The organism is Vitreimonas sp. (genome assembly GCF_036392335.1).
Classification (GTDB): Bacteria; Pseudomonadota; Alphaproteobacteria; order Caulobacterales; family Aquidulcibacteraceae; genus Vitreimonas.
In genome coordinates this window covers 1-55,325 of sequence record NZ_DASVYD010000009.1, presented here as the reverse complement: position 1 = coordinate 55,325, position 55,325 = coordinate 1, and the positions used below count along the sequence as shown (strand labels likewise).

The 55,325-nt window shown below is 63.3% G+C and carries 57 protein-coding genes; 27 read left to right on the top strand and 30 right to left on the bottom strand.

All coding sequences use genetic code 11. The features are described from left to right. Nucleotides 1-168: 168 nt before the first annotated feature. Entirely contained in the window at nt 169-900 is a 732-nt protein-coding gene (locus VF769_RS01710; protein ID WP_331006637.1) for a GntR family transcriptional regulator, read from the top strand. Here the strand turns inward: VF769_RS01710 and VF769_RS01705 are convergent, their stop codons facing one another. Next, entirely contained in the window at nt 901-1,821 is a 921-nt protein-coding gene (locus VF769_RS01705) for a hypothetical protein (RefSeq protein ID WP_331006636.1), read from the bottom strand. 92 nt (nt 1,822-1,913) lie between these two features. On the opposite strand from VF769_RS01705, the gene VF769_RS01700 reads away from it, so the two are divergent. Genes VF769_RS01700 through VF769_RS01690 form a run of 3 tightly spaced genes read left to right on the top strand, consistent with a single transcriptional unit; the run spans nt 1,914 to nt 6,056 of the window. Further along, nucleotides 1,914-3,185 (top strand): hypothetical protein, encoded by a 1,272-nt coding sequence (locus VF769_RS01700; RefSeq protein ID WP_331006635.1) that lies wholly within the window; start codon nt 1,914-1,916, stop codon nt 3,183-3,185. Nucleotides 3,186-3,195: 10 nt separating this feature from the next. Continuing rightward, a complete protein-coding gene (locus tag VF769_RS01695; protein WP_331006634.1) occupies nt 3,196-4,716 on the top strand; it encodes a carboxylesterase/lipase family protein in 1,521 nt (506 codons plus the stop codon). Next, nucleotides 4,713-6,056, top strand: coding sequence for a DUF1254 domain-containing protein (locus tag VF769_RS01690; protein ID WP_331006633.1), 1,344 nt, complete (start codon nt 4,713-4,715; stop codon nt 6,054-6,056). Before VF769_RS01695 ends, VF769_RS01690 begins: the two co-directional genes overlap by 4 nt. Before the next feature lie 5 nt (nt 6,057-6,061). Here the strand turns inward: VF769_RS01690 and VF769_RS01685 are convergent, their stop codons facing one another. Continuing rightward, entirely contained in the window at nt 6,062-6,622 is a 561-nt protein-coding gene (locus VF769_RS01685) for a DNA-3-methyladenine glycosylase I (RefSeq protein WP_331006632.1), read from the bottom strand. Between the two features lie 87 nt (nt 6,623-6,709). Between VF769_RS01685 and VF769_RS01680 the strand changes: the two genes are divergently transcribed. Beyond that, entirely contained in the window at nt 6,710-7,552 is an 843-nt protein-coding gene (locus tag VF769_RS01680) for a thermonuclease family protein (RefSeq protein ID WP_331006631.1), read from the top strand. On the opposite strand, the gene VF769_RS01675 is transcribed toward VF769_RS01680, so the two are convergent. The 6 genes from VF769_RS01675 to VF769_RS01650 form a co-directional block, all read right to left on the bottom strand. Beyond that, nucleotides 7,540-8,424 carry an RNA polymerase factor sigma-32 gene (locus VF769_RS01675; protein WP_331006630.1) on the bottom strand — a complete coding sequence of 295 codons (885 nt, stop codon included), beginning with the start codon at nt 8,422-8,424 and terminating at the stop codon, nt 7,540-7,542. The genes VF769_RS01680 and VF769_RS01675 overlap by 13 nt on opposite strands. 154 nt (nt 8,425-8,578) lie before the next feature. After that, nucleotides 8,579-9,106, bottom strand: a complete 528-nt coding sequence (locus VF769_RS01670; RefSeq protein ID WP_331006629.1) for a CarD family transcriptional regulator — start codon at nt 9,104-9,106, stop codon at nt 8,579-8,581. Between the two features lie 233 nt (nt 9,107-9,339). Continuing rightward, nucleotides 9,340-9,681, bottom strand: coding sequence for a ferredoxin FdxA (gene fdxA, locus VF769_RS01665; RefSeq protein ID WP_331006628.1), 342 nt, complete (start codon nt 9,679-9,681; stop codon nt 9,340-9,342). Between the two features lie 51 nt (nt 9,682-9,732). Further along, on the bottom strand, nt 9,733-10,020 hold the full coding sequence (locus tag VF769_RS01660) for a S4 domain-containing protein (protein ID WP_331006627.1): 288 nt from the start codon (nt 10,018-10,020) through the stop codon (nt 9,733-9,735). Further along, on the bottom strand, nt 10,017-12,530 hold the full coding sequence (locus tag VF769_RS01655; protein WP_331006626.1) for a helicase-related protein: 2,514 nt from the start codon (nt 12,528-12,530) through the stop codon (nt 10,017-10,019). The genes VF769_RS01660 and VF769_RS01655 overlap by 4 nt, the downstream gene beginning before the upstream one ends. Before the next feature lie 240 nt (nt 12,531-12,770). Next, on the bottom strand, nt 12,771-13,568 hold the full coding sequence (locus VF769_RS01650; protein WP_331006625.1) for a hypothetical protein: 798 nt from the start codon (nt 13,566-13,568) through the stop codon (nt 12,771-12,773). A gap of 209 nt (nt 13,569-13,777) precedes the next feature. Between VF769_RS01650 and rpmB the strand changes: the two genes are divergently transcribed. Together rpmB and VF769_RS01640 are read left to right on the top strand one after the other, a co-directional pair. After that, a complete protein-coding gene (gene rpmB, locus VF769_RS01645; RefSeq protein ID WP_331006624.1) occupies nt 13,778-14,074 on the top strand; it encodes a 50S ribosomal protein L28 in 297 nt (98 codons plus the stop codon). A 124-nt stretch (nt 14,075-14,198) separates the two neighbouring features. After that, the gene (locus VF769_RS01640) at nt 14,199-14,540 is read left to right on the top strand and encodes a zinc ribbon domain-containing protein YjdM (RefSeq protein WP_331006623.1); all 342 of its coding nucleotides are present in this window, start codon (nt 14,199-14,201) and stop codon (nt 14,538-14,540) included. Here VF769_RS01640 and VF769_RS01635 read toward each other — a convergent pair. The 4 genes from VF769_RS01635 to VF769_RS01620 are packed head-to-tail and all read right to left on the bottom strand — an operon-like array spanning nt 14,537 to nt 17,374. After that, on the bottom strand, nt 14,537-15,592 hold the full coding sequence (locus VF769_RS01635) for a glycerophosphodiester phosphodiesterase (RefSeq protein ID WP_414731755.1): 1,056 nt from the start codon (nt 15,590-15,592) through the stop codon (nt 14,537-14,539). The genes VF769_RS01640 and VF769_RS01635 overlap by 4 nt on opposite strands. Then, complete coding sequence (locus VF769_RS01630; protein WP_331006621.1) at nt 15,589-15,978, bottom strand: DUF5367 family protein; 390 nt, start codon at nt 15,976-15,978, stop codon at nt 15,589-15,591. The genes VF769_RS01635 and VF769_RS01630 overlap by 4 nt, the downstream gene beginning before the upstream one ends. Next, entirely contained in the window at nt 15,975-16,238 is a 264-nt protein-coding gene (locus VF769_RS01625; RefSeq protein ID WP_331006620.1) for a hypothetical protein, read from the bottom strand. Before VF769_RS01625 ends, VF769_RS01630 begins: the two co-directional genes overlap by 4 nt. After that, the gene (locus tag VF769_RS01620; RefSeq protein WP_331006619.1) at nt 16,235-17,374 is read right to left on the bottom strand and encodes an acyl-CoA dehydrogenase family protein; all 1,140 of its coding nucleotides are present in this window, start codon (nt 17,372-17,374) and stop codon (nt 16,235-16,237) included. Before VF769_RS01620 ends, VF769_RS01625 begins: the two co-directional genes overlap by 4 nt. A gap of 128 nt (nt 17,375-17,502) precedes the next feature. On the opposite strand from VF769_RS01620, the gene VF769_RS01615 reads away from it, so the two are divergent. The 3 genes from VF769_RS01615 (at nt 17,503) to VF769_RS01605 (ending at nt 19,127) form a co-directional block, all read left to right on the top strand. Continuing rightward, nucleotides 17,503-17,763, top strand: a complete 261-nt coding sequence (locus VF769_RS01615) for a hypothetical protein (RefSeq protein WP_331006618.1) — start codon at nt 17,503-17,505, stop codon at nt 17,761-17,763. A gap of 71 nt (nt 17,764-17,834) precedes the next feature. Next, the gene (locus tag VF769_RS01610) at nt 17,835-18,086 is read left to right on the top strand and encodes a hypothetical protein (RefSeq protein ID WP_331006617.1); all 252 of its coding nucleotides are present in this window, start codon (nt 17,835-17,837) and stop codon (nt 18,084-18,086) included. A gap of 141 nt (nt 18,087-18,227) precedes the next feature. Next, nucleotides 18,228-19,127, top strand: coding sequence for a DMT family transporter (locus VF769_RS01605; protein WP_331006616.1), 900 nt, complete (start codon nt 18,228-18,230; stop codon nt 19,125-19,127). Nucleotides 19,128-19,166: 39 nt separating this feature from the next. Here the strand turns inward: VF769_RS01605 and VF769_RS01600 are convergent, their stop codons facing one another. Further along, on the bottom strand, nt 19,167-19,556 hold the full coding sequence (locus VF769_RS01600; RefSeq protein ID WP_331006615.1) for a DUF4168 domain-containing protein: 390 nt from the start codon (nt 19,554-19,556) through the stop codon (nt 19,167-19,169). Nucleotides 19,557-19,656: 100 nt separating this feature from the next. Then, nucleotides 19,657-20,082, bottom strand: a complete 426-nt coding sequence (locus VF769_RS01595) for a MarR family winged helix-turn-helix transcriptional regulator (RefSeq protein ID WP_331006614.1) — start codon at nt 20,080-20,082, stop codon at nt 19,657-19,659. A 94-nt stretch (nt 20,083-20,176) separates the two neighbouring features. Between VF769_RS01595 and hppD the strand changes: the two genes are divergently transcribed. The 5 genes from hppD to VF769_RS01570 all read left to right on the top strand — a co-directional run bounded on the left by hppD (nt 20,177) and on the right by VF769_RS01570 (nt 24,729). Continuing rightward, nucleotides 20,177-21,250, top strand: a complete 1,074-nt coding sequence (hppD, locus tag VF769_RS01590) for a 4-hydroxyphenylpyruvate dioxygenase (RefSeq protein WP_331006613.1) — start codon at nt 20,177-20,179, stop codon at nt 21,248-21,250. A 150-nt stretch (nt 21,251-21,400) separates the two neighbouring features. Further along, nucleotides 21,401-22,435, top strand: coding sequence for an isoaspartyl peptidase/L-asparaginase (locus VF769_RS01585; protein ID WP_349258076.1), 1,035 nt, complete (start codon nt 21,401-21,403; stop codon nt 22,433-22,435). Between the two features lie 4 nt (nt 22,436-22,439). Further along, on the top strand, nt 22,440-23,006 hold the full coding sequence (locus VF769_RS01580) for a VOC family protein (protein ID WP_331006611.1): 567 nt from the start codon (nt 22,440-22,442) through the stop codon (nt 23,004-23,006). Nucleotides 23,007-23,074: 68 nt separating this feature from the next. Continuing rightward, a complete protein-coding gene (maiA, locus tag VF769_RS01575) occupies nt 23,075-23,725 on the top strand; it encodes a maleylacetoacetate isomerase (protein WP_331006610.1) in 651 nt (216 codons plus the stop codon). Further along, nucleotides 23,722-24,729 (top strand): fumarylacetoacetate hydrolase family protein, encoded by a 1,008-nt coding sequence (locus VF769_RS01570; RefSeq protein ID WP_331006609.1) that lies wholly within the window; start codon nt 23,722-23,724, stop codon nt 24,727-24,729. Before maiA ends, VF769_RS01570 begins: the two co-directional genes overlap by 4 nt. Before the next feature lie 12 nt (nt 24,730-24,741). Here the strand turns inward: VF769_RS01570 and VF769_RS01565 are convergent, their stop codons facing one another. Both VF769_RS01565 and VF769_RS01560 read right to left on the bottom strand, forming a co-directional pair. Further along, complete coding sequence (locus VF769_RS01565) at nt 24,742-26,322, bottom strand: methyl-accepting chemotaxis protein (RefSeq protein WP_331006608.1); 1,581 nt, start codon at nt 26,320-26,322, stop codon at nt 24,742-24,744. After that, nucleotides 26,315-26,668 carry a hypothetical protein gene (locus VF769_RS01560; protein ID WP_331006607.1) on the bottom strand — a complete coding sequence of 118 codons (354 nt, stop codon included), beginning with the start codon at nt 26,666-26,668 and terminating at the stop codon, nt 26,315-26,317. The genes VF769_RS01565 and VF769_RS01560 overlap by 8 nt, the downstream gene beginning before the upstream one ends. A 41-nt stretch (nt 26,669-26,709) precedes the next feature. Here VF769_RS01560 and VF769_RS01555 point away from each other — a divergent pair, with 41 nt between their 5' ends. Further along, nucleotides 26,710-28,185: a M20/M25/M40 family metallo-hydrolase gene (locus VF769_RS01555; RefSeq protein WP_331006606.1), complete on the top strand. Its 1,476-nt coding sequence runs from the start codon at nt 26,710-26,712 to the stop codon at nt 28,183-28,185. A 73-nt stretch (nt 28,186-28,258) separates the two neighbouring features. Here the strand turns inward: VF769_RS01555 and thpR are convergent, their stop codons facing one another. The 5 genes from thpR to VF769_RS01530 form a co-directional block, all read right to left on the bottom strand. Beyond that, nucleotides 28,259-28,807, bottom strand: a complete 549-nt coding sequence (gene thpR, locus VF769_RS01550) for an RNA 2',3'-cyclic phosphodiesterase (RefSeq protein WP_331006605.1) — start codon at nt 28,805-28,807, stop codon at nt 28,259-28,261. A gap of 1 nt (nt 28,808) precedes the next feature. Then, nucleotides 28,809-29,867 (bottom strand): aldo/keto reductase, encoded by a 1,059-nt coding sequence (locus VF769_RS01545; RefSeq protein WP_331006604.1) that lies wholly within the window; start codon nt 29,865-29,867, stop codon nt 28,809-28,811. Nucleotides 29,868-30,266: 399 nt separating this feature from the next. After that, complete coding sequence (locus VF769_RS01540; RefSeq protein WP_331006603.1) at nt 30,267-30,713, bottom strand: c-type cytochrome; 447 nt, start codon at nt 30,711-30,713, stop codon at nt 30,267-30,269. A 53-nt stretch (nt 30,714-30,766) separates the two neighbouring features. Next, nucleotides 30,767-32,059 (bottom strand): hypothetical protein, encoded by a 1,293-nt coding sequence (locus VF769_RS01535; protein WP_331006602.1) that lies wholly within the window; start codon nt 32,057-32,059, stop codon nt 30,767-30,769. 70 nt (nt 32,060-32,129) lie between these two features. Continuing rightward, on the bottom strand, nt 32,130-32,993 hold the full coding sequence (locus VF769_RS01530) for an MBL fold metallo-hydrolase (RefSeq protein ID WP_331006601.1): 864 nt from the start codon (nt 32,991-32,993) through the stop codon (nt 32,130-32,132). A 68-nt stretch (nt 32,994-33,061) separates the two neighbouring features. Here VF769_RS01530 and VF769_RS01525 point away from each other — a divergent pair, with 68 nt between their 5' ends. Genes VF769_RS01525 through VF769_RS01515 form a run of 3 tightly spaced genes read left to right on the top strand, consistent with a single transcriptional unit; the run spans nt 33,062 to nt 34,588 of the window. Beyond that, a complete protein-coding gene (locus VF769_RS01525) occupies nt 33,062-33,430 on the top strand; it encodes a rhodanese-like domain-containing protein (RefSeq protein WP_331006600.1) in 369 nt (122 codons plus the stop codon). Beyond that, nucleotides 33,430-34,200 (top strand): sulfite exporter TauE/SafE family protein, encoded by a 771-nt coding sequence (locus VF769_RS01520; RefSeq protein WP_349258075.1) that lies wholly within the window; start codon nt 33,430-33,432, stop codon nt 34,198-34,200. The genes VF769_RS01525 and VF769_RS01520 overlap by 1 nt, the downstream gene beginning before the upstream one ends. 10 nt (nt 34,201-34,210) lie before the next feature. After that, nucleotides 34,211-34,588, top strand: coding sequence for a nuclear transport factor 2 family protein (locus VF769_RS01515; protein ID WP_331006598.1), 378 nt, complete (start codon nt 34,211-34,213; stop codon nt 34,586-34,588). A gap of 50 nt (nt 34,589-34,638) precedes the next feature. On the opposite strand, the gene VF769_RS01510 is transcribed toward VF769_RS01515, so the two are convergent. The 5 genes from VF769_RS01510 to VF769_RS01490 all read right to left on the bottom strand — a co-directional run bounded on the left by VF769_RS01510 (nt 34,639) and on the right by VF769_RS01490 (nt 40,778). Beyond that, the gene (locus VF769_RS01510) at nt 34,639-36,528 is read right to left on the bottom strand and encodes an acetyl/propionyl/methylcrotonyl-CoA carboxylase subunit alpha (protein ID WP_331006597.1); all 1,890 of its coding nucleotides are present in this window, start codon (nt 36,526-36,528) and stop codon (nt 34,639-34,641) included. A 168-nt stretch (nt 36,529-36,696) separates the two neighbouring features. Beyond that, the gene (locus tag VF769_RS01505; protein WP_331006596.1) at nt 36,697-37,011 is read right to left on the bottom strand and encodes a hypothetical protein; all 315 of its coding nucleotides are present in this window, start codon (nt 37,009-37,011) and stop codon (nt 36,697-36,699) included. Between the two features lie 2 nt (nt 37,012-37,013). After that, nucleotides 37,014-38,618 (bottom strand): carboxyl transferase domain-containing protein, encoded by a 1,605-nt coding sequence (locus VF769_RS01500; protein WP_331006595.1) that lies wholly within the window; start codon nt 38,616-38,618, stop codon nt 37,014-37,016. A gap of 13 nt (nt 38,619-38,631) precedes the next feature. Further along, nucleotides 38,632-39,621: an NADPH:quinone oxidoreductase family protein gene (locus VF769_RS01495; protein WP_331006594.1), complete on the bottom strand. Its 990-nt coding sequence runs from the start codon at nt 39,619-39,621 to the stop codon at nt 38,632-38,634. After that, nucleotides 39,618-40,778, bottom strand: a complete 1,161-nt coding sequence (locus VF769_RS01490) for an isovaleryl-CoA dehydrogenase (protein ID WP_331006593.1) — start codon at nt 40,776-40,778, stop codon at nt 39,618-39,620. The genes VF769_RS01495 and VF769_RS01490 overlap by 4 nt, the downstream gene beginning before the upstream one ends. Before the next feature lie 126 nt (nt 40,779-40,904). On the opposite strand from VF769_RS01490, the gene VF769_RS01485 reads away from it, so the two are divergent. The 7 genes from VF769_RS01485 to VF769_RS01455 all read left to right on the top strand — a co-directional run bounded on the left by VF769_RS01485 (nt 40,905) and on the right by VF769_RS01455 (nt 48,301). Then, entirely contained in the window at nt 40,905-41,786 is an 882-nt protein-coding gene (locus VF769_RS01485; RefSeq protein WP_331006592.1) for a LysR family transcriptional regulator, read from the top strand. An 82-nt stretch (nt 41,787-41,868) separates the two neighbouring features. Then, complete coding sequence (locus VF769_RS01480; RefSeq protein ID WP_331006591.1) at nt 41,869-42,813, top strand: Ku protein; 945 nt, start codon at nt 41,869-41,871, stop codon at nt 42,811-42,813. Beyond that, nucleotides 42,810-45,284 (top strand): DNA ligase D, encoded by a 2,475-nt coding sequence (ligD, locus tag VF769_RS01475; RefSeq protein ID WP_331006590.1) that lies wholly within the window; start codon nt 42,810-42,812, stop codon nt 45,282-45,284. Before VF769_RS01480 ends, ligD begins: the two co-directional genes overlap by 4 nt. A gap of 58 nt (nt 45,285-45,342) precedes the next feature. Beyond that, a complete protein-coding gene (locus tag VF769_RS01470; RefSeq protein WP_331006589.1) occupies nt 45,343-46,101 on the top strand; it encodes a hypothetical protein in 759 nt (252 codons plus the stop codon). 70 nt (nt 46,102-46,171) lie between these two features. After that, complete coding sequence (locus VF769_RS01465) at nt 46,172-46,972, top strand: crotonase/enoyl-CoA hydratase family protein (protein WP_331006588.1); 801 nt, start codon at nt 46,172-46,174, stop codon at nt 46,970-46,972. Next, nucleotides 46,972-47,523, top strand: a complete 552-nt coding sequence (locus VF769_RS01460) for a hypothetical protein (RefSeq protein ID WP_331006587.1) — start codon at nt 46,972-46,974, stop codon at nt 47,521-47,523. Before VF769_RS01465 ends, VF769_RS01460 begins: the two co-directional genes overlap by 1 nt. Nucleotides 47,524-47,569: 46 nt before the next feature. Continuing rightward, nucleotides 47,570-48,301: a DUF72 domain-containing protein gene (locus VF769_RS01455; protein ID WP_331006586.1), complete on the top strand. Its 732-nt coding sequence runs from the start codon at nt 47,570-47,572 to the stop codon at nt 48,299-48,301. 3 nt (nt 48,302-48,304) lie between these two features. Here VF769_RS01455 and VF769_RS01450 read toward each other — a convergent pair whose 3' ends face one another. The 4 genes from VF769_RS01450 to VF769_RS01435 form a co-directional block, all read right to left on the bottom strand. Beyond that, entirely contained in the window at nt 48,305-49,360 is a 1,056-nt protein-coding gene (locus tag VF769_RS01450; protein ID WP_331006585.1) for a 2-oxoacid:ferredoxin oxidoreductase subunit beta, read from the bottom strand. After that, nucleotides 49,357-51,189, bottom strand: a complete 1,833-nt coding sequence (locus tag VF769_RS01445) for a 2-oxoacid:acceptor oxidoreductase subunit alpha (protein ID WP_331006584.1) — start codon at nt 51,187-51,189, stop codon at nt 49,357-49,359. The genes VF769_RS01450 and VF769_RS01445 overlap by 4 nt, the downstream gene beginning before the upstream one ends. Beyond that, the gene (locus tag VF769_RS01440; RefSeq protein WP_331006583.1) at nt 51,186-53,006 is read right to left on the bottom strand and encodes an FAD-dependent oxidoreductase; all 1,821 of its coding nucleotides are present in this window, start codon (nt 53,004-53,006) and stop codon (nt 51,186-51,188) included. Before VF769_RS01440 ends, VF769_RS01445 begins: the two co-directional genes overlap by 4 nt. 83 nt (nt 53,007-53,089) lie before the next feature. Further along, complete coding sequence (locus VF769_RS01435) at nt 53,090-53,773, bottom strand: fumarylacetoacetate hydrolase family protein (protein WP_349258074.1); 684 nt, start codon at nt 53,771-53,773, stop codon at nt 53,090-53,092. A 136-nt stretch (nt 53,774-53,909) separates the two neighbouring features. Between VF769_RS01435 and VF769_RS01430 the strand changes: the two genes are divergently transcribed. Beyond that, the coding region (locus VF769_RS01430) for a hypothetical protein (RefSeq protein WP_331006581.1) at nt 53,910-55,325 on the top strand (1,416 nt) is incomplete at its 3' end.

Genomic DNA, 55,325 nt, shown 5'->3' with positions numbered 1-55,325 from the left:
CACCCCCGCGCGCGCGCATCTTCCTGCGCGCGTTGACGCAACCGCTGATCGCGCGCTGAGCGAACGGGACTTAACTGCGGCTTTAGTCGAACTTACGGTTGACGTGACGCCCTTCGCTCTTGCCTAAATGGCGTCCGGCAATCACTGATCTGAGCCACACACAATTCCATGCCCAAACCCCAATCCAAGCCCAAACTTGTGGCGCTGCGCACGCCGGACGCGCGTGTATCCGCGCTCGGCATCGCGCGCGCCACCGCCCGGGACATTGAGCGCGGCGTCTATCTCCCCGGCGCGCGGCTGCGCGAGCAGGAGCTTGCCGATCGGTTCAAGTGTTCACGCGCGCCGGTGCGCGAGGCGCTGCGCCTGCTCGAAAGTCAGGGCAGCATCGTCATTGAACCTATGAAAGGCGCACGCGTGGCGACGCCCGATGACGCCAATTTCTACGAGGTGTTCTTGATCCGGCGCGCGCTTGCGGGGCTTATGGCGCAGCAAGTCGCGAATGCACCCAAATCAAAGAACAAGAGCCATTTCATCGTACTCACGGCGGAGTTGCCAAAACGCGCCGAAGCAGCGGTCGACGGCCACGAGTTCGCTGGCGACGTCCGCCAAGTCATTCGCGCGCTGATCGACGCCGCGCAGACACCTCGCACCGTGCAGCTTGTACGCAGTCTCACGTTTGGTCACGAGGCGTTTCAAGACGACATCGTCGATTCAAAGAAGAACAGACTCGCGCAAGCGCAATATTGGTCCCAAATGGGCCTGGCCGCTGCGTCGGGCAAACCAGAGGCCGCGCGCGCGGCGATGGAGGCGATCTTCGATTATTCGCGCGCCTATATCGAGAACCGGCGGACGCCGAATCTGGCGAAGGCTCCGTCGAAGGCGAAGAAGGCGCGCAAATAGCTATGACGCGCCGAAGAGCACCTCAGGCCGCCAATCGTTGAGCGAGCCGCGCAAACGGTGACCGCCGAGTTCAGCCGTTACGAACGCCCCATGCCAAGTTTGTCCGTAAAGCGGGATCGTGTAGGCGGTTTCAATGACCGCATGGCCTTCCATGGCATCATTGGCGCCAAAATCGATTCTGAGCGTACGATTGGCGCTTGGCGGCGCGATACGTACCCTTCCGGTTCTGGTGGACGCGCCTTGTTGGAGAATGTAGCCGCCTGAATCTTCGGGAATCTGCAGCAACGTCACGCCAACCCCTTCGCCCCACAGCGAGGCGAAGGCAAAAGGCGTCGTGAAGCGCGCTTCAGTCTGCCGTTGCTCGTGGAACTGGCCGACGCCGCGAATGCGGAAGGCGCGGCCATTCACACGAAGGTCGCCTTCGATTGGGCCAAAGGCCTCGACCCGCCCTTCCAGCAGTCCAGCGCGCATCAGCGCCGGTCTGAAGGCTAGGTCCGCCTCCACCACACCACTCTCGCGACTTGAAACACGCGCGGCGAGGTGTGCCGCGCGCGCGTCCTCTGAAGCCCCTTCACGAGAAAAGCGAAGTACGCCCGCGGCGTCGGCATAGTGCGCCAGATTGCCAATTGGCGTTTCGTCCTCGGTGCAAGGCGCGGCGTGATCGACGTAGGCGAAAAAGCCATCTGGCGTCTTCACGTGCGTCCACAGCCACGCCACCCGGTAGGCAGGATAACGGCAGAGGCGCGCGGTGAAGTGAACGCCAACGTGTTCATCCGAGACCGACAACATCACGGATTCGCTTGGCGTCTCGAGACCTTGCGGCGGCATGAAACGCTCTCCTCGTGCGGGCGTCACGCAGGCCGACGCCGGCAGCGCAGCCAGCACTGCCCTGCGCGAAACAGACGACGATATCGGCGCCATGGGACCCTCAATAAGATTGTCGACTCTTTGCAGGATGTCGCGTTAAGCTGGCGATAGCAAGGCGGAGCATGCCGCCAAGGAGCGAGAGCCCGATGATCACGCGACGCACCGTTCTGGGCGCGACGCCGGCGGCGGTTGCCGCCTCCACCGCGCGCGCGGAAGACGGCGCCGTCATGCAATGTCTCGCCTTGCTCGACGCACAAGCGCACTTGCGCACCGGGAGCCCCGGCGACACCGCCGTAGCAGGTCATGTGCGCGCCACGCTGAGCGACGCCGGTTTTCGAGTGATGACGCGCAATGTCGAGGCGCCGGCATTTGAGACGCGGCGCGCCGCTTTGGAATGGCCGGGCGGCGAGGTCGCCGTCGAGCCACAGCCTATCGTCCGCGCGACCGGCGCCGAAGGCGTGCGTGGGCCGCTTCGACTTTGGCGGGACGCTAGCGATTCCGAGTCGATGACCGGCGCGATCGCGCTCGTTTTGCTGCCGCATGGCCGGCACTCGCAATTGATGGCTGAACCCATTCGCTCAATCCTCGCCCAAGTGGCGCGCGCCGGTCCGCGGGGCATCGTGCTCATCACCAACGGCCCAACCGGCGAGAGCATCCTGCTCAATACGCCGATTGATGGCGCCGGACTTCCCCATCTTCCCCTGGCAGTGCTGGGACCAGCGCCAGGCGCCAACGCCATCGCCGCAGCGCGCGCCGGCGTCGAGGCGACATTGATCATCGACGGCCAGGCCCGCAGGGTGCGCAGCCCGAACATGTGGGGCGTTATCGAGCGTGACGCGCGCTTTATTGTCGTTTCAACGCCGCGCACAGCGTGGAATCCGGCCGTCGCCGAGCGCGGCCCCGGGCTCGCCGCTTTCACAGCGCTGGCGCGCTGGGCGCCGCGCGCGCTTTCCGCATACAGCCTGATGTTCGTCTCCACGACGGCGCACGAGTACGACAACGCCGGCGCGCATGTGTTCTTCGAGCGCCATGCACCGCCGCCCGAGCGCGTCGCGCTCTGGCTACACTTGGGCGCTGGTTTTGCCGCGCGAGATTTCCACGAGGTGGGCCGCTTTGCGCTCGCGCCTTTGCCGAGTCCGGATCCACAGCGCTATCTCATGGGTTCGGACGCACTCGTCCCTAGCCTGCGCGAAAGCTTCGCGGGGCAGCCCGGCTTGGAAGCTGCGTATCCCACATCAGCGGGCGCGGCGGGCGAATTGGGCGAGGTTGTTCAGCGCGGCTATGCGCCGGCCTTCGGCCTCTTCGCGGCGCACCGCTTTCATCATGTGGCGCAAGACCGGCTGGACAAGACGGACCCGGCTTGGATCGACGCCGCAGTTCAAGCGCTCAAGCGCACGCTTACTCGCGTGCTTGCCTAGGAGACCGACAATGAGATTCATCTGCGCGCTTGCCGCGATGATTGCGCTGACATCGTGCGCGACGAGCGTCCCCGCGCAGAATGAGGTGCGCGTCGAGAGCGGATTGGTGCGCGGCGTCACGGAAAACGGCATTGTCGTGCATCGAGGCATTCCGTTCGCCGCGCCGCCCGTCGGCGAGCGGCGCTGGCGCCCCCCGTCGCCGCCTTTGCCTTGGCAGGGCGTCCGCGACGCCAGCGCCTATGGTCCAGCGTGTCCGCAGCCCGAGCGTGGCGACCGGCCAGGCAGCGGACGCGCCGATACCCAAAATGAGGATTGCCTCAATCTCAATGTGTGGGCGCCGGAAGGCGCGCGCGATTTGCCTGTCATGGTGTGGATCCATGGCGGCGGACACCGCATCGGCTCTGGCACGTTCCCCCTCTATGACGGCGCGTCGTTGGCGCGCCAAGGCGTCGTACTGGTCACCATCAATTATCGCATTGGTCTGTTGGGTTATTTCGCCCATCCCGCGCTCACGCAGGAAGCCGATGCCAACGCGCCGCTCGGAAATTATGGACTGATGGATCAAATCGCGGCGCTCGAGTGGGTGCAGCGGAACATCGACGCGTTTGGGGGCGATCCCAACCGCGTCACGGTTTTCGGCGAGAGTGCGGGCGGCGCCAGCATTCTCTACCTGCTCGCTTCGCCGCGCGCGCGCGGCTTGCTACACCAAGCCATCGTGCAATCCGGCGGCGGCCTTCAGCGTCCGCTCTCCTTGGCGCAGCAAGAGCAGCAAGGCGTCGCTGCCGCCGCACGCATCGGCATTGATGCGACCGCAACAGCCGCGAGTCTACGCGCCGCGTCCGCCACGCAATGGGTTGAGGCGCTGGGCGATTTGGAAGGTATGGGCTTTGGCCCATTCATTGACGGAAGGCTGGTTACCGAGGCGCCGTCACGGGCTTTCGCCGAAGACCGCGCGGCCGATGTCCCGCTGATGATCGGCGCCAATGATAACGAGGCGAATGTCATCACTTCGCTTGGCGTATCCGGTGCAGCGCTCAACGTGCTTGGCCCACGGCTCGCGGAGCTGCGCGCCCGCTATGGCGACGTCACGGATCAGGAGTTTGAACGCCAGGCGCTCGGCGACGCCTTCTTTGTTGCGCCCGCAGCTTGGGTCGCAGCCCAAGCGGCCGACGGGACGGCGGCGAGTTACCTCTATCACTTCACCTACGTGACGGCGCGACGGCGGGGCGCTGTCCCCGGCGCCATCCACGGCGGCGAGATACCCTACGTATTCAACAATCTCGACCGTCTTCCGATGCCGCCCGCCTTCTTCACCGACGAGGACCGCACTTTCGCGACAATGATCTCTTCGTGCTGGGTCACATTTGCGCAGACTGGATCGCCAACGTGCGCTGAAGAACAGCCTTGGCCCGCTTATTCTCCCGCGACGGACGAAGTGATGCTGTTCGGCGCAGACACCGCCGCGGCGCTGCACCCGCGCCGCCCGGCGATCGACTTTCTAATCAACGCACTCACGGAGCGCCCGCAATGATCACTGCATCACGTCGTACGCTGCTGGCCGGCGTCGCCCTCGCCGGCCTGTCCGGCTGCGCCTCAAACAATTCCGCCATCGCCGATCCTATCGATCACTATGTCGCCGCCTTTTATTACGCGTACCCGATCTACGAATTTGCGCGCACGGCTTGGGCGTCAGCGGGGCCATCGGCGCAACGCCCCGTAAATCGGTTCAATCAAATCATGCATCGACGCACGCTGACCGATCATACGGGACGCAACATCACTACCCCGAACAACGACACGGTTTATTCCTCCGCGCGGCTCGATCTCACCAATGGTCCGCTGCTGGCGGAGTTTCCCACACTTGAGGATCGCTATTTTTCCGTGGCGTTCATGAACGCTTACACGGACAATTTCGCGTATGTGGGCACGCGAGCCACCAATGGCGTTGGCGGCCGCGCGCTGATCGTCGGACCAAGGTGGGAGGGCGTCGCGCCAGACGGTGTGCGCGTCATTCGTTCTCAGACCGATGACGTGTGGATGTTGGCGCGCATTTTGGTTGAAGGACCGGAGGATCTGCCTGCCGCCAACGCCGCGCAAGATCACATCCGTTTCCTTGAGGTTCCCGACGCCGCCCCCTTGCCCGTCAGGCCAACCAGCTCCGACGACCTTGAGAACTTTCTTGCCGTGGCGAACGCGATGCTCGCGCGCGCGCCGCTGACCGACCCCGTGGGGCGGCGCGCGGCGCAATTTGCAGACACCGGTTTGCGCGCTGGCGACATCGACGCATGGGCGTCGATATCGCAGGCCCAACGCGACTGCTGGACGAGCGCGGCGGCGCGGGCGATGGAAACGCTCCGTGGCGGGTTTACGTTGCGCGGACAGACCATCGCTGGCTGGCACTATCCGCCGCCTGGCGTTGGCGCCCCCGGTGACGCAGATGACGTGCGCGCAGCGGTCGCACTCTCTGGTCTAGCGGCTTTGGAAGCCGTCGAAGCGACCTATGCGCGCGCGGACGACGACAATAACGGTGAACCGCTGAATGGCGCTCGCGCCTACACGCTGACTATTCCGGCCAATGTACCCGCTGGCGCGTTCTGGTCGCTGTCCATGTATCAGCTGGAATCCGACGGCCGCCTTTTCTTCACGCAGAACCCATTGCAGCGGTTCGCGATTGGCGACCGCACCACGGGTCTGCGTCCGAACGCCGACGGTTCCTACACCATCGCCCTCCAACACGCCCAACCTGCAGACACGAGCAATTGGCTGCCCACACCGGCAGGACCATTCGTGGTGACGTTCCGAATCTACTTGCCGCAGCCGCCGATCCTTACCGGCGATTGGCGTTTGCCTGCGGTGACACGCGTCGCATAGCGCGGTCACACTTCTTGGCGACGGAAGCAGTGCGCGGCATGGTCATTGACGATGCCGACGGCTTGCATCCAAGCGTATACGATGGTGGGGCCAACAAACTTGAAGCCGCGCTTCTTCAACTCTTTGGAGATGCGTTGTGAGAGCGGCGTCTGCGCGGGAAAGGTCTTCCCATCGCCCTTGAGCACCTCACCCGCCGTGAATGACCAGCAAAAATCGGCGAAGTCCTCGCCGCGCTGTCGCATTTCCAAATAGATCTTGGCTGCGGCGATGGTGGCCTCGATCTTGGCGCGCGACCGGATAATGCCAGGATCGGCAAGCAGACGCTCGATGTCACTTTCCGTGAAGCGGGCGACTTTGACCGGCTCGAAGCCTTTGAAGGCTTTGCGGAACGCCTCACGCTTGCGCAGAACGGTTATCCAAGAGAGCCCGGCTTGGAAGCCTTCAAGCATCAGCATCTCCCATAGCATCCGCCCGTCGCGCTGCGGCACGCCCCATTCTTCGTCGTGATAGGCGAGATAAAGCGGGTCCTCGCCCGGCCAGCGGCAGCGTTGCTTAGGTTTGCTCATGCCACCCTCCTAACGCGGCGGGGCGCGCCTTCGCCAGAGCAGTTGCCTAGGCGTCGCTTTGGTTGTTGGATGCAACCTGAGGATACAATGACCGTTTGGCGCACCTTCGCTTTGCTCACCTGCCTTGTCGCGCTCGCCGCCTGCGGCCCGCAGATTGGCGATCTTGAGCGCGGCGAGGAAGCGCGCGTCGTGCGGGCGTACAACGGCGACACGCTCGAACTCGACAATGGCCTTCGGGTGTTTCTGGCGGAAATTGATGCGCCGCGCGGTGAAGAAGATTACGCGGCGCAGGCGCAAGGCGAGTTGGAGGCGCAGGCGCTGCACCGCGAGGTGCTCCTCGCCTATGGCGGCACAAGACGTTGGGCCGGTCGAGCGCGCGAGGACGGGACCACCAACGAAGCCGCGATCGCCCATGTATTCGTAAAGAGCGAAGGCGGGCGTTGGTTTTGGCTACAACACGAATTGGTCGCGCGGGGGGCCGCTTTTGTGCGGCCGCGGCGCGACAATCATGCGCGCGCAGAAGAACTCATCAGCCTTGAAGCGCAGGCGCGCGCGGCGGAACGCGGGATGTGGGCCAGACGCACCTATCGCCCGCTCAGCGTTCGCGCCGCAGCCGATCAAGCGATCGCGGTCAACGCCAATTGCCTGCGCGGAGACGCACCCTTTCGCGTCCTTGAGGGCCGCGTTGCGACGGCGCGCGTGTTTCAGAGCCGCGCGGCACTGACAATGGACGGGGCCAGCGACACCGCGCCGTTCACACTGGTTGTATTTGGCGAGAATTTTAACGCGTGGGACGGTCCCGCGCTTTCGTCCTTGGGCGGCGCCAGAATCCGCGCGCGCGGAGCGCTTGGAGTCTATCGCGATGCGCCGCAGATCTGCTTGGAGCACGGCTCGCAACTTGAAGTGCTCACCGAAAATCAGCCGACATAGCCGGCGGCGACGGGATCACCGACGCGCGCGATCAACGCCCGACGCAGCTTTTCAAGCGCCGCACCCTCGATTTGGCGTACGCGCTCTTTGGAGATGCCGAGGCGTTCTCCCAGCGCTTCCAAGGTCGCCGCTTCTTCTTCCAGCTTACGCTCGCGAATAATCAAACGCTCGCGATCCGACAGATCGCCCAGAGCCTCCCGCACAAGAGCCGAACGCGCGACGCTGTCGTGATTGTGCATCGCCTCGCCTTCGGGATCGGCCGATTCATCGGCCAGCATATCCTGCCACTCGCCATCGCCATCTTCGGTGAGGGGCGCGTTGAGCGAGCGGTCAGGCGCGGACAGGCGACCGGCCATCGCCTCCACTTCGTGTTCGGCCACACCCAACAGATTGGCGACCCGGGCGCGTGAGTCCGCACTCATCGACCCGTCGCCGATATCTCCAATACGCGCTCGAAGCCGGCGCAGATTGAAGAACAGCGCCTTCTGCGCGGATGTTGTGCCGGTGCGTACGATCGACCAATTGCGCAGCACGAAATCCTGCATCGATGAGCGAATCCACCACGACGCATAGGTCGAAAAACGCACTTCGCGATCGGGTTCAAAGCGCGCCGCCGCCTGCATCAGGCCGACATTGCCCTCCTGAACCAGGTCGCTCATCGGCAGGCCGTAATGGCGGAAGCGCGCCGCCATAGCGACGACGAGGCGGAGATAGGCCGTGATCAATTCGTGCAGAGCGCGCTCGTCGCCCGATTCGCGCCATCGGCGCGCCAGCTCACGCTCGTGATCGGCCGCTAAGAGCGGAGCGCGCATGGCCGTGCGGAGGTAGCGTTGCGCGCCGCGCTGGAGTTCGGCTGTTTCTGAGACCGCCATGGCTATTACTACGTCCGAGCCCGCGCCGGGTTTTGTCCAAGGACGTCACAGGACCGCCCGCGCACATCACGAACGCGTGAGGATGAGACAAGGCGCCAAAGAAAAGGCCGGGCTTCTGGCCCGGCCTTTGTTCCGTTCAGCTGATCCCGATCGCTCAGGCGGCCGCGGCTTGCTTCTTCGAAGCCAGCGAGGCCGTCACCTTCGCCACGGCGTCGTCACGCGTGACCTTCTCAACTGCCGCGAGTTCGCGCGCCATGCGATCCAGCGCGCTCTCATAGAGCTGGCGTTCGGAATAAGATTGTTCCGGCTGGTCGGACGCGCGGTGCAGGTCGCGCACGACTTCCGCGATCGAAACCAGGTCGCCCGAATTGATCTTCGCTTCGTATTCCTGGGCCCGGCGCGACCACATGGTGCGCTTGATACGGGCGCGGCCCTGCAGCGTCTTCATGGCCTGATCGACCACGGCGCCAGAGGCCAGCGGGCGCATGCCGCAGGACTTCGCCTTCGTGGTCGGAACCCGAAGCGTCATCTTGTCTTGCTCGAACGAGATCACGAACACGTCGAGATCGATGCCGGCCACGGCTTGCTTCTCAACGCCCATGACCCGTCCAACGCCATGCGCCGGATAGACGATGTGGTCACCAGGGCGGAAAGCAATTGAAGGCGTGGCGGTCGTGGTCATCCAGAGCTCCGTTGTCCCAACTCAAACTTGACAGACGGAGTTACCGCAGTCTCACCCGCGACAGACACAGCAAAGCGGACGGTTTCGCCCCGCCCGCGACTTTCCGTGCCTGTGCGCAATCAGATGAGCGCTATGGATTGATCCGGCTGTGGCGCGAATTCGCGCCGAATTTCGATTGTTGATAGTGTATAACACAAAATTCGGCGGATTTGAAGCCGCCTGACTGTGGCAAGTTATTCGCCTCGGCCAGGGGCCGGATCAAAGTATTTTTCAAATTTACCCTTTTCGTCCTTCATGGCCTCGCGGTCTTCAGGGGGCGTCCCCTTCACCGTAATGTTCGGCCAAATCTTGGCGTACTCAGTGTTTATTTTAAGCCACTTCCCGTCCGGCTCGTCTTGGCTGTCCGGCTTGATCGCATCGACCGGGCATTCCGGTTCGCAGACACCGCAATCGATACATTCGTCTGGGTGAATGACGAGGAAGTTCTCGCCCTCGTAGAAACAGTCGACGGGGCAGACCTCGACGCAGTCCATGTATTTGCAACGCACGCATGCGTCGGTGACGATATAGGTCATGTCGGCCCAGTTCCGCTTCGGAGCCTCAGATGGCTAAAGGGGGCTGAGGCGTCAACCCACGGAATCTGCGTCAAGTTCAGCGTACAGGAGCCGCGCCTCCGAGGCGGGCCCACGGCGCGCGCCAATGCCCTCCACGCGCACGGCAATCAGGCGCCCGCGTTGAGGGAACACCAGCGCATCGCCAGGGGTGACCTCGACGGAGGGCTTTTCTATGCGGCGCGCAAACCCTTCGTGCACGAGACGGACCCCGCCCTCGCTAATCAAGCGAGCGGCGGCGGCCCGCGTCTTGGCGAAGCGGGCGCGGTGCAGCCAGAGATCCACGCGCTGGCGGTCGTTCATGCGCGGCGCTTCCGCCGACGCGGCGGCTGCTCCGAAGCGGGCAGGAGATTGGCTAGGGCCGCGAATGCGTTGTCCGCAGGCGGCGGCTCGCGCCGCCGCGGCTTGCGCTGACGCTGACCCAGCACCCAACGTGGGCCCGCCCCCTCCTCGACCTGAATCTGCCGATACCCCAGCGAGCCAAGAATCACCGGTAATTCCCGCACCGGTCGGCCAATCAAGCGCGCCAATAAGGCGTCGGGATGCGGCGGCTCGGCCGCGAGCGCATCGGCCAACCGCTCAACAATATCGAAGCGCACAGCAACACGGCCACACGCGCGATAACCAGCGGCTGCGCACTCACCCCAATGTCGGTGTCGATCAAGCGGAACGCTCAACGCTCCAGGCCGCGCGATGAACACACTGCGCGGCTCGCCTGGATGCGCGGCGTGCCAGAAGATCGCCAGGGTGTGCGCGGCGCGCGGCTTGAGCAACGCCGGCATAAAGACGGTGTGACGACCGACGCGAACACCGGCTTTCGCGAGCGCGGCAAGCGAGGCTTCGCTGATGTGAGATATCTCCTCTTTTGCGCGATCGAGTGCGCCGGCATTCTCGATCAGACGAAACGCCAGCCCGCGCGCATCGGACGGCAGCTTGCCGTCACGCCAAGCGGCTTCGAGTTGGGCCAGCGGCCGCAGATCGTGGGCGGCCATCCGCGCCAACCAGAGCTCAAGACGTTCATGCGCGGCGCCACGTTCCTGCGGCGACGCGTCCGTGGCGCCGACCAATTCAAGGCGCGGCTTCAACACCGATTGCTTCGGCGTCAGCCGGGCCACGACAGCGCCATCGACGCGAACGCGACCGTCACGTTGCAAGCTGAAGTCGGCATCCTCCGCCGCCGCGATCCGCGCTAGCCGCCGCGACACCTCCGGCCGCAGCGCGCGCATCGCGGCATTGCGCAAGGCGCGGCCCTCCACGCCGCCCGTGGCGCGCGGATCAGGCTTGAAATCCAGACCATCGAGCTGGCCGACAAAATGACCCTCGACCGTGACTTCCCCATCTTCGGAAACGCCCGCCAACATCGCGTCTTCGCGCTTCAACCCCTTCAGCAACGCGCTAGTGCGGCGGTCGATGAAGCGTTGCGTGAGCGCGGCGTGAAGCGCGTCCGAGAGGCGATCCTCCACCTCCCGGGTGCGCCCACGCCAATACGCCACATCGTCCAACCAATCAGCGCGGTTGGCCGCGTAAGCCCAGGTACGAACGTGCGCGAGCCGCGCCTGCAACGTCCCGAGGTCGCCGTCTGGTCGATCGAGCTTCTCAATCTCGGCTTCGACCCATTCCGCTGGAATGCGGCCCTTACTAGCGACGATGTAATTGGCGATGCGACCAACGAGTGTCGCGTGCTCATCCGGCGTCGCCTTACGGAAATCCGGCAGCTGGCACGCCTCCCATAAGCGCCGCACATCGGCCTGGCCGTTGATCCGATCCATCAGATCGTCGTCGGCGGCCAAGCGCAGCAGCACGCCTTCGTCATCCGCGCCGCGCACGCGCATCAGGCCTGGCTGCTCCGGCGGTTGCGCCAAGGTCGCGATCAAACGCTCAACGCTGTCAAAGTTCAGCTTCTCATTGCGCCATTGCACGGCGACGACGGGCTCGAATTCATGCGCCTCGACACGCTCGATAATGTCTTCATCAAACGGCGCGCATTCGCCCGTTTCACCAAAAGCGCCGTCGCGCGTGTAGCGCCCGGCGCGGCCAGCGATCTGCGCAATCTCGTCCGGTCGCAGATCGCGCCAGGAATGGCCGTCGAACTTCCGTCGCGAGGCGAACGCGACATGATCGACGTCCATGTTCAAGCCCATGCCGATCGCATCAGTGGCGACAAGGAAATCCACCTCGCCGCTCTGATAAAGCTCCACTTGCGCGTTGCGCGTGCGTGGGCTGAGCGCACCCATCACCACCGCCGCGCCGCCGCGATGCCGGCGTAGCAATTCAGCGATTGCGTAAACTTCCTCCGCCGAGAACGCGACCAGCGCCGAGCGCTTTGGCAGTTTGGTGATCTTGCGATGCCCCGCATAATTCAGCGTCGACATGCGCTCGCGCCGGCTGACCTCCGCCTCCGGCAGGAGTTTCCGGATCATCGGCCGCATCGTCTCGGCGCCCAGCAGCATGGTTTCGCCAAAGCCGCGCATATTGAGGATGCGGTCGGTGAAAACGTGGCCGCGGTCGAGATCGGTGGCCACCTGGATTTCGTCGATGGCGACGAACTCCACCGCTTTATCCAGCGGCATCGCTTCCACGGTGCAGACGAAATAGCGCGCCGTCTCCGGGACGATCTTCTCTTCTCCAGTAATTAGGGCGGCCAAAGCCTCGCCCTTGGCGGCGACCACCTTGTCATAGACCTCGCGCGCCAACAGGCGCAGCGGCAGACCAATCATGCCGCTGACGTGGCCGAGCATCCGCTCGATGGCGAGATGGGTTTTGCCGGTGTTGGTGGGGCCAAGGACCGCCTTCACGCGGGCGCGCGCGCTCATGCTCCGACGATGGGCGGCTGAGACAGCGATTTCAAGGCAAGCGCAAATACTCGCTTACCGGAAAAACAAGAGAAGGAATCAAGAACGAATCAGTCGCGAATCAGTTGATTTGATTCGTTGGCCATCCGTTCACGGCCATATCTTGTGGTTAAGACTTAAGTAACACACAAGACTGCTCCAGCGCATGGAAAAGGCCGCCGACATCTCTGTCGGCGGCCGCTCATTTCAAAGCCGAAGCGATCAGCGCAGACGCGTGCCGTTGAACGTCAGGCGGCGGGCTTCGAGGCGCACGACCCCGACGCCGTCGGTTGGCATTTCGATCGTGACCGGGGCCCACATGCCGCTTTCCGTGCGGGCGAACAGGAAGGTCAGGGTCGCCGCTTCCTGCGGATCACTGAAACCAGCGATCGGGCGGAATTGGACGCGGCAGCGGACACCCGGCCCCTGATAGGCGCGAGAATTGATGTTCACATTGCCATTCGGCGTCATGACGAAATCAAAGCGCGACCGTCCGTCCATATAGATGCGGAGGGTCTGGGCGCATGGGTCGCCATCCGTGGTGACCATCGCCGCGATCGCCGTGATCTGGTCGATTACATTGCGACGCTGCTCGGCCGTGGCCGGCGGATCGCCCATATTGGGCCGTCCCGGGGTGGCCGTTGTGACCACGTCATTGGCCGTGAAGGCCGCGCGGATCAGGCGGCCATTGGGGCGATCTTCGCGGCGGCGGCCGCCCTGGTGTTCGTAAGAAACGGTGCGGAGCGTCCCATCGGCGGCGACCGTGCCGCTGACATTATAGCGGTAATCCTGGCTGCGCTGGAGGGCAGCCCCCACCCAGCCCTTCATCTCGCGGGTGGCGCTGGCGGTGTAGGTCGAGCCGGTTTGGCTGAAACGGTAATTGAAGTCGCCGGCTTCGATGCCGCGCGCGATCACCGCGTAAGAGCCTTCAAAGGTGCGATTGCCGGTCTGGGCGGCGGCCGGGCTGGCCAAGGCCGCCACACCGAAAACCACTACGAGACCTCGAACCCAGTTCTTCATCACCAAACCCACCATGGACGGTTTTTGCCGTATCGAGGCGCCTCTTACTGCGTGCATACTGATCCAGTCATGAACCAAATCGGGCGGTTTCATGGAGGAGCGGCCCGCCACGCCCGGAATGAGCCATTAGTTCTTTGCCGTCCTTGACCCTGACCAGGCCATCGCGTATGCGTCCGCGCTTCAATTTTACCTCTGAACTAGAGAGCCCCATGTCCCGCCGCTGCGAACTGACCGGCGTTAATCGCCAAATCGGCCACAAGGTCAGCCACTCCAACATCAAGACCAAGCGCGAGTTCAAGCCGAACCTGGTCGATGTGACGCTGGCGAGCGAAGCCCTGGGCCAGAACTTCAAACTGCGTATCACCGCGGCGGCTCTCCGCTCGGTCGATCACCGCGGCGGCCTCGACCAATTCTTGCTCAAGGCTGATGAGGCCGAGCTCTCCACGCGTGCGGCTAAGATTCGCCGCGACCTCAAGAAGAAGCTCGCGGAGACCGTCGCGGCCTAAAGCCTCGTTCAAGCTGAGTTTGAGACGCGCGTGCCTCGCGGCACGCGCGTTTTGTTTTGCCGCCTGCTCCGGGCCGGACCATCGGTCACATTCTGGCCTCGCCCGCGTTCCCTTAACAAACGCCATGAGCACGCTGCCGCCATGTCCGAATTGTGCGTCCACTCTGACGTACGAAGACCCGCCGCTCTTCATCTGCCCCGAATGCGCGCACGAATGGTCGGCCGATGCTGCAAGCGCCGCGCCCGATTCCGACGCGCCGATCCGGGACGCCAACGGCCAAGTGCTCGCCGACGGCGACACCGTCGTCATCATCAAGGACCTGAAGGTCAAAGGCGCCTCGCAGGCGCTGAAAGTCGGGACCAAGGTCAAGAACATCCGCCTCGTCGGCGGCGATCACGACATCGATTGCCGCATCGATGGCTTCGGCGCGATGAAGCTCAAATCCGAATTCGTGCGCAAGGTTTAGCCCAGCGCAGCGACTGCAGCCGCTGGATCGTCGCTGAACACGCCGTCGACGCCCGCCGCGATGAAGGTCCGGATCTCGCTCTCCGTATCGCCACGCATAGCGAGATAAGCCGGTGACGAGGCGTCGCCGCGACGCAAATTGGTCGGCAGGAAGTAATTTTCTGGCCGCATCGTCCACGGGTGCACAACGAGGTTCGCAGCGTGGGCGCGCCGCACGAGATCAGTCGGCGGCGCCATCAGATTGTTGACGTCACGCGGAATGATGAGGGACTTCTCCGGCCCCAGCCCGCGCGCGTATTCAGCGATCCGACGCAAACCCTCATCGCTCAACATCTGCGCATAGCTCAGATCGCGCCGATCCCACGGCCCGCCTTCGGACGAGACAAGTTGCACACATTGCCAACGAAGTGACGACATCTGCGCCAGGAGCGGCAACGGCCAGATCTCGAAGCATTGCACGAACAAGCGATCGGCCACCCGCTGCCCGCCTGCTTCACGCACCGCGGCGATGAACGCGGGCACGGGATCGAGGCCCTGTTCACGCAGAAACGTCGGATGCTTCAATTCGGGATAGACGCCGACATTGTGCTCCGCCGCGAGCGCCAGCACGTCGGCGAACGTCGGAACCTCTTCCTGGCCGTTATAGGCCATATTGGCTTGGCGCAATTGCGGAAGCCGCTCGATGCAGCGCAAGGTCTTTAGTTCGGCGAGCGTGAAATCTTCCACCCACCAGCCGGTCGCGGTGACGCCATCGACCACCTTCTCCTTGCGGCGATCGGCGAATTCCGCGCGCTGCACTACATCGGTCGTGCCGGAGATCTCATTCTCGTGCCGACACACCAGCACGCCGTCCTTGGTCATCACCAAATCCGGCTCGATGAAATCGGCGCCCTGCGCAATCGCCAACCGGTATGCGGCGAGTGTGTGCTCGGGCCTGAACGCACTGGCGCCGCGATGGGCGATCACGATGGGGCGTGTGGCGGCGGCTGGTTGAGTCATGGTTGCGCATCCTGCGAGCGCAACTGCGCCCAACACGACATCGCGTCGCCTCATACGCGCTCGTCCTGCGGCGCGAGTTTCGTCGTGAACAGCCCCATGAAGAGAATGGAGGCGCCAAAAAGAAGCGACCATGCGCCGAAGGTGGCGTCGAGCGTGGCGTCGAGATTGGGGAATGCGGTCGGAAATTCGTGGGTCAGGAAACCGTTGAGCAGCAGCACCGGCAGCGCCAGCCCAATCGACGCCTCCCCCTCATCGCCGGAGGCTTCCCCCAACAATTTGAGAAAAATGAGCGCACAGACAACGCCGACTACCGGGGCCGAAAGGAACGTGATCAGCCGCAGGCCTTCGTCAGGCAGGAAGAAGTACTGCCCGCCAAACCGAAACGCGGCGGCAACCAACAGCCAAAGCAAGAAGCCGAGCCCCATTGCGCGCATGATCATGATTGCGTCCCTCCAGTGTCGCGCAGCGCCATCAATTTTGTGACGACCTCGCGCAGCTTTTCGTCCGAAACAGGGCAGCCAATGGTGTCCGCTGCCGTGACGCGGAGATAGTCCGCGACCATCTCGCGCGGCTTGCGCTCAATCAAGAGCCGCACGACGTGCGGCGCATAATCATCATACTCATCCGCCGGCACGCCGCATCCGATCGGATCCCAGTCTTCCCAGAGGATTTTCCGCACCGAACGGAAGTCGACGCTCATGCCTTCAACATCTCGCGCGAGATAATCACGCGCATGATCTCGTTGGTGCCCTCCAAGATGCGGTGCACGCGCAGATCGCGGACGATGCGTTCGACTTCGTAATCGGCCAGATAGCCGTAGCCGCCATGCAGCTGCAGCGCCTGGTCGGCGACTTTGAACGCTGTGTCGGTCACGAAGCGCTTCGCCATGGCGCAATGCTTCGACGCATCCGGCGCTTTGGCGTCCAGCTTTCGCGCCGCCGCGTGCAGCAAGGCGCGCGCTGCGGCAAGCTCCGTTTCCATATCCGCCAACACGAATTGCGTGTTCTGGAAATCGGCGATCGGCTTACCGAATTGCTTGCGCTCCTTCACGTAGTGCAGCGCGCGATCCAACGCGTCCTGCGCCCCGCCCAAGGCGCACGCGGCGATATTCAAGCGCCCGCCGTCAAGCCCCTTCATCGCATATTTGAAGCCTTCGCCTTCAGGGCCGACGCGATTCTCCGCCGGCACGTGGCAATCCTCGAAATTCACGATCGCAGTCGGCTGCGCGCGCCAGCCCATCTTGTCTTCGGCCTTGCCGAACGAAAGCCCCTTGGTCCCGTTCTCCACCAAAAGCGTCGATACACCCTTCGGCCCGTCATCGCCGGTGCGGCACATCAGAACGTAGAGATCGGAAAAGCCCGCGCCCGAGATGAATGCCTTCGCGCCGTTGACGACATAGTGCGCATTGCCATTCGGCTTTGCGCTGGTGCGCAATGCGGCGGCGTCCGAACCTGAACCCGGTTCGGTCAAGCAATAGGATGCAATCGTCTGCATCGTTGTCAGCTTCGGCAGCCAATGCGCGCGTTGCTCAGCATTGGCGAAGCTGTCGATCATCCACGCGCACATATTGTGGATCGACAAGAACGCCGCCGTCGAAATGCAGCCGCGCGACAGCTCTTCGAAGATCAACGCCGCATCGAGGCGCGTGAGCCCCGAGCCGCCATGCTCCTCGCCGACATAAATGCCGGCAAAGCCCAGCCCCGCGAGTTCCTGCAACACACCGCGATCGAGGCCCTCTTCTTCCCAGCGCGCCGCGTTCGGACGCAATTTTTCCTGCGCAAACGCGCGCGCGGTCTCGACAATAAGTTGTTGGTCTTCCGTGAGTTCGGCGGACATTGTTCCCTCGTTGCCCGCCTTATAGCCTTCCGTTGCCGCAATTCCAGCGTTCCGAGACAGGAACCGTCCGCACCCTCAGGTGTTTGGGTGTGCCGCCCGGCGCTCGGGGGCGCGAAATGGAGACAATTATGCGTAAGACTATCGCCACGGCGATTGCGGCGGCCGCGATGCTGAGCTTGGCCGCGTGCGGCGAGAACAACGCGGAGCAATCCGGCGAAAATCTCGATTCCGCCATCGAAGAAGCGACGCAAGGCAGCGAAAACCTGGGCGACGGCCCGCTCGAACAAGCTGGCGAGTCGATCGATGAAGCCACCGGCAACGAACAGAACAATGATCTCAGCGACGCCGTGAACGACGCGACCGACGGCGACGCCAGCACCAATCCGTAAGGAACCGTGTTCTGTGCAACACGTTGATTGACCCGGCGGCGCACGCCGTCGGAGACCAACAGGAGATTCCAATGTTGAAGTCCTTGCTGGCCGCGACCGCGGCAGCGGCTCTGCTCAGCGTCGCCGCCTGCGGCCAAGGCGCGAACGAGGAAGCGGGCGAAGCGGCCGACACCGCTTACGAACAATCCACCACCGGCACGACTGACCTGGGCCAAGGCCCAATGGAAGAAGCCGGCGAAGCGGTCGACGAGGCCACCGAAGGGGCGCCGTCCGGTACGACGCCGACCACGCCCCCGGCTGAATCGCCGACAACGACTCCGTAACGCGATCCTCGATCACGTTGCCGCAACACCCTTCGCGCCCTCGGCGCGGAGGGTGTTTTTGCATGCGGGCGCCACCGAAGTCTAAATAGCGATTGCCCCCGCCCCGACACTGCGTCACAACCCCCGGCCCCGGGAGTTCCCATGTTTAGCCGCTTGCCGCCGGCGCTTGTGTTGACGGGCGCGATTATCGCCGGCTCGGCGATGGACGCGACAATCAAGTTTCTAACGCTAACCAACCACGTGCTTTTGGTGGCGTTCGGTCGTTACCTGTTTGGCGCCTTATTCTCGTATGCGATCTGGCGCCGTAGCGGCGCGCCCGTGATCACAAAGGAGATGTGGCGCGCCCACGGCCTACGCGGCTTCGTCATTGCTGCGTGCGCTGTCCTATTTTTCTGGTCGCTCAGCATTCTCCCCCTCGCCGAGGCGGTCACACTTTCTTTCATCTATCCGCTGCTCGCGCCATTCGTCGCGGCGCTCATCTTGAAGGAGCGGATTCGGCCCTCGAGCATGATCTGCGCGATCATCGGTTTCGCCGGCGTGATCATCGCCATGCAGGGCGCCCCCACCGCCGCGGAATCGCCGCAACACGCTATCGGCGTCGCCGCGGTTCTCGTCTCGGCAGGCTTCTTCTCAATCGCCATGGTGCTGCTGCGCGAGCGCGCGCAGAAGGACGGCGCGCCGATTGTGGGCCTCATGACCAGCCTCGTCCCCGGCATTATCCTGGCGATCCCCACGCTCCTCGTCGCCACGCCGCCGACGCTCGGCGACTGGCCCTTCTTCCTTCAATTGGGCGCGCTCGCGGCTGTGTTCATGTACCTGATGGCGCAGGCCTATGCGCGCGCCGAGGCGCAGCAACTCGCGCCAATCCACTACACTGAATTGCTTTGGGCCAGCGCGATCGGCTTCATCGTATTTCAGGAAACGCCGCGTCCGGAGATCTACGCCGGCGCCGCCCTGATCGTCGCTGCGTGTTTGTACGCCGCCTATGACGAGCGGCGCCTCTCGCGCATCAAGACAACTAGCGAAGTGGCCCCCGAATGAGACTCCGGGCGCTGCGACGCAACGCCCGAAGTTCAACGCCTAGTTTGAGGTCGGCGGCGCCTCCGGCGCAGCCGGCGCCGTATGCGATCCGCGCGCCGCAGTCACGCGCGCTTGCAGCGCCGTATCGGTCTGGGCCTGCGTGGCGATGGCGTTGTAGGTATTCGCGTCCAGATTATGCCGCTGCAGAATCGCGCGAATTTGCGTTGCGGCTTGCGTCCGCTGTTCTGGCGTCGCGTTGGCGAGGCGCTGCGAGATCGGATCAATCTCCGTGCTCGCCGCTGCAAACGCGTGGACTTGCGCATCGGTGAATGTCGCTGCTGCCGCCGATTGCGCTGGCGCTGTTTGCGTCTGCGCACTCGCCAAATTCGGCGCGGCCATGCCGAGCGCAGCCACAAGCGCGGCCGCGCCGAACCATGAAGATCGCGTCATAGATTGTACTCCTCGCTACGCCCCATCCAGCGCAGGGGGGACGCGTGAGCGGCGCAACAGTTCCGGCGAATCTTGTGAAAGCACAGTAAGTTCCGGGAACTCACAATTTGCTTGCGGCCGCGAGCAAGCGGTCAAGCAGCGCGTCAAGTTGCTCGCGTTCCTTCGCGGAGAGCGCGCGCAACAATTTGTCTTCGCTCTCCAGAGCGATCGGCGCGATGCGCGCATGTAAGCTTTCCCCAAGCGTGGTCAGCGAAAGAATTTGGCGCCGTGCATCGCCCGCATCCGCGCGCGCCTGCACGCGCTTGGCCGCCACCAGCCGCGCCACCGCACGCGAGACCGCGACCTTGTCCATTTCCGTCGCCTCGGCGATTTCCTTGGCGGTCAAAAGCGGCGTACGCCCGAGAACCGCGATGACGCGCCACTCGGGAATGGAAAGATCAAACGCCTTCGCATAACGCGCCGCAATCGCCCGGCTGATCCGGTTCGACAAAATGGACAGCCGGTATGGAAGGAAATCTTCCAGCACCAAGAGCTCGGCCGGGCTCGGTTTCCGCTTTGCGCTTGCCATTGGTTACAGATGAAACTAAATCGGGAGAAACGCAAGCTTTCGAGGAAACATCATGGCCGATTTGTTCGAGAATCCGATCGGGACCGATGGATTTGAGTTCGTCGAATTCACCTCGCCCGAACCAGAAAAGCTTGCCGCGTATTTCGAGCAGATCGGCTTCACCGCCGTCGGCAAGCACCGCTCCAAGAACGTCATTCGCTACAAGCAGAACGATATCAATTTCATTCTGAACATGGAGCCGAGCGGCCAAGCGGCTGATTTCCGCGCTCAACACGGCCCCTCGGCGAACGCCATGGCGTTTCGCGTCCGCGACGCCAAGCATGCGTTCGAGGAGGCGGTGAAGCGCGGCGCCGAGCCGGTCGAAGGCAAAGTGGGCCCGATGGAGCTCAACATCCCCGCCATCAAAGGCATCGGCGGCGCCTACATCTATCTGGTCGATCGCTATGGCGCGCAAAGCATCTACGATATCGACTTCAAGCCGATCGAGGGCGCCGATGAATCCAAGAACAGCATCGGCCTCACCTATCTCGATCACCTCACGCACAACGTCTTTCGCGGCAACATGAAGACGTGGGCTGATTATTACGAGCGCATCTTCAATTTCCGCGAAATCCGCTATTTCGACATCGAAGGCAAAGTCACGGGCCTCTTCTCCAAGGCGATGACCAGCCCTGACGGCAAAATCCGCATCCCGCTCAATGAATCAAAGGGCGAGGAAGGTAAAGTCGATCAGATCGAGGAATATCTGCAGCGCTACCGGGGCGAAGGCATTCAGCACCTCGCGTTCGGCACGGACAATCTCTACGACGTTGTCGATCGACTGCGCGCGCGCGGCGTTGAGCTGCAGGACACGATCGACACCTATTTCGACCTCATCGATCAGCGCCTCCCCGGCCACGGCGAACCCGTCGAGGAATTGCGGAAGCGCCGCATTCTTCTCGACGGCGCGCCGAGCGAAGGCCAAGGCTTGCTGTTGCAGATTTTCGGCAAGGATGCGGTCGGTCCGATCTTCTTCGAATTCATCCAACGCAAGGGCAATGAAGGCTTCGGCGAAGGCAATTTCAAAGCCCTCTTCGAATCCATCGAACTCGACCAAATCCGCCGGGGCGTGTTGAAGGCGAGCTAACTATTTGTCCTCCCCGCTTTGCGGGGAGGTGGCGAGCAGAGCGAGCCGGAGGGGCGCGTGAACATTCCAAAGAACAACGTCCCCCTCAGTCTCCACGCTACGCGTGTCGACAGCTCCCCCGCGCGCGGGGGAGCATTGCTAGTTGCGCTGCTGGCTGTGTTACTATCAGCCTGCGCCACCACACCACCCCCCGCGCCGCGCTGGTCCATCATCGTGCATGGCGGCGCAGGCGTGATCGAGCGCGCGAACCTGACACCGGAAGTAGAAGCCCAATATCGCGCGGCTATGCAGCGCGCACTCGACACCGGCGGCGCCATTCTCGACCGCGGCGGCTCATCGCTCGATGCGGTCGAAGCCGTTATCCAGGAAATGGAGGACGATCCGCTCTTCAACGCAGGTCGCGGCGCGGTCTTCACCGCGGAAGGCCGCAACGAACTCGACGCGTCGATCATGGACGGACGCACCCGCGCCGCAGGCGCCGTTGCAGGCCTCACCCGCACGCGCCACCCCATCAGCGCCGCCCGCGCCGTGATGGAGCATAGCCCGCACGTCATGCTGATCGGCGAAGGCGCCGAAGCCTTCGCGCGCACGCAAAATCTCGAACACGTTGATCCCTCCTTCTTCTTCACCGAGCGCCGCTGGCAGCAGCTCGAACAAAACCTGCAGCGCAACAATCTGCCGATTCCACAACGCCCCGCCGGCGCACCGCCGCAACGTGAAGCGCGCACGACATGGCCGGACGATCACCAATTCGGCACGGTCGGCGTTGTTGCGCGCGACACGCATGGCGACATCGCCGCCGGCACCTCAACAGGCGGCACCACTGGCAAACGCTGGGGCCGTGTCGGCGATGCGCCGATCATTGGCGCAGGCACCTACGCGCAGAACGGCGTTTGCGGCGTCAGCGCCACCGGTACAGGCGAATTCTTCATTCGCGTCGGCGTCGCCCGCGATATCTGCGCGCGCATGGAATTCAACGGCGAGAGCGCGCAAGAAGCGGCCGACCACGTCATCATGGAAGTCGGCGCGCTCACCAATGCACGCGGCGAAGCCGGCGATGGCGGCGTGATCGTTCTGGACGGCGAGGGCCGCCCCGCTTGGGCCATGAACACGCCCGGCATGTACCGCGCGTCGCTTCAGGCGGGAGGCGAACCGATCGTGCAAATTTTCGCAGACGAGGATTAGCGCCATGCCCATAACCAACGGCATCCATCACGTCGCCTATCGCTGCAAGGACGCCAAGCAGACTGTCGAATTCTATCGCGACGTCTTCGACATGGATTACACGACCGCATTCGCCGAAGATCACGTGCCGTCCACGGGCGAATACGATCCGTACATGCACGTCTTTCTCGACGCTGGCGGGGGCAATGTGCTCGCGTTCTTCGAGCTGCCGCAACAGAAAGAAATGGGCCGCGACGAGAACACGCCGGCCTGGGTTCAGCACATCGCCTTTCGCGTGAACAGCATGGATGAGCTGCTCGCGGCGAAGGCGCGCGCCGAAGCTAAGGGGCTCGACGTGCTCGGCCCCACCGATCACGGCATCTTCAAATCGATCTATTTCTTTGATCCCAACGGCCATCGCTTGGAACTCACCGCCGACACCGGCACACCGGAGGAATTGGCCGAGCTGAAGCGCGTCGCGCCCGACATGCTCGAAGAATGGAGCCGCACCAAGAAGGCCCCGCAACACGCCGCCTGGCTCCACGAAAAAGCCCGCGCCGCGCACGCGGCGAAATCACGGCTCGGCGAGTAATCCTCGCTATCGAGAACAAGCGGGGCTTTGTGCTTTCGCGTTCGGCGAAGGAGGCGTAAGACGATCAAATGTTCCAGCTCTACGATTATTGGCGCTCTTCAGCCGCTTATCGCGTTCGCATCGGGCTCAATCTCAAGGGCGTCAGCTACGAGAACATACCGGTCAACATCTTGCCGGGAATCGATGAGCAGATGCGCGAGCCGTATCGCTCGAAGAACCCGCAAATGCGCGTGCCCGCGCTCGACACGCCGCAAGGTTTGCTCACGCAATCGGTTGCGATCCTGGAATGGCTCGATCAGACACATCCCGAGCCGCGCTTTCTGCCGGCCGATCCCTGGCAAGCGGCGCAAGTGCGCGCCTTCGCGTTCGCCATCGCCTGCGACATCCACCCGCTCAACAACACGAGCGTGATCACCCGCATCAAATTGGAATTCAGCGCCGACGACGATCACGTCGGCGAATGGTATCGCCATTGGGTGAAACTTGGTTTCGCCGCGCTTGAGCATCAGGCCGCCAGCTTCCCCAACACGCCCTACGTGTTCGGCGACACGCCGTCGCTGGCCGATATTCTGCTTGTGCCGCAAATGGCCAATGCGCGCCGCTACAAAACCGACCTCTCGCCCTTCCCGCGCCTCGTCGCTTGGGATGAAAACGCGCGCAAACATCCGGCCTTCGCCAAGGCCGCGCCGGAAAACCAAAAGGACGCGGTGAAATCATGAAACTCGCATCGCTCCGCCACGGCCGTGACGGCAAACTCGTCGTCGTGTCCGACGATCTCGCCTGGTGCGCGCATGCCGGCCCCGAAGTGCCGACGCTGCAAGCCGCGCTCGACGATTGGACGCACGCAGAACCGCGGTTGCGCACACTGCACGAAGGCGTCAACGCGGGCACGATACTCCGCGAACGCTTCCACGAGCGTGAAGCCGCATCGCCCCTGCCGCGCGCCTATCAATGGGCCGACGGCTCGGCCTACGTGAACCATGTCGCCCTGGTGCGTCAGGCGCGCGGCGCCAAGATGCCGGAGAGTTTCTGGACTGATCCGCTCATGTACCAAGGCGGCAGCGATTCATTCCTCGGCCCACGCGATGCGATCCCGCTGCGCGACGAAGCCTGGGGCTGCGATCTCGAAGCGGAAGTCGCCGTGATCGTCGATGATTGCGAGGCCGGCATCAGCGCCGATGACGCGCGCAAACGCATCCGCCTCGTCATGCTCGTCAATGACGTCAGCCTGCGCAATCTCATTCCGGCCGAGTTGGAAAAAGGCTTCGGCTTCTTCCAATCCAAGCCCGCCTCGGCCTTTTCGCCCGTCGCAGTCACGCCAGACGCGCTCGGCGATGCATGGCGCGACGGCAAATTGCACTTGCCGATGCATGTGACATTGAACGGCAAAGCCTTTGGCGCCGCGAACGCCGGCGAAGACATGACTTTCGATTTTGGCCAATTGATCGCACATGCCGCCAAGACGCGTGACCTTGTCGCCGGCACCATCATCGGCTCCGGCACCGTTTCCAATCGCGGCCCCGACGGCGGCCCTGGCAAGCCAGTCAGCGAAGGCGGGCGCGGCTATTCCTGCATCGCCGAGCAACGCATGATCGAGACGATCCAGACCGGCAAGCCGAGCACGAGCTTCCTCAAACACGGAGACCGCGTCGAGATCGAAATGCGCGACGCCAAGGGTCATTCGATTTTCGGCCGCATCGAGCAGGAAGTGGTGCGGATCTAATCCCGCCGCGCCTTATGACGCGCGGCGCAGCGCCGTGTCGGCGATGCGGAACCTGCCGACTTTCTGCGCCAGCCCCATCGCCTCCTCAGAGAGCGCGTGGCTCGCCGCAGCCGATTGCTCCACCATGGCGGCGTTGCTCTGGGTCACGCGGTCCATCTCGTCAACGGCCGCGTTGACCTCCCCGAGCCCCGACGATTGCTGCGCGATCGAGTCGGCGATGCCTTGCACCAGACCGTCGATCTCGCTCACGCTCGCGGCGATGCGCGTGAGCGCCTCGCCAGTCTGGCCGACGAGGCCCACGCCGGCGCCTACGAGCGCTTCCGACGACTGGATCAATTGCTTGATGTCGCGCGCCGCACTGGCCGAGCGCTGCGCCAGCGCCCGCACTTCGGTGGCGACTACCGCAAAACCTCGACCGGCTTCGCCGGCGCGCGCCGCCTCAACGCCCGCGTTCAGCGCCAGCAGATTGGTCTGGAATGCGATCTCGTCGATCACGCCGATGATCTGCGCAATCTGCTTGGACGAGTCCTCGATGGCGCGCATGGCGTCGATCGCTTCGACGACCACGCCGCTGCTCTTGTCCGCGTCGCCCCGCGCCGCGCGCATCGCTTCCGCGACCTTGTGCGCCCCTTCCGCGGTGCGGCGGACATTGGCGGTAATCTCGTCCAGCGCTGCCGAGGATTGCTCCAGGCTCGCCGCCTGCCCCTCGGTGCGCCGCGACATCTCGCCTGTAGCCTGGCTGATGTCGCCCGCGCCGGAGCGTATCGTATCAACCGCGCCGGCCAGTTCGCTCATGGTCTGCTTCAATTGCAGCACTGCGGCGTTAAAGTCCTGGCGCAGTTTCTCATAGCCCGACGGGAATTGTGCGGTGATCTGGGCGGTCAAATCGCCTTGCGCCAGACGCTCAAGCGCGGTCGCCAAACGCGCCACCACGTCGGCCTGCTCGTCTTCAATCCGCTTTTGCAGCGCCGCGCGCTCGGCGGCGGCCTGTTGTTCGGCGATCCGCGCGCTGGCCTCCGCCGCCTGCGCCTTGTCCGCCGCCGCACGCGCGGCTTCGGCGCGTTCCAGTGTTTCGGCGGTCGCCGCGAACATGCCGCTGATATTGTGCGCCACGCCCATCAAGATCACCGCTTCGATGACCAGGATGACGGCGTGCACGACCACGCGCCAGAAATCGCCACCGCCCGGAAACACCGCCGCCGGAATGAGAAAATTCAGCGTCAAATGATGCACGGCGACGACGCCGGCGCCTGCAAGAATGGCACGCCAATCGCAGAAAATCGTGAGCACCGCCAGCGCGGCGAAATACGCCATGTGCATGTCAATCTGCCAGGCATGACCGGCGTGCGCGGCCACCAGCAGCGAAACTTGCGCCATCAGCGCCGCCGACGCGCACAAGCGCCCCGCTTCGCCGCTCGCAAAGCGCATCACCAGCGTAGCGAACGCCGCCACGCACGCCCCGGCGATGCCGAGCCCGAGCCAGGCGCCATCGAGCAAATACGCGGCGACGCCGATGATCGGTACGAACAGCCAGTTGGCAGCGTTCACCAATTGCGCGCCAAATACGCGCTGGTCGGCTAGGGTCTTAAACATTGTTTTGATCCAAGGGTTCGACGCAGAGTCCGGTCAAAGTGGGGTTGAGCTGCAGGAGCGCGCCGGCCGCGTTGAGCCGCGACGGCAAATGATCGTCATCGGCGACGACGACCACCACATTGCGCGCGCCGCCTATCGCCGCTATCGCACCGGCGTCGCGCGCGGCCTCGAGTATGCGTGCTTGCGACCACCAGGGCGGAAACACCGCCGCGATCTGACGCGGCGTGCGTGGTCCGGCTTCGAACGCCACCGCCGCACCCAAACTCGCGAACGTCAGCGCAAGCGCGGGCGCAAACGTTAGCAAGAGCTTGCGCGCGCGTGACGCGGGATGGACGGAGCTGCTCATGCAGAATCCATGCACATGGCGCGGTTAATGGCCGGTTCTCTATGCCGACACCCATTTTGGGTCAGACGTTGCGGCGCGCTCAGAACTTGTTCATTCATGGCGCAACGGAGGTGCTGATGATGAGGATTTTGGCGATCGCTGCGACCACAATGAGCGCGCTTTTGCTCGGCGCCGCCACCGCACAGGAGCCGTCGCCCGAGCGCGCCGCCTTCCGTGCAATTTATGAAGAATTGGTCGAGATCGATTCTTCTCCCTCTACGGGCTCCTGCACCCGCGCCGCTGAAGCCATGCTCACTCACTTGCGTGATGCAGGCTTCTCCGAGGCCGACGCGCGGGTCATCGTCCCCGACGGCGCCCCGGACGACGGCAACCTGGTCGCGCAAATCCGCGGCACATCGCGTCAGCGTGCGCTTCTATTGCTTGCCCATATCGACGTGGTCGACGCCCGCCGCGAAGACTGGGAGCGCGATCCGTTCACGCTCTACGAAGAGGACGGCTATTTCTACGGCCGCGGCGTGGCGGACGATAAGGCCATGGCCGCCGTGTTCGTCGACATGCTGGTGCGCATGCGCCGCGAAAATTATCGCCCGCGCCGCAGCATTCGCATGGCGCTGACCTGTGGCGAGGAAACCTCCAACCGCGTCAATGGCGTGGATTATCTGCTGCGCAACCATCGCCCATGGCTGCAAGCCGATTTCGCAATCAACGAAGGCGCCGGCGGCATTCTCGACGTCAACGGACGTCCAATTGCGCTCAACATCCAGGCCGGTGAGAAAATCCACCAGGTGATGACTCTCACCGTCATCAATCCCGGCGGCCATTCTTCACGGCCTGTTCCGGAGAACGCGATTTATCGGTTGAGCAATGGCCTCAACCGTCTCGCCACACACCAGTTTCCTGTCGAGCTGAATGAGGTCACCCGCACCTTCTTCGAACGCATGGCGCCCATTGTCGGCGGCGAGATGGGCGCGGCGATGGCCGCTATCGCCCGCGACCCCAACGACGCGCAAGCGGCCGCCACGCTGGCGCGCGATCCAAGCTTCAACGCCATGATGCGCACCACCTGCGTCGCCACCCAACTGGACGCCGGTCACGCGCCGAACGCCTTACCGCAACGCGCTATGGCGACGCTCTCCTGCCGCGTCTTGCAGGGCCACACGCCGGAAGAGGTGCAAGCCGATTTGCGGCGCGCACTTGGCGACGATCAGATCGAGGTCGCCATCGTGCGCCGACGCGACGGCTCAAGCCCACCGCGTCTTACGCGCGAGATCATGGCGCCCGTCGAGCGCGCCGCCGCGCGCCTGTGGCCTAACACGCCGATCGTGCCGACCATGACGGTCGGCGCCACCGACGGCCGCTTCCTCAACAATGCTGGTATTCCAACCTATGGCATGAGCGGCATGTTCTCGGCCCCCGGCGAAAACAACGCGCATGGCCTCAACGAAAAGATCCGAGTCCAATCCGTGTACGAGGGTCGCGACTTTCTTGAATCTCTCGTACGCGATTATGCGCGCTGACCGAGCCACATAGTGCGTGACACCGCGGCGCCGACGCCCGAAACGCCGGCCCCTGCTCGCCCCTCGCAAAGAGCTAACCGCGCAACGGGTATTCCGCCTCAAGCCTGTAAAGGCTCGGGGCGGATTTGCGTGTGAAGCTTGAATAAAGCCCGAACCGCTCCACGCGAAACGACGGTGTCTGAAACAACGCAAAACGCTGCTCGAACCCCTGTACACGATCGAGCGGCGCATTGCTCAGATACGCCAGCGTCACGTGCGGCTTGAACGCGCGCGGCTCGGGTTTGAGTTTCGCACGTCGCGCCGCGCGTTCGCAATCCGCTGCCAATCGCTTCAATGGCTCGCTATCCGTCACGCCGATCCACAGCGTGTGCGGATCGGCGCCGCCGAACGCGCCTGCGCTTTTCAACGCGATCTCGAACGGTGCGTTATTCTCCGCGATCGCCGCCAATTCGGCGTCGATATCGTCCGCCACCGGCTCCGCGACTTCGCCAAAGAATCGCAACGTAAGATGCAAGTTTTCACGCGGCCGCCATTTCGCGCCGCCAATACCTTTCTGGAGCGGCAAAAGCCGCTCGGCGATATCGTCGGGAAGATCGAGGGCGGCGAAGAGGCGAAGGCTCATCTCAGGGGCAAGGATCCGGGTGGGCTGTATGCAAGGCGTTGACGCGCTGCTCCATTTCGTCCGTCCAGGGCGCATCGAACGCCGCCAAATCCTCCTCGAGCTGACGCACGCTGCTTGCGCCGACGATCGTACTCGTGACCCACGGCCGCGTATCGACAAATTTCAACGCCAATTGCACCGGCGTCACGCCCAGTTCGCGCGCGAGCTTCACGTAAGCAACGGTCATCTCCTCAGCGCCCGGCCCTTCATAACGTTGCAGGCGATTGTAGAGCTTGCCGCGTGAGCCCTCGGGCTTGGCTCCGCCGAGATACTTGCCCGTCAGCACGCCCTGCGCGAGCGGCGAATACGCCAGCAAGCCGACGTGCTCGCGCAGCGCCACCTCAGCCAAACCGCCGGTCTCGAAACGACGATTGAGCAAATGATAGGCGTTCTGGATCGACGCCAGGCGCGGCAAGCCGCGCGTATCGCTCTCAGCCAGATAGCGCATGACGCCCCACGGGCTCTCGTTCGACACGCCGATCGCGCGGATATTGCCCCTGTCGATGTGACGACCCAACGCTTCCAGGATATCGCCGAAGGCGATGAAGTCCTGCGGATAATCCTTGTACGTCTGAAACCCGAAGCCGCGGTACAAACGATCCGGCCAATGCACTTGGTAGAGATCGATATAATCGGTCTGCAGCCGCTTTAGGCTCTGCTCGACGGCATAATCAATCTGCGCGCGCGACAAGCGCACCTGACCATCTTCAAGCATGTCCTCCGGCCGAATCCATTTCATGTCGCGCGTGCGACCGGCGACCTTCGACGCCAGCACCACCTTGTCGCGGCCGCCGCGTGCCTTGAACCAGGCGCCGATCACCCGCTCGGTATTGCCCTGGGTGTCCGCCTTGGGCGGACTCGAATACATTTCCGCCGTGTCGAAAAAATTTACGCCGCGTGCGAGCGCGAGATCCATTTGTGCGAACGCATCGTCCTGCGGCGTCTGATCGCCAAACGTCATCGTGCCAAGACAAATTGACGACACCTTCACACCGGTGCGGCCAAGCTCACGGAGCTGCATGTGGATCCCCTCATTCAAAAAGGAGATAGGAGCCTGGCACGCGCGGGCGCCAGAGCAAAAAAACGCGCAAACAAAGGAAAAATCAGCGTTGCGATGTGTTGCTAATTTGTTCGCCTACACATCACCATACGCTGAAACGTCGCCTGACGCCGGCCGACCTCGACTGGCCCGCATTCCCTGCAGCACCATTGCTGCGCGCGGTTCTTTTCGTCGAACGGGAAGACAACTTGGCGCGCGCCGTGGCCCAGGTGTTGTGTGCTGCAAGAGCAATTGCAAACGGGAACCGGCAACGGCGCCGATATCTTCCGACACGCACAAGCAACACCCAACGCGCGCGCGCGTCAAGCTTCGTTGCGATCACGATTTCATATCTGCGTTGCGCGCGTTACGCGCGGAACGTCATTCGCTCGGCGGCGTTGCCGTCGCTTCGCTCGCACTCGGCAAGGTCGCGATGTAGGCTGTGATCGCGCGCGCATCCTCTTCGTTCAAGCGATAGGCCGGCATCGGCGGCAGCGGACGCGAACCATCTGGGCGCACGCCGGTTTGCAGGAACGCCGCGAATTGCTCTTGCGTGAAATGACTGGGAATACCCGCGAGCGGGGGTGCGACCGGGGCCCACGGCATCGGCATGGTCGGCGCGAAGCCAAGTGTGGCGCCCTGCAAGGATTGCGTCATGTCCGGCCCCTGCGGCGTCATCGGGGTATGGCAATCATTGCAGCCGCCAATCGCGGTCACGAGATACTCGCCGCGCGCGACAAGTTGTTCTTGAGTCAATTCCGTAGGCCCTTGCTGCGCACACGCGCCGAGAGCCGCCAGCGCAAACGCGCTGATCACAAAGTTACGCATATCCCTCTCCCCATAGTTTGCTGGCGGCTGCTTTACCGCCATTCCGTCATGAATCAAGACGCAGGCGGCGTTGGCGGCGTCACACCAGGCAAGAATTCCGACGCCGGCGCATTTGGCATGATCACAAGTATGTCAAAGCTCGAGATCAGCTGGCGTGCATCGGCTGAGAGATGCGCCCAACGCCGCGGCCGCAGCTTCCAGGCGCGCAAATCAATGATTGTGATCTCTTCGGTGCTGACGTACGGCGCAAGGAAAGACCAGCTCTCGGCAAAGCCCTGGTCGCACGACGTTGGCGGGCCGGCGAAGCCGGCTGTGGCGCCGCCTGGCCCACACGCAATGTAAATCGACAGCGAACTTCCGCCATTCTGCACCGCGAGTTCGTTGACGAAACCGCCTAGACCCTGCGCCATGGTGGGCGTCGCGCCACGATAGGCGTGATAACCACCGAACTTGAGCAACACGCGGGGGGCGGCGCCGTCCGCGCGTTCCGCCGCGCGATAGCGCGCGAGGAAATTCCGCTTCATCAGCGTTTCGCGCTCGACGTTGGAGAACCACGCTTCACCTTGTTCGGCGGAAAAGGGCCGATAGATGCGCTGCGATACGATCATCGCATCAACCAATTCAGCGTAGCGCGCATCCCGACGATGGGTCAGGCGCGCACGCAGCGCCTCAAGCGCCGCCGATTCCGATTGGCCAAGCCAGCTCAGATTGCCGCGTGCCGCCGTGGCGAGGCTCGCCGCCATCGTTCGCGCTTCGCCATCACGCGCATGGGCCGCGATCTCATCAAGCAACCACGGCGCTGCGCCAAGGAAAACTTGATCCAGCCCCCAGAGCGCCGGCTCACGTCGCGCCCGCGACGTATCCACGATCGTATCCGCTAATTGCGCTTCAGGCGTCCAGCTGAAGAACGGCGCGACCACCGCACCCCCGCGCGGCTCAATGAACTGCGCCCAACGGGTGACATCGCCTGCGCGCAACTCGCGCTCCATCGCTTCGGCGACCCAAGGGTCAACTTCGATAGCGGCGTAATTGAAGCCGATGGCGTTGAGATCGCGCCAATACGCTTCCACGAATTGCGCGATGGCAGCGTTGCCATGCTCTTCGCCGACAACAACAAATTGCGACTCAGCGCCCAGACGGCGCAGCACATCGCCGCCGGGGCCAATGAGCCTTCCATTTTCCAGCCGCGCGGTCGTGCGCGAATGTTCGATCAGCGCCGGCAATAACGCCTCTCCGGTGACGCCTTGTGGCGCGGGCGGCGGCGGCGTAGGCGGCTCGGCGAAGGCAATGCCCGTGGCCAGCGCTAAGGCTGACAGGCTTGCAGCCAGACGTGCGGCGAATTTCATTGGATCCCTCCCATTCTATAGGCAGGGATGCACGCGCCACCGGCTTTGGATGCCGTCGGCGCGCGGTTTTCTAGAGGGCGTCTAGAGGCAACTTCAGATAGCGCACACCGTTCTCCTCCGGCGGCGGCAATTCTCCGGCCTGAATGTTGACCTGGATCGACGGCAGGATCAGCACCGGCATTTCCAGCGTCTTGTCGCGCGCTTCGCGCATGGCGACATATTGCGCTTCACTCACGCCATCGCGCAGGTGCACGTTCTGCTTCTCGGCCGCAATGGTTGTCTCCCAGGCGAAGGTATCGCGCCCTGGCGCCTTATAATCGTGGCAGAGAAATACGCGCGTATCGTCGGGCAACGCCAGCAGCTTGTGAATGGAGCGATAGAGCGTGCCGGCGTCGCCGCCCGGAAAGTCACAGCGCGCCGTGCCGTAATCCGGCATGAATAACGTGTCGCCGACGAATATGGCGTCGCCGATCAGATAGCTGACGCAGGCCGGCGTGTGACCCGGCGTGTGCAGCACCTTGATCTCCAACTCACCCAGTTGCAGCACTTCGCCGTCGCGCACCAGACGATCGAACGGACGACCGTCCGCGGTGACGTAGGCGAGATTGAACACGCCCTTGAACACGTGCTGCACCGTCTTGATGTGTTCGCCGATCACGATCGGGGCGCCTGTCGCCTGCTTTAGAAAAGGCGCCGCGGACAAATGATCGGCGTGCGCGTGGGTCTCAAGCAGATAGGCGACCTTCACGCCCTCTTCGCGCACCGCGTCGAGGAGCGCTTGGGCGGAGTGGGTCGCGGTGCGGCCGGACTTTTGATCGAAATCAAGCACGCTATCGATGATCGCGGCCGCCCTGGTGACGGGATCCCACACCAGATAGCTCACCGTGAACGTGGGCTCATGGAAGAAGGCGCGGACTTTTGGCGCTGTCGTCATGATCATCACCTCTTGCGCTTTATATTAGATATTCCTAATATCTTTTGCAAGCCATTAGGAGACCCGCCTTGAGCACGCTCAATCCCATAAACGCCGCAGACCTCAAACGTAAGCTTGAAGCCGGCGAGGCCGTCTTGGTCGATATTCGCGAGCCCAACGAGCACGCGCAGGAGCACATCGCCGAGGCGCGCCTCGCACCGCTCTCCAGCTTCGATCCCGAGGCGCTGGCTGATTGCCGCGACAAGATTGGCGTGTTCCACTGCAAGTCGGGCATGCGCACCCGCACCAACGCCGCCAAGCTGGCGGCGTGCGGTTTTGCCGAGGCGTATTTCCTAGATGGCGGCATCGAGGCGTGGAAAGCGGCCGGTTTTGACGTCCGCCGTCAACAATCGGCGCCGACCTGGCCCTGGAATCGCGGCAAGACCAACGGATCGTGATCGAACTCGCCGACATCCTTGCGATCATCAGCGGCGCCGCCGTCGGCTTGGTGCTGGCGCTGATCGGCGGCGGCGGCTCGATCCTGGCGACGCCGGCGCTGCTCTACGTGGTCGGCGTCGCCAATCCGCATATGGCGATCGGCACCAGCGCGCTCGCCGTTTCCATCAACGCCTTCGCCAACCTCATCCCGCACGCCCGCCGCGGTAATGTGAAATGGCGCTGCGCGGCGGTGTTCGCCGGCTCGGGTATCGCCGGCGCCGCGCTCGGCGCCTCGATCGGCAAGCTCACCGACGCCAAAATCCTGCTGCCGCTCTTCGCCGTGGCGATGATCGTGATCGGCGTGCTCATGCTGCGCCCGCGTAAGAGCGAGGGCGACAGCGACGTCGTGCTCAACCGCGAGAATGCCCCCAAGCTCGTCGGTTACGGCCTCGCGGCCGGCGCCGTTTCCGGATTCTTCGGCATCGGCGGCGGCTTCCTGATCGTGCCCGGCCTGATCGCCGCCAGTGGCATGACCATGCTGCAGGCCGTCGGCTCCTCGCTCTTCTCCGTCGGCACATTCGGCGCCACCACCGCCGCCACCTATGCGCTCGACGGCCTCGTCGATTGGCGCATCGCCGGGCTTTTCATCTTTGGCGGCGTGGTCGGCGGCGTGATGGGCGCGGGGCTCGCCGAACATTTGGCCAAGCAGCGCGGCATGTTGCAGCGCGTTTTCGCGGGCGTGGTGTTCGCCGTGGCGATCTATATGCTCTATCGCTCGTTCGCCGGTTAGGGAGCCCGACATGAGCGCATTGGAAAAATGGTACGCCTACGCCAAGAGCCATGATTCGAAGGCGCTCTGGGAGCTGCTCGCGCCCGACGCCGTCTTCGAAAGCCCCGTCGTGCACACCCCGCAACGCGGCCGCGAGATCACCTTCAAATATCTCGACAGCGCCCTCAAAGTGCTCGGCGGCGACGGCTTCCGCTATATCGGCGAATGGACAAGCCCCCACGGCGCCGTGCTCGAATTCGAACGCGAGATCGACGGCATCCGCATCAATGGCGTCGATATGATCAGCTGGAACGAATCCGGCCAGATCACCCACTTCAAAGTCATGATCCGCCCGCTCAAGGCCATCAATCTCTTGCATCAACTCATGGGCGCGCAGCTGCAGAAGTGACGCGTCGCGCTCGCGCCGCCCCCGTCCCACGCGGGCGCGGGCGCCCCGGCCTATTGCTTCTCAAGCTTCGCCAACACCACGCCCTCACTCACTTGCGCCCCTGCGCTGGCGTTGAGTTCAGCAACAACGCCGTCGAACGGCGCGGTGAGCGTGTGCTCCATCTTCATGGCTTCGAGTACGAGGATGGGGTCGCCTTTTTTCAACTGCGCGCCGGCTTTGGTAGCGACAGAGACGATTTTGCCGGGCATGGGCGATAAGATCGCGCCATCGCCGGCGGCGGCTTCGCCATCGGCGTGCGCGCCCATGTCGAGCGTAAACTCGTAAGCTTCGCCATCTTCGAACACGACGATCGAATGGCCGACGCCAATGGCGTCAATACTGCCGTCGCTGGGATATACGCCAGGCTCGGCAGGCGCTGTTTCAAACGCTTCGGCGCCCACGCGCATGCGCACTTTGATTTGCGCCGGCGCATTGATGCGGAAGCCGCCCAGCGACGTCCACGGCGTGCGTTCATCGGTTTGCGTCTGGCCCATGAAGCGCGCGGCGGCGTAGGCCACGGCGTCGGCGCTTGGTGGCGGGCGATGCCACAGCGCCTCGCCGCGCGCAGCGATCAGGGACGTGTCGACCTCGCCTGCTGCGAACGATTCGTCGTCGAGACAGCGGACGAGGAAGCCGGCATTGGTTTTCACCGGGAACGCTTCGACGTCAGCGCATGCCTCGCGCAATTGCGCGATCGCGTCATCGCGTGTGTCAGCGTGGGTGATAATTTTGGCGATCATCGGATCGTAAAACGGGGTGACCTCGTCGCCATACTCGACCGCGGCGTCGGTGCGCGGGCCGTACGGCAAATGCAGATGTTCAAGTTTGCCTGTGCTGGGAAGGAAGCCGGTGTCGGGATTTTCAGCGTAGAGCCGCGCTTCCATGGCGTGGCCATTGATCGCAAGTTCGCTCTGTTTCAGCGGCAGCTTCTCGCCGCTCGCCACGCGCAGCTGCCACTCGACTAAGTCCTGCCCGGTGATCTCCTCCGTCACCGGGTGTTCGACTTGCAGGCGTGTGTTCATTTCCATGAACCAGATGCGGTCGCCGCGCAGGCCTTCGCTGGCGTCGGCGATGAACTCGATGGTGCCGGCGCCGACATAGTTCACCGCGCGCGCCGCCAGCACCGCCGCGTCGGTGACGGCTTTTCGCGTGGCCTCGTCCATGCCCGGCGCGGGTGCTTCTTCGATCACCTTCTGGTGCCGGCGCTGCAGCGAGCAATCGCGCTCGAACAGATGCACGACAGTGCCGTGCGTATCGCCGAACACCTGCACTTCGATATGACGCGGGCGCTGCACGTACATTTCGAGCAGCACGCGATCGTCGCCAAACGCTGCCGCCGCTTCGCGCTTGGCGGACGCGAGCGCCGCTTTGAACTCGGCCCTCTTCTCGACCTTGCGCATGCCTTTGCCGCCGCCGCCGGCGACGGCTTTGATCAGCACCGGATAGCCGATCGCGTCGGCCTCCTTCTGCAAACGCTCTTCGCTTTGATCTTCGCCGAGATAGCCCGGCGTCGTCGGCACGCCGGCTTCGGCCATGAGTTTCTTCGCGGCGTCCTTGAGGCCCATGGCGCGGATGGAGTCCGGCTTCGGCCCGATCCAGATCAGGCCCGCATCGATGACGGCTTGCGCGAAGTCGGCGTTCTCGGAGAGAAAGCCGTAGCCGGGATGGATCGCCTCGGCGCCGGTTTGCTTCGCGGCGGCGATGATCTTCTCGCCGCGCAGATAGCTCTCCTTCGCCGCGCTCGGCCCGATGTGAACGGCGTCATCCGCTTCACGGACGTGCAGCGACTTCGCGTCGGCATCGGAATACACAGCCAACGTACGCACGCCGAGACGCTTGCACGTTCTGATCACACGCCGCGCAATTTCTCCGCGGTTGGCAATGAGCACAGATTTCAGCATGCGCGCACCATTCCCCTTCTCCCTTGCGGAGAAGGGGTCAGGGGATGAGGGGCGTTCGACCGCCTCGGCGCCTGCTCGTTTGAACGCCCCTCACCCCGCCGCTGCGCGGCGACCCTCTCCGCAAGGGAGAGGGTTATTATCCGAGCGCGATTTGCGATGAGGACGGCTTTAAGCATGCTCGCCCTCAAAGACGACTTCGAAATAGACGTTCTTTGCCGCGCCGGCTTGAACTACGGCATTCGTGAGTTCAACGAATTCCGCCTTGCCGCATTGAACGTCTGCGCTGTCGGTCGAGAATTCTTGCAGCGGCTGAAACGCCCCGTGTTCGGTGATTCTGAACCCCTCGACTCCCGCAAGCTCCTGCCCCGCATTCGTCGCGCGAGTTATGAATTCAAGCGCGTCACTCGCGCTGAGGAGAAATAAGCGGTCAGAATCAACAGCTCTTGGCGCAAATTCAGTGCGCAGGTCGATGAGACTGGTCATGCTCACATCCTAAACACGCCAAAGCGCGTCTCCGGTATCGGCGCGTTCAAGCTCGCACTGATCGCCAGCCCCAATACGTCGCGCGTTTGCGCCGGATCAATGATGCCATCGTCCCACAACCTCGCCGTCGCGTGGTACGGATCGCCTTCGGCTTCGTATCTCGCGCGAATGGGGTCTTTGAATTTTTCTTCGTCCGCCTTCGCCCAGCTCTCGCCTTTCGCTTCCATGCCGTCGCGCTTCACTTGCGCGAGCACGCTGGCGGCTTGCTCGCCGCCCATGACGGAGATGCGGGAGTTGGGCCAGGTGAAGAGGAAGCGCGGAGAATAAGCGCGGCCGCACATGCCGTAATTGCCGGCGCCGAACGAGCCGCCGATCAGCACGGTGAACTTCGGCACTTCGGCCGAGGCGACGGCCGTCACCATCTTTGCGCCGTCCTTGGCGATGCCGCCGGCCTCGTATTTGCCGCCGACCATAAAGCCGGAAATGTTTTGCAGGAACAGCAGTGGAATGCCGCGCTTGCAGGCGAGTTCGATGAAGTGCGCGCCCTTTTGCGCGCTCTCGCTGAACAGGATGCCGTTGTTGGCGAGGATCGCGACGGGGAAGCCCCAGATGCGCGCGAAGCCGGTGACGAGCGTCGGGCCATAGAGCCGACGGAATTCGTCAAGCTCGCTGCCGTCGACAATGCGGGCGATGACTTCGCGGACGTCGTACGGCGTGCGGACGTCGTCGGGGATGACGCCATAGATGCTTTCGGCGTCGTACGCGGGCGCGATCGGTTCGCGCAGATCGAGGCCAACCTTCTTGACTGTGTTGAGGTTCGCCACGATGCGGCGGACGAGGTGCAGCGCGTGCGCGTCATCTTGCGCGAGATGATCCACCACGCCGCTCTTGCGTGCGTGCAAATCGCCGCCGCCCAGATCTTCGGCGCTGATCACTTCGCCGGTCGCGGCTTTCACCAGCGGCGGCCCGCCGAGGAAGATGGTGCCTTGGTTGCGGACGATGATTGTTTCATCGCTCATCGCCGGCACGTAAGCGCCGCCCGCGGTGCATGAGCCCATGACGCAGGCGATTTGCGCGATGCCCTCGCCCGACATGCGCGCTTGGTTGAAGAAGATGCGGCCGAAATGGTCGCGGTCCGGGAAGACTTCGGCCTGGTGCGGCAGGTTCGCGCCGCCGCTATCGACGAGATAGACGCACGGCAGCTTGTTCTGCATCGCGATCTCTTGCGCGCGCAGATGCTTCTTCACCGTCATCGGAAAATAAGCGCCGCCCTTCACCGTGGCGTCGTTGGCGACGATCATCACTTCGCGGCCGGAGACGCGGCCAATGCCGGTGATGATCCCCGCCGCCGGCGCTTCGTGATTGTAGAGATCGTAAGCCGCAAGCGCGCCGATCTCGAGAAAGGGCGCGCCAGGATCAAGCAAGCGCTCCACCCGCTCACGCGGCAGCAGCTTGCCGCGCTCGGTGTGGCGCTTGCGATGCTGCTCCGGCCCGCCAAGCGCGATCTGCGCGGTGCGCTCTCGGAGCTGCTGCGCGAGGCCGCGGTGGTGCGCGGCATTCTTGGCGAAGGCTTCCGAATTGGGATCGATTTGCGATTTGAGTTTCATGTGTCGATCGATCTTAAGGCTTCAGGATGACGCGCCCGACGCAGGCGCGCGAGGTCATGCGCGCGACGCCCTCGCGCCACGCATCCAAAGGAAAAACGCCATCGACATGCGGCCGGATCGCCCCACGCGCCCAAAGCTCGGTCAGCGTGCGCATCGTCTCGCGCCGCTTATCCGGGAAACGCCGGCTATACTCGCCCGCACGCACGCCGATGACGGCGACATGCTTGATCAAAGCGCGATTGACCGAAAGCGTTGGAATGTCGCCCGAAGCGAAGCCGATCACGAGCATGCGGCCCGCGAAAGTGAGGCACGATATCGCCTCAGCGAACAGATCGCCGCCAACAGGATCATAGACGACATTGACGCCACCGCCCGAAATCTCGCGGACGATGTCTTTGAACGGCTTGGTCGTATCGATCACGTGCGCGTCCGGCGCATAAGCGCGCAACGCGGCGCGCTTATCTTCGGTGGATGCGCCCGCGATCACTTTCGCGCCAAGCGCCAAGGCCAGGTCAACCGCCGCCAAGCCCACGCCGCCGGCGCCGCCGAGCACAAGCACCCATTCGCCGGGCTGCACATGCGCGGCGTGCACGAGCGACACGTGCGCGGTGAGATAAGCGGACGGAAACGCGGCGGCTTCCTCGAAGCTCACGCCTTCCGGGATCGGCGTCAGCCCAGCCGCCGTGCAATATTCCGCGAATGCACCGGTGACAGCCCCGCCCGTGACGCGCGCGCCGATTTCAAGCTTCGCGCCATCGCCCACAGCAACGACCTCGCCCGCAAAGTCACCACCAAAGATAAACGGCAAATCCGGCTTGTGCTGATAGCCGCCGCTCGTCATCAGCAGCGCCGGAAACCCAAGCGCCGCCGCATGCACGCGCACCAACGCCTCACCCGCTTTAGGCGAAGGCGTCGGCATATCGACGATCTCAACGCCCTCAAACGCTTCGCTGAGCCGTGTCACTTGCAGCGCGCGCATATGTGCGGGCGTCTTTTCACTCATGCGCCAATGATCTCCCGACCGATCAAGAAGCGGCGCACTTCATTGGTGCCCGCGCCGATGTCGTAGAGCTTAGCGTCGCGCAGGAAGCGCTCAACTGGGAAGTCGCGCGTGTAGCCCGCGCCGCCGAGCGCCTGGATGGCTTCAAGCGACACTTTCACCGCGCTTTCCGAAGCGTAGAGAATGGCGCCCGCCGCGTCATGGCGCGTGGTCTTGCCCGCGTCGCAGGCTTTCGCGACGGCATAGACGTAGGCGCGCGCTGAATTGAGCGCGACGATCATGTCGGCGACCTTGGCCTGCATCAGCTGGAACGAGCCGATGGCGCGGCCGAATTGCTTGCGCTCGCGCACATAGGGCAACACGACATCCAGGCAGGCTTGCATGATGCCGAGCGGCCCGGCCGCAAGCACAGCGCGCTCATAATCGAGGCCGCTCATCAGCACGCCGACGCCACGGCCAACGCCGCCCATCACATTCTCTTCCGGGACTTCGCAATCTTCGAACACAAGCTCGCCGGTGTCCGAGCCGCGCATGCCCATTTTGTCGAGCTTCTGGCTGGTGCTGAACCCCTTCATGCCGCGCTCGATCAGGAACGCGGTGATGCCGCCTGAGCCGGCTTCGGGGTTGGTCTTGGCATAGACGACGAGCGTGTTGGCTTCCGGCGCGTTGGTGATCCAGAATTTCGTGCCGTTGAGCACATAGCGATCGCCCTTGTGCTCGGCGCGCAATTTCATGCCGACGACATCGGAGCCCGCGCCCGCTTCGCTCATGGCGAGCGAGCCGACATGCGCGCCGCTTATGAGCTTCGGCAAATACTTCTGCTTCTGCTCCGGCGTCGCCCAACGCCGGATCTGATTGATGCAGAGATTGGAGTGCGCGCCATACGAAAGGCCGACCGACGCCGAGGCGCGGCTCACCTCCTCCATGGCGACGACGTGTTCGAGATAGCCGAGCCCCAGGCCGCCATCCTCTTCGGCGACGGTGATGCCGTGCAGGCCGAGCTGGCCCATTTCGGGCCAGAGTTCGCGCGGGAATTTGTTCTGCGCGTCGATCTCGGCGGCCATCGGCGCAATGCGGTCAGCGGCGAATTTGCGCGTGGTGTCGCGAATGGCGTCAGCGGTTTCGCCGAGCTGGAAATCGAGTTGGTAGGAGTCAGTCACGGGGTGGCTCCATTCGGGCGTCCGAAACACCGAAAGCCGGCTGGAAGCCGGCGGCCCGCAGACCGTAATTGATTTGCAGCGCCAATTGAAATTGAACCAAAGGAACAGAACTGATAGACATTACCTATGGATCGCTACCTGCTGCGCTATTTCTTGGCCGTGGCCGAGCTCGGCTCGTTCTCCAAGGCGGCGGCGCGGGTGAACGTGACCCAGCCGACGCTTTCGGTCGGCATCGCCAAGCTGGAGAGCGAGGTCGGCGCGCGCTTGTTCGAGCGCACAACGCGGCGGGTGTCGCTGACACCCGCCGGCAGCCGCTTCCTCGGCCACGCCCGGCGCATCACCCAGGAATACGAGGCTGCCCTCCGCGAAGTCGCCGAAGCCCCGCGGCTCAAACGCGTCCGCGCCGGCATTCTCTCGACCATCCCTGCGCGCGATCTCGAACGCGTCGTGGCGCATCATGCCAAGCACGCCAACGCGGAAGCCTTGGAATTGCTGGATTCCACCGAGCGCGACATCGCCAATCGCTTGAGCGACGGCCGCCTCGATGCCGCGCTCACCATTCTGCGCCCCAACCTCGAGAGCTTCGCGCAAGAGACGCTGTGTACGGAGCCTTACGTCTTGTTTGTCAGCGCGACGCACAAGCTCGCCGCGGCCGAAAGCATCGACGGCGGCACGTTGGCGGGCGAAACCATGATCGTGCGCCGCCAATGCGAGGGTCTGCCGGAGATCAGCCGTTATTTCACCAATCGCGACGTGCGCCCCTCGTTCAGCCTGCGCACGCTGAGCGATGACCGCGCGCTCAGCATGGTCGCCGCCGGCTTAGGCATCACGGTCGCGCCCTTAAGCTTCAAAAAGCCCGGGCTCAGCGCCATTAGACTCAACGGCTTCGACCTCACCCGCGACATCGGCTTGGTTTTCTCCGATCGCGCGCGCGACCAAGGCGCACCGAGCGCGTTCGTGGAGGCTGTCCGCGCCACGTACGGCGTTATGCGTCGCAAAACGAGGTAAACGGCCCCCGCGCGCGTTGCCGCCATGTCAGGCCAATGTTACGCTTGCGGAACGTTGGGTCATACAAGGGCGTTTGCCTCTCATGCCACCTCCAGCTCGTCCCGTTTGGACTGGGCAAATCCGGCTCGCCCTCGTGGCGTTGCCGGTGAAGCTCTATTCCGCCTTGGATTCACGCGAGAAGATCTCGTTCAACCAAATCCATGAGCCGTCCAAGCAACGCATCAAATACGAAAAGGTCGTGCCGGGCATCGGCGCGGTTGATAAGGACGAGATCGTCAAAGGCTACGAATTCTCCAAGGGCCGCTACGTGCTGTTCTCGGATGAGGAATTCGACGCCCTGAAGGTGAACTCAAAAAAGACGCTCGACATGGTGCAATTCGCGCCCTCCGAGACGATCGACCCGATCTATTTCGACAAACCCTATTACGCGCTGCCGGACGGCAAACTTGCGGACGAGCCCTACCGCGTCGTGCGCGACGCGCTGCGCCGTTCCAAGACGGTGGGCCTTGGCCAAATCACGATGCGCGGGCGGTCCTACATCGCTGCTGTGAAGCCTTATGAAGACGGCCTGATCGTTGAGACCGTGCACTACGCCGAAGAGCTGCGCGCGGCGAAGTCCTTCTTCGATGAAATTCCGGACGGCAAATCCGATCCCGATTTGGTCGACCTCGCCGAGGAATTGATCAACCGCAAGAAAGCGAAATTCGATCCGACCAAATTCGAGGACGAATACGCCGCCGCGGTCGAGCGCCTCGTGAAGAAGAAGATCGAGCGCCATGGCGAACTGGTTCTTGAAGACCAGGAGGAGCCTTCGCCCGATTACGGCGACAACGTCGTCTCGCTGGTGGATGCGCTGAAGAAGTCGTTGGCGAAGAAAGCCGCAGGCAAAGCGGCAGCCGCGAACGACGACGAGGATGAAGCGCCAGCCAAACCCGCCAAGCGTCCACGCGCCGCCGCGGAAAAGGTGAAGGCCGCGCCGCGCGCCAAGGCGCCGGCGAAGACCGCGCCTAAACGCGCGAAGAAATGAAGAAGCCCGCCAAAAGCGGTGCAAAGAAAGCGGCGGCGTCCAACCACCTAGGCGGCCTCGCTGAATACAATCGCAAACGCGATTTCGGCAAAACCAGCGAACCGGCCGGCGGCAAACTCAAAACCGCCGGCGGCATGTTCGTGGTGCAAAAGCATGCAGCCACGCGTCTGCACTATGATTTCCGCCTTGAGCACGATGGCGTGCTAATGAGCTGGGCCGTACCGCAAGGTCCCTCACTCGATCCGACCGTGAAGCGCCTCGCCGTGCGCACAGAAAATCATCCACTCGAATACGGCGCCTTTGAAGGCGTGATCCCGAAGGGCGAGTATGGCGCGGGCGCGGTGATCATCTGGGACGACGGTAAGGTCAAATGGATCAACGATCCGGCCGAGGGGATGCAGAAGGGCGAATTGAAATTCGTGCTGAGCGGCGAGCGGCTCAAGGGCGAATTTCACATGGTCAAGATCAAGCCGCGCGAAGGTGAGCGCGGCGAACCGTGGTTGCTCTTCAAGTCACGCGATGCTCATGCCGGCAAGGAGGATCCGACGCGCGCTGTGACGAGCATCAAGACGGGCCGCACCGTTGAGGATTTGAAAGCCAAGGGCGGTCGTGTCTGGAGCAAGGGCGGCGAACGCGCGCCGATGACCAAGGCGCCGAAATGGGGGTTCGTTGAGCCGGCGCTGTGCACGCCCGTCCAGACACCGCCCGATGGCGATAAATGGATTCACGAAATCAAATATGACGGCTATCGCATGCAAGCAGCGGTCAGCGGCGACGCGGTGCGGCTTTACACGCGGACGGGCCTCGATTGGACGGGCAAGTTCAGCCAAGTGGCCAACGCGCTCGGTGCGCTTGGACTAAAGGATGTTCTGCTCGATGGCGAAGTCGCGGTGGCGGACCCGAGTGGGCGCACGAGCTTCTCCACGCTGCAACGCTCACTCGAAAACGGCGACGCCAAGGGTGTGTCGTATTTCGTGTTTGATCTGATCGCTGAGGGCGATAAGGATCTGCGCAAGACGCCGCTACTCGAACGCAAGGCGCGACTCGAGATGCTACTCAGAGGCGCTCACGCGCCGATCCGGCTTTCGCCCTACGTCGAAGGCGATGGTCCACACGTACTTGAAGCGTTCGCCGAAAAGGGTCTTGAAGGCGTCGTTTCTAAGAAGGCGGATTCCAACTATCGCGCGGGCCGCACGCAATCCTGGCTCAAAGCCAAATGCGTCAACGAGCGGGAATTCATCATCATCGGCTATCAGCCCTCGCTCAAAGGACGGCAATTCGCATCGCTCATGCTCGCGGAGCGCGTGAAGGGCGAACTCACCTATCGCGGCAATGTCGGCACCGGCTTCAACGATAAGACGCTCGCCTCCCTCGCAGCGCAGCTCGCAAAGCTCGCGCGCGGGAAGCCCGCACTCACCGTCCCGCGTGAAGCGGCGCGCGGCGCCAAATGGGTGGAACCGAAGCTCGTGGCGCAGATTAAGTACGCCGACATCACCCCCGACGGCGCCGTGCGGCATGCTGTTTTTCTCGGGCTGCGCGGGGACAAGAGCGCGAAAGACGTGAACGCCGAAACCGAGGTCCCCGCTCTCCAATCACGCGTGCGCCTTACGCATCCCGATCGCGTGCTCTTTCCAGCAGCCGATATCACCAAGGCCGAGTATGCGGCCTATCTGGAAATGGTCGCAGCCCGCATGGGCCCGCACGTTTTCGGGCGACCCGTCAGCCTTGTGCGCGCGCCAGATGGCGTCGGCGGCCAGCAATTCTTCCAGAAGCATGCGATGGCCGGGGCGCCGAAGGAGATTAAGACCATTCCAATCGCCGAGTCCGATGGGAAGGACGAACACTATCTCACGCTTCCGAATGCCGACGCGTTGGTCGGGTGCGCGCAGATGTCCGCCCTCGAATTGCACATCTGGGGCGCGCGGAACGACGCGCTCGAGAAGCCGGACCGCATGGTGTTCGACCTCGACCCGGACGAAGGCCTGGACTTCGCTTTTGTTAAACGCGCAGCCTTTGACCTCAAGGCCCTGCTGGACAACGCCGATCTGCCTTCCTTCGCCATGCTGACCGGCGGCAAGGGCATCCATATCGTGCTCAATCTGAAACGCCGCGCCGATTGGGACGAAGTCAAAGGCTTCGCCGCTGGCTTCGCCGAACAAGTCGCGGCGCTCGATCCGAAGCGCTTCGTCGCCAACATGTCGAAGGCGAAACGCAAGGGTCGCATCTTCATTGACTATCTGCGCAATGGCCGCGGCGCGACGGCAATCGCCCCCTATTCCACACGCGCGAAGCCTACAGCGCCGATCGCCGCCCCCGTGAGTTGGGATGAACTCAAGACCATCCCCGAAGCGTCGGCGTTCAAGATGAAAGACATGCGCGCGCGGCTTGAAGAACCCGATCCCTGGGCGATTTATGCGGACTCCGCCGTTTCACTTACCAAAGCCGCGCGCGCCAAGCTCGGCCTCGATTGAGCGTTCCACGCTTGCGTCCCGCTTCCGCGATGCTAGAGCACGCGCAGGAGATTTATCTATGCGCAGCACCATCCTCGCCCTCGCCGCTCTGACCGCGCTTGCCGCTTGCGGCCAGCAGGAAGCTGCAGCGCCGCCGCCGGTGGAAGAAGTCGTGCGCCGTGTCCCCGCGCCATGGTTCATCTGCGACGCCATCGATGCGCCAGCCGTTTTTGTATTCAATCGCGACGGTGTGAATGTGCAGGTCGCTGAGTACGACAAGCCCAACGGCGCCGTAGTGCAGCGTATTGGCTACGAGGTCGGCACAGAGGAAGGCGCGGCTGGGAGCATAGTCACTGAGCTCTTCCGCGACATGGGCGTCGATGGCTCCGTGCGTCAGGTCAATCCGGGCATGCTAGAGAATCCGGGCTCCGCCTACACGTTGCCGTTCACGTCAATCAACTTGGATAGCCGCACCATCAGCTGCCGTTGGATGCCGCGCACGCGCGTGCTGGGCGTCACCGGCCGCCGCTCCATCGTGGTATATGAAGACCAAAGTGGCGATCTGATCTACAATTCCTACGATTACGCACAGGCCGCGAACGCCCGTCCGATCGAGGTCAGCGAGAATGGCCGCACGACGCCCTTCAGCGCCGAAGTGCGTGACGGCGCGGAAGTCACTGATGCGACGGGCACGGCATTCTCGTTCGAAACGCAAGGCGTGCGTTACGTCGTCACCGTGCGCCGCGACGGCACTGGCCAGCTCGACGCCTACCAGAATGGGACGCTGCTGCAGACCGAGCCTTTCATCGCCTACGTTGAAGGCCAGGCCGCTGGATAACGTCGAAGCGTAAGGAATTGTCGCCCCGCCGATGATCGTCTAAGCCGGCCACGCCTATTGGAGCTCGCACATGACGTTCGCCACGTACGAAAAGAAGGGCCGCGTTGCGGTCGTCACGCTGAACCGGCCAGAAAGCCGCAACGCGATTGCGACACAGCAGGATTGCGACGATCTCTCCGCCGCGCTGCGCCGCGCCAATGACGATCGCGAGATCAACGCTGTCGTATTGACCGGCGCGGGCAAATCCTTCTGCGCCGGCGGCGACCTCAAAGCCATCCGAGAACGCACGGGCATCGGCCCACGCGAGGAGCCGGACGATACGCGCGCGAACTATCGCCGCGGCGTGCATTCCGTGATCCGCGCGCTGGCGGACGTTGAAGTCGCCACCATCGCCGCGATCAACGGCCATGCGATCGGTCTCGGCCTCGACATCGGCATACTCTGCGACATCCGCATCGCTGGCGCCTCGGCCAAGATGGCGTCGAGCTTCGTGAAAGTCGGCATCATTCCTGGTGACGGCGGCGCATGGATTTTGACCAATGCCATCGGCGCCTCGCGCGCGGCGGAATTGGTGCTGACCGGCGACACGATCGACGCGGAGGAAGCCGTGCGCTTCGGCTTGGTGAGCCGCGTCGTGCCAGATGAGCAATTGTTGGACGAAGCGTTGAAGCTGGCGGAGCGCGTCGCGGTGAACCCGCCGCGTTCGATCCGTTTGGCGAAGCGCTTGTTGCGCGAGGCGCAGCATGGCCGTCTGAGCGACGTGCTGGAGCTTTCGGCGGCGTTCCAGGCGTTGGCGCACGAGACGGCGGACCACAAGGAAGCCGTCAACGCCTTCACCGAAAAGCGCACGCCGAAATTCACCGGTGCCTGATGGCGGCGAAATTGCCGCTCGCCGTCGATCTCGACGGCACTTTGATCAACGCTGACCTCTTCAGGCGCGCCATGCTGCGTTTCTGCAGCGCCGCGCCGTGGAACGTGTTCATGCTGCTGGCATGGCTCACGCGCGGGCGAGCGTATGCGAAGCAGCGGCTGACGCGTTTGTATCCGGTCGATGCGGCGACCCTTCCCTACAATTCCGCTTTCGTTGCGTGGTTGCGCGAGGAGCGCACTGCTGGTCGCGTGATTGCGCTGGCGACCGCGTTTGATCAGGGCGGCGCGGATGCGGTCGCGGCGCATCTGGGCTTGTTTGATCACGTGTTCGCTTCGGACGGCCGCGCCAATCTCAAATCCGCGAAGAAGGCGGGCCGATTACGGCGCGCGTTCCCGGATGGCTTTGTCTATGCGGGCAATGAGCGGGCGGATTTGAAGGTGTGGGCGGCGGCAAAAGCGGCGGTTGTCGTGAACGCTTCGCCCGGGCTGGAGCGCGAGGCGGCGCGGCGGTTTGAGGTGGAACGCGTCTTCCCGCGCGACGAACGCGCTTGAACGCACCCAGCCCAGCGCCAATGTTGAAAGCGAAAAGGAGGCGCGCATGATCCGTGTCGGCATCGGCGGCTGGAATTACGAGCCTTGGGAGGAGACCTTCTACCCGCCTAAGCTCGCCGCCGCGAAACAGCTCGAATACGCCAGCAGCAAAGTCACGGCGATTGAGATCAATTCGACCTTCTATCGCACGCAAACAGCCGCCTCATTCAAGAAATGGGCGGCGGCAACGCCAGAAAATTTCATGTTCTCGGTGAAAGCGCCACGCGCCGCGGTGCAACGCAAGGATTTGCGCGAGGCGGCCCAATCGATCGAATGGTTCTTCAGCAGCGGCTTGGGCGAACTCGGCTCAAAGCTCGGCCCGATCTTCTGGCAAATGGCGCCCTACAAGAAATTCGACGCCGACGAGATCAATGCGTATTTCGACATGCTGCCGGAGAAGCTCGGCAAACTGAGGCTGCGCCACGCTATCGAAGTGCGGCACGCCAGCTTCGACTGCGACGAATTCAAAACCATCGCGCGCGAGCGGAACATCGCTGTCGTGACCGTGGAATCCGAAAAGCACCCGCTGATCGTCGAGCCCACCGCGGATTTCTCATATGCGCGGCTGGAGCTGACGCAGGCTGAGGAGCCGACTGGCTATCCAAAGCCAGCGATCAAGAAATGGCTGAAGACCGCTCGCGATTGGGAGAAGAGCGGCGACGTCTTTCTCTATTTCATTTCTGGCGCGAAAGAGCGCAACCCAGCGGCCGCAATGGCGATGCTCGAGATGCTGAAGTAGCGATCAACGCAAACTGGCGTTGATCTTTTCGAGCGCGCTCAGCGGCGGGATCAGCTCTTGATCAGTCAGCTTGTTGAGCTGGCAATCCACGGTGTTCAGGCCATCATGCAGATCGCTGGCCTCCGGGTCGACATACAGCAAGCCGGTCACGATCTCGCCTTCTGTCGCCTTGCGCGCCAGGTAGCCGAGCGCGGCGTTACGGTCGGTCGCGTCGTAATCGTGCTCCAGCTTACGCAGGCGCAGGATCGAGCCGTCGTGCTGGACAACTTCTTTCAGTTCGCCCGGCTTGTAATCTGCGCGGATCGGGGCACGCGGGCTGATCACATCCATGCGGTTCACCGCCTCGTTATGTTCGCGCACATAATCGAAGCTCTTGGTCGAACCGACGTGGTTATTGAAGGCGACGCACGGGCTAATCACATCAATGAACGAGGTGCCCTTGTGCGACAGCGCGCCTTTGATCAGCGGCACGAGCTGAGTCTTGTCGCCGGAGAACGACCTGCCGACATAGGTCGCGCCAAGCTGTAGCGCGAGCATGACGAGATCGATGGGGCTATCCTTGTTTTCCGCGCCCTTCTTGGCCTTCGAGCCCTTGTCGGACGTCGCGGAGAACTGACCTTTGGTGAGGCCGTACACACCGTTATTCTCGCAAATGTAGGTCATGTTCACGCCGCGGCGGACGGCGTGACAGAATTGGCCGAGGCCGATCGAGGCGCTGTCGCCGTCGCCCGAGACGCCGAGATAGATCAGATCCTTCGCCGCAATGTTGGCGCCCGTCAGCACCGAAGGCATACGACCGTGCACGGCGTTGAAGCCGTGCGCCGGACTCACAAAATAATCCGGCGTCTTCGACGAACAGCCGATGCCCGAGAATTTCGCCAGCCTGTGCGGTTCGAGATCGATTTCGAAGCAGGCTTGAATGATCGCGGCGCTGATCGAGTCATGGCCGCAACCAGCGCAGAGCGTGGAGATACGGCCCTCGTAATCACGGCGCGTGAAGCCGACCGCATTGCGCTCCAGCGACGGGTGATGCAGCGGCGGCTTGGCGAGATAGGTCATTTCGCTTTCTCCGGCAGCGCGGCGGCCTGGCCTGCCTGCAGCTTCTCGGTGATGTCCTTGATGATGAAGCGCGCCGTGATCGGCGTGCCGTCATAGTGCAGCACGGAAACGAGACGCGCGGGATGCACGCCGCCTTCGTTCACCAGCAACGATTTGAGCTGACCGTCGCGATTCTGCTCGACAACGAACACCTGCTCGTGGTCGCGAATGAAGTCGAACACCTCGTTACTGAACGGGAATGCGCGCACACGCAGCGCGTCGAGATGGATGCCGTGGCTCTCAAGCGCACAAAGCGCTTCTTCCATCGCCGGATCCGTCGAGCCCATATAGATGACGCCGTCCGGCGTGCGCTTCTTGGCCTTCTTAATGATCGGCGCCGGCACGTGGGATTTCATCGTGTCCCATTTGCGCAGAAGGCGCTGCATGCCCTCGGTGTAATCCTCACCCTTTTCGGAATAGCGCGCGTCCTTGTCATGGCTGGAGCCGCGCGTGAAATACGAGCCCTTGGTCGGGTGTGTGCCGGGATAGGTGCGATACGGCACTGCGTCGCCGTCGACATCGCGATATCGGCCAAACGGCACACCCTGCTCCAGATGCTCGTACGTCAGCACCTTGCCGCGATTGAGACGGCGTTTCTCGTCCCATTTGAACGGCTCGGTCAGCCATTCCTGCATGCCGATATCCAGCTCAAGCATGACGAACACGGTCGTCTGGAAGAAATCGGCCAGATCAAACGCCTGCGCACCGAACTCGAAGGCTTCCGTCGGATTGCCTGGAAACAGCATCGGATGCTTGGTATCGCCGTGCGACGCATACGCCGCGAGCAGCAAGTCCGATTGTTGTGTGCGTGTGGGCATGCCCGTGGACGGGCCGCCGCGTTGCACGTCGAAAATGACGGCGGGAATCTCTGCGTAATAGGAGAACCCGACAAACTCATTCATCAACGAGATGCCAGGTCCAGAGGTGCAGGTGAACGCGCGTGACCCCGCCCAGCCGGCGCCGATGACCATGCCGATGGACGCGATTTCGTCTTCGGCCTGCACGATGGCGAAGCGATTCTTTCCATCTGCGTCCTTGCGCAGCATCGTGCAATACTTCTGGAAGCTCTCGGCCAGCGAAGTCGATGGCGTGATCGGATACCAGGCGCAGAACGTCGCGCCGCCATAGACGGCGCCGAGCGCTGCTGCATCATTGCCTTCAGCGAAGATGCGATCGCCGACCTTATCGCTGCGCTGCACGCGCAGCCCAATCGGTGCGATGTTGGCCTCCGCATACGCCCGCCCCAGCTCGAACGCTTTGAAGTTCGGCTGGATGAGCTTGTCCTTGCCTTTGAACTCTTCGGTGAGCAATTGCTTCACCGTGTCGCTTTCGAGCCCCAGAAGGTGCGCGAGCACGCCGACATAGCAGATATTCTTGAACAGCTGCCGCTCGCGCGGGACGGAAAACTCTGCCGCGATCAGTTCCGTGAGCGGCGCGCCAATGATTGTGATATCGTCACGAAACTTAGACGCAGGCAGGGGCTTCGATGAATCATAAAGCAGATACCCGCCCGGCATGATCTCCTTGAGATCGGCGTCCCAGGTCTGCGGATTCATCGCCACCATGAGGTCGACGCCACCGCGCCGGCCAAGCCACCCCGCCTCCGACACGCGCACTTCATACCAGGTCGGCAGGCCCTGGATGTTCGACGGGAAGATGTTGCGCGCCCCGACGGGCACGCCCATGCGCAGCACCACCTTCGCGAACATGCCGTTCGCGCTTGCGGAGCCCGAGCCGTTCACATTGGCGAACTTGACCACGAAATCGTTGGTCGCGGCGATCGGTTTCATTCAGCAGCCACCGGCTTGGGCGCGCGCTTGCGGGGGCTCGGTTTGGAGCCGCACCCAGCGTGCGTCACTTCGAGATAGAATTGCTGCATATCCCATGCGCCCGTCGGGCAACGTTCAGCGCACAGGCCGCAATGCAGGCAGACGTCCTCATCCTTGACCATGATGCGATCGGTCTTGAGTCCGTCGCCAATGTACAAATCCTGCGTCAGATTGAGCGCCGGCGCATTGAGGCGATCACGCAGCTCCGTCTCCTCGCCGTTTTCGGTGAAGGTGATGCAATCCATCGGACAGATGTCGACGCACGCATCGCATTCGATACAGAGATTGCCCGCGAACACGGTCTGCACGTCGCAATTCAGGCAGCGTTGCGCTTCCTTGTAGCCGAGCAGCGGGTCGAAGCCTTTCTCAACCTCGACCTTCACGTTGCGCAGCGCCACCTCGTTTTCGACCATCGGCACCTTGTAGCGCAGATCGAGTGAGACATCGTTGTCGTACGACCATTCGTGGATGCCCATCTTTGTGGACATCATCGATACACCGGGCGCTGGGCGCTTGCTTACGTCTTGGCCGTTTAGAAAGAGGTCGATCGAGACGGCGGCATCATGTCCGTGTGCTACGGCCCAAATGATGTTCTTGGGACCGAACGCGGCGTCGCCGCCGAAGAACACATTGGGAATGCTTGACTGGAACGTGGCCTGATCCACGACCGGCATGTCCCATTTGTCGAATTGCATACCGATGTCGCGCTCGATCCATGGGAAGGCGTTCTCCTGCCCGACAGCCATCAGCACGTCGTCGCACTCATAATGCACGTCCGGCTCGCCTGTCGGTTCGAGCTTCCTTTTTCCGTCCTTCTCCACCCAATGCATTTTGGTGAACCACACGCCGGTCAGCTTGCCGTTCGCGTGCGTGAACTCGCGCGGGTTGAGGAAATTGATGATCGGGATGCCTTCGTGCTGGGCGTCTTCCTTCTCCCAGGGGCTCGCCTTCATCTCATCGAAGCCAGAGCGGACGATGACTTTCACGTCCTCGCCACCCAAACGGCGCGAGGTGCGGCAACAATCCATCGCCGTGTTGCCGCCGCCGAGCACGATCACGCGCTTGCCAATCTTGTCGACATGCTCGAACGACACGTTCGAAAGCCAATCAATGCCGATATGCACGTTAGCGGCGGCCTCCTTCTGCCCCGGCAGATTGAGATCGCGGCCACGCGGCGCGCCGGTGCCGACGAATATGGCGTCATACCCCTCGGCGAGCAGCGCCTTGAGCGAGTCCACGCGCTTGCCGAAATGCGTCACCGGCTCATAAGCCAGAATGTAATTCACCTCTTCGTCGATCACGCTTTCCGGGAGGCGAAAGCGCGGAATTTGCGTGCGGATCATACCGCCGCCCTTGGCTTCGCCGTCATAGATGTGAACTTCGTAGCCCAACGGCAGCAGATCGCGCGCGACCGTCAGCGACGCCGGCCCTGCGCCGACGCAGGCGACGCGCTTGCCGTTCTTCTTCGCGGCTTTGGGCGGCATCAATTGCGCCACTTCGCCCTTATTGTCCGCCGCGACCCGCTTCAGGCGGCAGATCGCCACCGGCTCTTCTTCGACGCGCCCCCGCCGACACGCTGGCTCGCACGGGCGGTCGCATGTACGTCCGAGAATTCCCGGAAAAACGTTCGACTTCCAATTGATCATGTACGCGTCGGCGTAGCGCTGCGCGGCGATGAGACGGATGTACTCCGGAACAGGCGTGTGCGCGGGGCAAGCCCATTGGCAGTCGACGACTTTGTGGAAATAGTCCGGCTGCCCGATGTCGGTGGGCTTCAAGTCGCCTCCTCCTGGCTTATTTTGCCCCAGCCTAAAGCGCGGCGCGCACTACGCAAGACAGGTAAGTTGCGAGCGATTCGCAGTTATTGCGGCGCGATCTTGAAGCTCAATTCGGGCAGGCCGTTGACGCCGCACGTCACCACATCGCCGGCGACGATTGGACCGACTCCGGCTGGCGTTCCAGTGAAGATCAAGTCGCCCGGTTGCAGCATCCACGAGCGCGAAAGATGCGCGATGATTTCCGGCACACTCCAGATCATGTCGCCCAGCCGAGCATCTTGCTTGGTGTCGCCATTGACCGCGAGCCAGATGCGCGCGTCGGCAGCGGGCGGAGTCCTAGTGATGGCGCTGATCGGGGCGGATTGATCGAAGGCCTTGGCCGTATCCCACGGCGCGCCCCCCTTCTTAGCCTCGGCCTGACGGTCGCGACGTGTGAGGTCAACGCCGACGGCATAGCCCCATACATGCTGCGCGGCGTCTGACTCGGCGATGTCGGCGCCGCCCGCGCCAATCGCCAGCACGAGTTCCACCTCATAGTGCAGGTTCGCAGTGTTGGTCGCGTACGCGATATCGGCCCCGCTCTCCACGACCGCGTCGGCCGGCTTCGTGAAGAAGATCGGCGGCTCGCTCTTGGGATCATTGCCCATCTCGCGGACGTGACCCGCGTAGTTCCGTCCGACGCAAAAGATGCGCCGAACCGGAAAACGCCCCTCGCTGTCTAGGACAGCGACTGAGGCTTGGACGGGCGGCTCGAATACATAGGTCATACGCATGCTTTGAACATGCCCTGGCCACCGCCGCCAAGCCCCGCTTTTCGTCGCTTTTCCGGTCTCCAAATCGAAGCAATCGCTTGCGAACCAGTCGCGCCTGCCGGATTCTTCTACGTCTCTCGCGGGGATATAAATGGAATGGCTGGTCATCCTGGGCCTTGGCGCCTGGGTGTGGCTGCAATCGCGGCGCATCCGAACGCTGACGCTTGAGCTGACCGAGCTCAGGCGCGCCGTGGCGCGCCCGCCCGCCCCTGCCGCCATGGGCGAAGACGAACCCCTGCTGTTGACCGAGGTCGTGCGCGACGACGAATTGCTGCTGGACGCGCCGCTTCCAGCCGCGGCGAACGACGCCACCGCAGCGCTGGAACCTTTTGCATGGCCCGCGCCGCCAAGCGTCAGCGAAGCGGCGGCGACGCTGGCGCTGGCGCTCACTTTGCTCGCGCCGGCGCTGGCGGACCTGAGCGGATGGGCTCCGGGTCTGGTGACGGCGCTGGTGGGCGCGGCGGCCGCCGCCGGATTTGCCGTTGCGGGCTGGCGACGTTGGCCGTGGCTGGCGGTGACAACACTGACCGGTCTTTATGTCTGGTTCGCGTTTGCGCTCGGCGGCGGCGATGTGTTGCGCGCGATTACGCTGCTGGCCCTGGCCGGGATTGGCGGCGCAGCCATGGCGTTGCGGCCGCCGCATAACGGCGACGCGACGGCGTTCGGCTGGGGCCAGGTGCACGCGGCGCTGCCGGCCATCGCGATCGTCGCGGGCAGCGTGCTCTCCATCTGGACCTGGTTCGACACATCGCCGACCGGCGTCGGCTTGGTTCAGGCGCCAACAGTGCTGGCGACCGGATTGTGCATTCTGGCGGCGCTGGCGGTACGCGCGGGCGCGGCCGCGCCGCTGACGTTCGCCGTCAGCGTTTCCACCCTGATCATCGGCTTCATGGCGCATCTCAATGTGCGCGAAGGCGCGCTGAGTCCCGCCTTCTATCCCCTCATTCTCACCGCAGCTTTTGTTCTTGCCGCCGCTGCTTATCTGGCCCGACCGACTCGCGAGACGGATGCGCTCGTGGCGGGCGCGGGCGCGGCGGGCGCCAGCTTGCTGGCGCTGCTGGCGGCGTTCTCGCGGCTGGATTGGCATGGATTCACTGCTTTTGCTCCACTGTTCGGGGTCGCGGCGTTGATGTGCGCACTCGCGTGGTTGAGCGCGCGCCATGCAGCCGATGCTCAGGGCGACGCCGTGGTGGACATCTGGATGAGCGCGGGCGCCGCGTTGGCGCTGCTAAGCATAGAATCGGCGTTCGCCGAATCCGCACGCGTGCTCGCCCATGCCGGCCTGAGCCTTGTGCTCACTGCGGCTTATGCGCGTCTTGGCTGGCGCGCGTTGCGCTTTGCCGCGCTGATCGCCGCCGCCTTTGCGCTGGGTCACGCCATGAGCCCCACGCTGTTCCGGCTCGCCGGCGATGGCCTCATCACGTTGCTGGCGGCGCTCGCCATACTCGCGGGCGCCGGCGCGCTCTTGTTCGGCGCTTCCCGCTTGGCCGCACGCCGCGGCGAGCAC

Excerpts from the sequence above, each read along its gene's own strand:
- VF769_RS01710 (WP_331006637.1), top strand. The coding sequence starts at position 169 with ATGCCCAAACCCCAATCCAAGCCCAAACTTGTGGCGCTGCGCACGCCG.
- VF769_RS01705 (WP_331006636.1), bottom strand. The coding sequence starts at position 1,821 with ATGGCGCCGATATCGTCGTCTGTTTCGCGCAGGGCAGTGCTGGCTGCG.
- VF769_RS01700 (WP_331006635.1), top strand. The coding sequence starts at position 1,914 with ATGATCACGCGACGCACCGTTCTGGGCGCGACGCCGGCGGCGGTTGCC.
- VF769_RS01695 (WP_331006634.1), top strand. The coding sequence starts at position 3,196 with ATGAGATTCATCTGCGCGCTTGCCGCGATGATTGCGCTGACATCGTGC.
- VF769_RS01690 (WP_331006633.1), top strand. The coding sequence starts at position 4,713 with ATGATCACTGCATCACGTCGTACGCTGCTGGCCGGCGTCGCCCTCGCC.
- VF769_RS01685 (WP_331006632.1), bottom strand. The coding sequence starts at position 6,622 with ATGAGCAAACCTAAGCAACGCTGCCGCTGGCCGGGCGAGGACCCGCTT.
- VF769_RS01680 (WP_331006631.1), top strand. The coding sequence starts at position 6,710 with ATGACCGTTTGGCGCACCTTCGCTTTGCTCACCTGCCTTGTCGCGCTC.
- VF769_RS01675 (WP_331006630.1), bottom strand. The coding sequence starts at position 8,424 with ATGGCGGTCTCAGAAACAGCCGAACTCCAGCGCGGCGCGCAACGCTAC.
- VF769_RS01670 (WP_331006629.1), bottom strand. The coding sequence starts at position 9,106 with ATGACCACGACCGCCACGCCTTCAATTGCTTTCCGCCCTGGTGACCAC.
- fdxA (WP_331006628.1), bottom strand. The coding sequence starts at position 9,681 with ATGACCTATATCGTCACCGACGCATGCGTGCGTTGCAAATACATGGAC.
- VF769_RS01660 (WP_331006627.1), bottom strand. The coding sequence starts at position 10,020 with ATGAACGACCGCCAGCGCGTGGATCTCTGGCTGCACCGCGCCCGCTTC.
- VF769_RS01655 (WP_331006626.1), bottom strand. The coding sequence starts at position 12,530 with ATGAGCGCGCGCGCCCGCGTGAAGGCGGTCCTTGGCCCCACCAACACC.
- VF769_RS01650 (WP_331006625.1), bottom strand. The coding sequence starts at position 13,568 with ATGAAGAACTGGGTTCGAGGTCTCGTAGTGGTTTTCGGTGTGGCGGCC.
- rpmB (WP_331006624.1), top strand. The coding sequence starts at position 13,778 with ATGTCCCGCCGCTGCGAACTGACCGGCGTTAATCGCCAAATCGGCCAC.
- VF769_RS01640 (WP_331006623.1), top strand. The coding sequence starts at position 14,199 with ATGAGCACGCTGCCGCCATGTCCGAATTGTGCGTCCACTCTGACGTAC.
- VF769_RS01635 (WP_414731755.1), bottom strand. The coding sequence starts at position 15,592 with ATGAGGCGACGCGATGTCGTGTTGGGCGCAGTTGCGCTCGCAGGATGC.
- VF769_RS01630 (WP_331006621.1), bottom strand. The coding sequence starts at position 15,978 with ATGATCATGCGCGCAATGGGGCTCGGCTTCTTGCTTTGGCTGTTGGTT.
- VF769_RS01625 (WP_331006620.1), bottom strand. The coding sequence starts at position 16,238 with ATGAGCGTCGACTTCCGTTCGGTGCGGAAAATCCTCTGGGAAGACTGG.
- VF769_RS01620 (WP_331006619.1), bottom strand. The coding sequence starts at position 17,374 with ATGTCCGCCGAACTCACGGAAGACCAACAACTTATTGTCGAGACCGCG.
- VF769_RS01615 (WP_331006618.1), top strand. The coding sequence starts at position 17,503 with ATGCGTAAGACTATCGCCACGGCGATTGCGGCGGCCGCGATGCTGAGC.
- VF769_RS01610 (WP_331006617.1), top strand. The coding sequence starts at position 17,835 with ATGTTGAAGTCCTTGCTGGCCGCGACCGCGGCAGCGGCTCTGCTCAGC.
- VF769_RS01605 (WP_331006616.1), top strand. The coding sequence starts at position 18,228 with ATGTTTAGCCGCTTGCCGCCGGCGCTTGTGTTGACGGGCGCGATTATC.
- VF769_RS01600 (WP_331006615.1), bottom strand. The coding sequence starts at position 19,556 with ATGACGCGATCTTCATGGTTCGGCGCGGCCGCGCTTGTGGCTGCGCTC.
- hppD (WP_331006613.1), top strand. The coding sequence starts at position 20,177 with ATGGCCGATTTGTTCGAGAATCCGATCGGGACCGATGGATTTGAGTTC.
- VF769_RS01580 (WP_331006611.1), top strand. The coding sequence starts at position 22,440 with ATGCCCATAACCAACGGCATCCATCACGTCGCCTATCGCTGCAAGGAC.
- maiA (WP_331006610.1), top strand. The coding sequence starts at position 23,075 with ATGTTCCAGCTCTACGATTATTGGCGCTCTTCAGCCGCTTATCGCGTT.
- VF769_RS01570 (WP_331006609.1), top strand. The coding sequence starts at position 23,722 with ATGAAACTCGCATCGCTCCGCCACGGCCGTGACGGCAAACTCGTCGTC.
- VF769_RS01565 (WP_331006608.1), bottom strand. The coding sequence starts at position 26,322 with ATGTTTAAGACCCTAGCCGACCAGCGCGTATTTGGCGCGCAATTGGTG.
- VF769_RS01560 (WP_331006607.1), bottom strand. The coding sequence starts at position 26,668 with ATGAGCAGCTCCGTCCATCCCGCGTCACGCGCGCGCAAGCTCTTGCTA.
- VF769_RS01555 (WP_331006606.1), top strand. The coding sequence starts at position 26,710 with ATGCCGACACCCATTTTGGGTCAGACGTTGCGGCGCGCTCAGAACTTG.
- thpR (WP_331006605.1), bottom strand. The coding sequence starts at position 28,807 with ATGAGCCTTCGCCTCTTCGCCGCCCTCGATCTTCCCGACGATATCGCC.
- VF769_RS01545 (WP_331006604.1), bottom strand. The coding sequence starts at position 29,867 with ATGCAGCTCCGTGAGCTTGGCCGCACCGGTGTGAAGGTGTCGTCAATT.
- VF769_RS01540 (WP_331006603.1), bottom strand. The coding sequence starts at position 30,713 with ATGCGTAACTTTGTGATCAGCGCGTTTGCGCTGGCGGCTCTCGGCGCG.
- VF769_RS01535 (WP_331006602.1), bottom strand. The coding sequence starts at position 32,059 with ATGAAATTCGCCGCACGTCTGGCTGCAAGCCTGTCAGCCTTAGCGCTG.
- VF769_RS01530 (WP_331006601.1), bottom strand. The coding sequence starts at position 32,993 with ATGACGACAGCGCCAAAAGTCCGCGCCTTCTTCCATGAGCCCACGTTC.
- VF769_RS01515 (WP_331006598.1), top strand. The coding sequence starts at position 34,211 with ATGAGCGCATTGGAAAAATGGTACGCCTACGCCAAGAGCCATGATTCG.
- VF769_RS01510 (WP_331006597.1), bottom strand. The coding sequence starts at position 36,528 with ATGCTGAAATCTGTGCTCATTGCCAACCGCGGAGAAATTGCGCGGCGT.
- VF769_RS01505 (WP_331006596.1), bottom strand. The coding sequence starts at position 37,011 with ATGACCAGTCTCATCGACCTGCGCACTGAATTTGCGCCAAGAGCTGTT.
- VF769_RS01500 (WP_331006595.1), bottom strand. The coding sequence starts at position 38,618 with ATGAAACTCAAATCGCAAATCGATCCCAATTCGGAAGCCTTCGCCAAG.
- VF769_RS01495 (WP_331006594.1), bottom strand. The coding sequence starts at position 39,621 with ATGAGTGAAAAGACGCCCGCACATATGCGCGCGCTGCAAGTGACACGG.
- VF769_RS01485 (WP_331006592.1), top strand. The coding sequence starts at position 40,905 with ATGGATCGCTACCTGCTGCGCTATTTCTTGGCCGTGGCCGAGCTCGGC.
- VF769_RS01480 (WP_331006591.1), top strand. The coding sequence starts at position 41,869 with ATGCCACCTCCAGCTCGTCCCGTTTGGACTGGGCAAATCCGGCTCGCC.
- ligD (WP_331006590.1), top strand. The coding sequence starts at position 42,810 with ATGAAGAAGCCCGCCAAAAGCGGTGCAAAGAAAGCGGCGGCGTCCAAC.
- VF769_RS01470 (WP_331006589.1), top strand. The coding sequence starts at position 45,343 with ATGCGCAGCACCATCCTCGCCCTCGCCGCTCTGACCGCGCTTGCCGCT.
- VF769_RS01465 (WP_331006588.1), top strand. The coding sequence starts at position 46,172 with ATGACGTTCGCCACGTACGAAAAGAAGGGCCGCGTTGCGGTCGTCACG.
- VF769_RS01460 (WP_331006587.1), top strand. The coding sequence starts at position 46,972 with ATGGCGGCGAAATTGCCGCTCGCCGTCGATCTCGACGGCACTTTGATC.
- VF769_RS01455 (WP_331006586.1), top strand. The coding sequence starts at position 47,570 with ATGATCCGTGTCGGCATCGGCGGCTGGAATTACGAGCCTTGGGAGGAG.
- VF769_RS01450 (WP_331006585.1), bottom strand. The coding sequence starts at position 49,360 with ATGACCTATCTCGCCAAGCCGCCGCTGCATCACCCGTCGCTGGAGCGC.
- VF769_RS01445 (WP_331006584.1), bottom strand. The coding sequence starts at position 51,189 with ATGAAACCGATCGCCGCGACCAACGATTTCGTGGTCAAGTTCGCCAAT.
- VF769_RS01435 (WP_349258074.1), bottom strand. The coding sequence starts at position 53,773 with ATGACCTATGTATTCGAGCCGCCCGTCCAAGCCTCAGTCGCTGTCCTA.